42 protein-coding genes and 1 tRNA gene (1 of these 43 running past the window's edge) are annotated in these 57,671 nt (G+C 35.5%); 14 read left to right on the top strand and 29 right to left on the bottom strand.

What is annotated here, in order from left to right; translation table 11 throughout:
* The 8 genes from H510_RS0108025 to H510_RS19565 all read right to left on the bottom strand — a co-directional run.
* Positions 1 to 450, bottom strand: a 450-nt coding sequence (locus H510_RS0108025) for a transposase (RefSeq protein WP_026903851.1), incomplete at its 3' end; no start/stop codon positions are given.
* 227 nt (positions 451 to 677) lie between these two features.
* Entirely contained in the window at positions 678 to 3,494 is a 2,817-nt protein-coding gene (carB, locus tag H510_RS0108030) for a carbamoyl-phosphate synthase large subunit (protein WP_026903852.1), read from the bottom strand.
* A gap of 128 nt (positions 3,495 to 3,622) precedes the next feature.
* Positions 3,623 to 4,579, bottom strand: a complete 957-nt coding sequence (locus tag H510_RS0108035; RefSeq protein ID WP_026903853.1) for an energy transducer TonB — start codon at positions 4,577 to 4,579, stop codon at positions 3,623 to 3,625.
* 11 nt (positions 4,580 to 4,590) lie between these two features.
* Positions 4,591 to 5,547, bottom strand: coding sequence for an energy transducer TonB (locus H510_RS0108040; protein ID WP_081659231.1), 957 nt, complete (start codon positions 5,545 to 5,547; stop codon positions 4,591 to 4,593).
* A 118-nt stretch (positions 5,548 to 5,665) separates the two neighbouring features.
* Complete coding sequence (locus H510_RS0108045) at positions 5,666 to 6,622, bottom strand: energy transducer TonB (RefSeq protein WP_026903855.1); 957 nt, start codon at positions 6,620 to 6,622, stop codon at positions 5,666 to 5,668.
* Positions 6,623 to 6,908: 286 nt separating this feature from the next.
* A complete protein-coding gene (locus H510_RS0108050) occupies positions 6,909 to 7,325 on the bottom strand; it encodes a hypothetical protein (RefSeq protein ID WP_155977892.1) in 417 nt (138 codons plus the stop codon).
* 60 nt (positions 7,326 to 7,385) lie between these two features.
* On the bottom strand, positions 7,386 to 8,348 hold the full coding sequence (locus H510_RS19560) for an energy transducer TonB (RefSeq protein WP_155977894.1): 963 nt from the start codon (positions 8,346 to 8,348) through the stop codon (positions 7,386 to 7,388).
* Position 8,349: 1 nt separating this feature from the next.
* The gene (locus H510_RS19565) at positions 8,350 to 9,384 is read right to left on the bottom strand and encodes an energy transducer TonB (protein ID WP_026903857.1); all 1,035 of its coding nucleotides are present in this window, start codon (positions 9,382 to 9,384) and stop codon (positions 8,350 to 8,352) included.
* Between the two features lie 85 nt (positions 9,385 to 9,469).
* Here H510_RS19565 and H510_RS0108065 point away from each other — a divergent pair, with 85 nt between their 5' ends.
* On the top strand, positions 9,470 to 9,988 hold the full coding sequence (locus H510_RS0108065) for a hypothetical protein (RefSeq protein WP_155977896.1): 519 nt from the start codon (positions 9,470 to 9,472) through the stop codon (positions 9,986 to 9,988).
* A 2,590-nt stretch (positions 9,989 to 12,578) separates the two neighbouring features.
* On the opposite strand, the gene H510_RS0108070 is transcribed toward H510_RS0108065, so the two are convergent.
* Positions 12,579 to 12,770 carry a hypothetical protein gene (locus tag H510_RS0108070; RefSeq protein ID WP_026903859.1) on the bottom strand — a complete coding sequence of 64 codons (192 nt, stop codon included), beginning with the start codon at positions 12,768 to 12,770 and terminating at the stop codon, positions 12,579 to 12,581.
* 220 nt (positions 12,771 to 12,990) lie between these two features.
* Here H510_RS0108070 and H510_RS0108075 point away from each other — a divergent pair, with 220 nt between their 5' ends.
* Both H510_RS0108075 and H510_RS0108080 read left to right on the top strand, forming a co-directional pair.
* The gene (locus H510_RS0108075; RefSeq protein ID WP_026903860.1) at positions 12,991 to 14,016 is read left to right on the top strand and encodes a sensor histidine kinase; all 1,026 of its coding nucleotides are present in this window, start codon (positions 12,991 to 12,993) and stop codon (positions 14,014 to 14,016) included.
* A 2-nt stretch (positions 14,017 to 14,018) separates the two neighbouring features.
* A complete protein-coding gene (locus H510_RS0108080) occupies positions 14,019 to 14,741 on the top strand; it encodes a LytR/AlgR family response regulator transcription factor (protein WP_026903861.1) in 723 nt (240 codons plus the stop codon).
* Here H510_RS0108080 and H510_RS0108085 read toward each other — a convergent pair.
* The 6 genes from H510_RS0108085 to H510_RS0108115 form a co-directional block, all read right to left on the bottom strand.
* On the bottom strand, positions 14,738 to 15,745 hold the full coding sequence (locus H510_RS0108085; protein ID WP_245584806.1) for a zinc-binding dehydrogenase: 1,008 nt from the start codon (positions 15,743 to 15,745) through the stop codon (positions 14,738 to 14,740). The genes H510_RS0108080 and H510_RS0108085 overlap by 4 nt on opposite strands.
* A gap of 222 nt (positions 15,746 to 15,967) precedes the next feature.
* Entirely contained in the window at positions 15,968 to 16,570 is a 603-nt protein-coding gene (locus H510_RS0108095) for a superoxide dismutase (protein ID WP_026903864.1), read from the bottom strand.
* A gap of 81 nt (positions 16,571 to 16,651) precedes the next feature.
* Complete coding sequence (locus H510_RS0108100) at positions 16,652 to 17,128, bottom strand: nucleoside deaminase (RefSeq protein WP_026903865.1); 477 nt, start codon at positions 17,126 to 17,128, stop codon at positions 16,652 to 16,654.
* Between the two features lie 2 nt (positions 17,129 to 17,130).
* Positions 17,131 to 17,466, bottom strand: a complete 336-nt coding sequence (locus tag H510_RS0108105) for a tRNA-binding protein (protein ID WP_026903866.1) — start codon at positions 17,464 to 17,466, stop codon at positions 17,131 to 17,133.
* A 6-nt stretch (positions 17,467 to 17,472) separates the two neighbouring features.
* Positions 17,473 to 18,204, bottom strand: a complete 732-nt coding sequence (locus H510_RS0108110; RefSeq protein WP_026903867.1) for a DUF4197 domain-containing protein — start codon at positions 18,202 to 18,204, stop codon at positions 17,473 to 17,475.
* Positions 18,205 to 18,207: 3 nt separating this feature from the next.
* Positions 18,208 to 20,067 carry a vWA domain-containing protein gene (locus H510_RS0108115; RefSeq protein ID WP_026903868.1) on the bottom strand — a complete coding sequence of 620 codons (1,860 nt, stop codon included), beginning with the start codon at positions 20,065 to 20,067 and terminating at the stop codon, positions 18,208 to 18,210.
* Positions 20,068 to 20,168: 101 nt separating this feature from the next.
* Here H510_RS0108115 and H510_RS0108120 point away from each other — a divergent pair, with 101 nt between their 5' ends.
* On the top strand, positions 20,169 to 20,717 hold the full coding sequence (locus tag H510_RS0108120) for an RNA polymerase sigma factor (RefSeq protein WP_026903869.1): 549 nt from the start codon (positions 20,169 to 20,171) through the stop codon (positions 20,715 to 20,717).
* Positions 20,710 to 21,933, top strand: a complete 1,224-nt coding sequence (locus tag H510_RS0108125) for a TonB family protein (protein WP_026903870.1) — start codon at positions 20,710 to 20,712, stop codon at positions 21,931 to 21,933. The genes H510_RS0108120 and H510_RS0108125 overlap by 8 nt, the downstream gene beginning before the upstream one ends.
* Here H510_RS0108125 and aat read toward each other — a convergent pair whose 3' ends face one another.
* The 3 genes from aat to H510_RS0108150 all read right to left on the bottom strand — a co-directional run bounded on the left by aat (position 21,934) and on the right by H510_RS0108150 (position 28,572).
* Entirely contained in the window at positions 21,934 to 22,563 is a 630-nt protein-coding gene (aat, locus tag H510_RS0108130; RefSeq protein WP_026903871.1) for a leucyl/phenylalanyl-tRNA--protein transferase, read from the bottom strand.
* Positions 22,564 to 25,077: 2,514 nt separating this feature from the next.
* Positions 25,078 to 25,650, bottom strand: coding sequence for a pentapeptide repeat-containing protein (locus H510_RS0108145; protein ID WP_026903874.1), 573 nt, complete (start codon positions 25,648 to 25,650; stop codon positions 25,078 to 25,080).
* A gap of 78 nt (positions 25,651 to 25,728) precedes the next feature.
* Complete coding sequence (locus H510_RS0108150; protein WP_026903875.1) at positions 25,729 to 28,572, bottom strand: M16 family metallopeptidase; 2,844 nt, start codon at positions 28,570 to 28,572, stop codon at positions 25,729 to 25,731.
* A gap of 318 nt (positions 28,573 to 28,890) precedes the next feature.
* On the opposite strand from H510_RS0108150, the gene H510_RS0108155 reads away from it, so the two are divergent.
* Positions 28,891 to 31,365, top strand: coding sequence for a TonB-dependent receptor (locus H510_RS0108155; protein WP_026903876.1), 2,475 nt, complete (start codon positions 28,891 to 28,893; stop codon positions 31,363 to 31,365).
* Between the two features lie 79 nt (positions 31,366 to 31,444).
* Here H510_RS0108155 and H510_RS0108160 read toward each other — a convergent pair whose 3' ends face one another.
* Positions 31,445 to 32,722 carry an FAD-dependent oxidoreductase gene (locus H510_RS0108160; protein WP_026903877.1) on the bottom strand — a complete coding sequence of 426 codons (1,278 nt, stop codon included), beginning with the start codon at positions 32,720 to 32,722 and terminating at the stop codon, positions 31,445 to 31,447.
* Positions 32,723 to 32,850: 128 nt separating this feature from the next.
* Here H510_RS0108160 and H510_RS0108165 point away from each other — a divergent pair, with 128 nt between their 5' ends.
* The 5 genes from H510_RS0108165 to H510_RS18505 all read left to right on the top strand — a co-directional run bounded on the left by H510_RS0108165 (position 32,851) and on the right by H510_RS18505 (position 37,556).
* Entirely contained in the window at positions 32,851 to 33,624 is a 774-nt protein-coding gene (locus H510_RS0108165) for a UDP-2,3-diacylglucosamine diphosphatase (protein WP_026903878.1), read from the top strand.
* Positions 33,614 to 34,432, top strand: coding sequence for a hypothetical protein (locus H510_RS0108170; protein WP_245584807.1), 819 nt, complete (start codon positions 33,614 to 33,616; stop codon positions 34,430 to 34,432). Before H510_RS0108165 ends, H510_RS0108170 begins: the two co-directional genes overlap by 11 nt.
* 150 nt (positions 34,433 to 34,582) lie before the next feature.
* Entirely contained in the window at positions 34,583 to 35,656 is a 1,074-nt protein-coding gene (gene prfA, locus H510_RS0108180; protein ID WP_026903880.1) for a peptide chain release factor 1, read from the top strand.
* A 73-nt stretch (positions 35,657 to 35,729) separates the two neighbouring features.
* Positions 35,730 to 35,803 (top strand) — tRNA-Asp (locus tag H510_RS0108185).
* 757 nt (positions 35,804 to 36,560) lie between these two features.
* Complete coding sequence (locus tag H510_RS18505; protein WP_081659233.1) at positions 36,561 to 37,556, top strand: alkaline phosphatase D family protein; 996 nt, start codon at positions 36,561 to 36,563, stop codon at positions 37,554 to 37,556.
* A gap of 94 nt (positions 37,557 to 37,650) precedes the next feature.
* Here the strand turns inward: H510_RS18505 and H510_RS0108200 are convergent, their stop codons facing one another.
* From H510_RS0108200 to H510_RS0108215, 4 genes are read right to left on the bottom strand one after another with little or no spacing between them, the layout of a single operon-like run.
* A complete protein-coding gene (locus H510_RS0108200) occupies positions 37,651 to 39,387 on the bottom strand; it encodes a sensor histidine kinase (protein ID WP_026903881.1) in 1,737 nt (578 codons plus the stop codon).
* Positions 39,388 to 39,391: 4 nt separating this feature from the next.
* Positions 39,392 to 40,504, bottom strand: a complete 1,113-nt coding sequence (locus H510_RS0108205) for a histidine kinase (RefSeq protein WP_036692323.1) — start codon at positions 40,502 to 40,504, stop codon at positions 39,392 to 39,394.
* Positions 40,505 to 40,516: 12 nt separating this feature from the next.
* Positions 40,517 to 41,590 carry a porin gene (locus H510_RS0108210; protein WP_026903883.1) on the bottom strand — a complete coding sequence of 358 codons (1,074 nt, stop codon included), beginning with the start codon at positions 41,588 to 41,590 and terminating at the stop codon, positions 40,517 to 40,519.
* A 30-nt stretch (positions 41,591 to 41,620) separates the two neighbouring features.
* Positions 41,621 to 42,187 carry a K(+)-transporting ATPase subunit C gene (locus H510_RS0108215; protein WP_026903884.1) on the bottom strand — a complete coding sequence of 189 codons (567 nt, stop codon included), beginning with the start codon at positions 42,185 to 42,187 and terminating at the stop codon, positions 41,621 to 41,623.
* A 37-nt stretch (positions 42,188 to 42,224) separates the two neighbouring features.
* Here H510_RS0108215 and H510_RS0108220 point away from each other — a divergent pair, with 37 nt between their 5' ends.
* On the top strand, positions 42,225 to 42,482 hold the full coding sequence (locus H510_RS0108220) for a hypothetical protein (protein ID WP_026903885.1): 258 nt from the start codon (positions 42,225 to 42,227) through the stop codon (positions 42,480 to 42,482).
* Positions 42,479 to 42,745: a Txe/YoeB family addiction module toxin gene (locus tag H510_RS0108225; RefSeq protein WP_026903886.1), complete on the top strand. Its 267-nt coding sequence runs from the start codon at positions 42,479 to 42,481 to the stop codon at positions 42,743 to 42,745. Before H510_RS0108220 ends, H510_RS0108225 begins: the two co-directional genes overlap by 4 nt.
* On the opposite strand, the gene kdpB is transcribed toward H510_RS0108225, so the two are convergent.
* Entirely contained in the window at positions 42,734 to 44,773 is a 2,040-nt protein-coding gene (gene kdpB / locus H510_RS0108230) for a potassium-transporting ATPase subunit KdpB (RefSeq protein WP_026903887.1), read from the bottom strand. The two genes, H510_RS0108225 and kdpB, sit on opposite strands and share 12 nt — an antisense overlap.
* A gap of 155 nt (positions 44,774 to 44,928) precedes the next feature.
* Here kdpB and H510_RS0108235 point away from each other — a divergent pair, with 155 nt between their 5' ends.
* Positions 44,929 to 45,303, top strand: coding sequence for a four helix bundle protein (locus H510_RS0108235; RefSeq protein ID WP_026903888.1), 375 nt, complete (start codon positions 44,929 to 44,931; stop codon positions 45,301 to 45,303).
* A 215-nt stretch (positions 45,304 to 45,518) separates the two neighbouring features.
* Here H510_RS0108235 and kdpA read toward each other — a convergent pair whose 3' ends face one another.
* From kdpA to H510_RS18510, 5 genes are all read right to left on the bottom strand, one after another.
* Entirely contained in the window at positions 45,519 to 47,246 is a 1,728-nt protein-coding gene (kdpA, locus tag H510_RS0108240) for a potassium-transporting ATPase subunit KdpA (RefSeq protein WP_026903889.1), read from the bottom strand.
* 9 nt (positions 47,247 to 47,255) lie between these two features.
* Positions 47,256 to 47,333 carry a K(+)-transporting ATPase subunit F gene (kdpF, locus tag H510_RS20680; protein ID WP_081659238.1) on the bottom strand — a complete coding sequence of 26 codons (78 nt, stop codon included), beginning with the start codon at positions 47,331 to 47,333 and terminating at the stop codon, positions 47,256 to 47,258.
* A gap of 446 nt (positions 47,334 to 47,779) precedes the next feature.
* On the bottom strand, positions 47,780 to 49,108 hold the full coding sequence (locus H510_RS0108255; RefSeq protein WP_026903891.1) for a sigma-54-dependent transcriptional regulator: 1,329 nt from the start codon (positions 49,106 to 49,108) through the stop codon (positions 47,780 to 47,782).
* Between the two features lie 376 nt (positions 49,109 to 49,484).
* Positions 49,485 to 50,357 (bottom strand): PorP/SprF family type IX secretion system membrane protein, encoded by an 873-nt coding sequence (locus H510_RS0108260; protein WP_081659234.1) that lies wholly within the window; start codon positions 50,355 to 50,357, stop codon positions 49,485 to 49,487.
* Between the two features lie 13 nt (positions 50,358 to 50,370).
* Positions 50,371 to 57,671: the 3' portion of an FG-GAP-like repeat-containing protein gene (locus tag H510_RS18510; RefSeq protein WP_036692329.1), read on the bottom strand. It continues 769 nt past the right edge of the window; only the last 7,301 of its 8,070 coding nucleotides appear in the window; its start codon lies beyond the right edge, outside the window — the gene reads right to left on this strand; the stop codon is at positions 50,371 to 50,373.

A 57,671-nucleotide genomic window follows, 5' to 3' on the forward strand; every position in this document is an offset into this window, starting at 1 on the left:
GTTCTTTTCCTGTACCGTGGTGTCTATACTCACGGTATCATCATGACCGTCTTTGCCGTTAACCCTGATGCTTTCCTGCAAAATCAGTTCTACTCCTTTTTCCCCAATACGATGTCTAAAATGAACCAGCTCTGAGGCCTCACAGGGGGCACCACATACAAAAGTAGATTCTCCACAAAAGTATTGGTAATAATTGTTCTCGCTCCATTGCTCTACAACGCTTTCATCTGATACGTTACGGATATGTTTCAACATCAGTAAACCCACCATTAAACGTATGGGCTTGGCCGGACGGCCGTTATCCTTACAATAGAGTGGGGCAAAGGCCTTTTCAAAAACACTCCAATCTATCCTGTTGGCAAGTAAAAATAAGGGATGGTGGCGGTTTAGGGTGTGCTCAAAAGTGAAAAATAGGCTGGTTTGATTCTCTGGTTTTTTATTGGGAAGCATCTTAAATATTTGCAAGTTTTACGATATAAATATAACAAATCTTGCAATTATTTCACAATAAAATTATACGCAAAGTGTTGATAATCATAATTTTATATACTTCTTAAGACTCGACTAAATAATACTCCTAAAAGCAAGCAATTTTAAGACTTTGGCATCATACAAAAATTCAAAAGCCATCTGCTAAAATTAACAGATGGCTTTTGCTTTGATGATTTTATCTCTTGCTATTTAGATAAATACATTGATTTCTCTTTGTATAACTGAATAAAATATGGGTCTTCTAAAGATTTGATGAAACGGATAGCTTCTCCGGTTGATTTCATCTCAGGACCTAATTCTTTCTGAATTTCAGGGAATTTATGGTGAGAGAAAACGGGTTCTTTAATAGCATAACCTTCTAATTTTCTTTCTATTTTAAAGTCTTTTAACTTCTTAGTACCCAACATTACTTTAGTTGCGATATTGATATAAGGCACATCATAAGCTTTAGCAATAAAAGGAACCGTTCTTGATGCTCTTGGGTTTGCCTCTATCACATAAACATCCTCGTTTTTAATAGCAAACTGGATATTCATTAAACCTCTAATATCTAAAGCTCTAGCAAGTTTTTCTGTATACTCTTCCATTTTGCCAATAACTGCATCAGATAAATTAAACGGAGGTAAAACCGAGAATGAATCTCCGGAGTGAATACCCGCAGGCTCAATATGCTCCATTAAACCAATGATATGTACATCCTCGCCATCAAAAATAGAATCTGATTCTGCTTCTTCTGCTCTGTCTAAGAAATGATCAATTAAAACCCTGTTTCCTGGTAAATCTCCAAGTAATTTTACAACAGCTTTTTCTAAATCTTCATCGTTGATAACGATGCTCATACCTTGACCACCTAATACATAAGACGGACGAACCAATACCGGGTAACCTACTTCATTAGCTACTTTTATAGCTTCTTCAGCATCTTCTGCTACGCCGTATCGTGGATAAGGGATGTCTAATTCTCTCAATAAATCAGAGAAACGACCACGGTCTTCGGCAATGTCCATATTATTGTAAGAAGTACCTATAATTTTGATGCCTTTTTCGTGTAACTTCTCAGCCATTTTTAAGGCTGTTTGGCCACCAAGCTGTACAATTACACCTTCTGGTTGTTCTAAATCAATAATTTCTCTTACATGCTCCCAAAAAACAGGCTCGAAGTACAATTTATCTGCCATGTTAAAATCTGTAGATACTGTTTCTGGGTTACAGTTTACCATAATAGCTTCATATCCTTCTTGGCCAGCAGCAATTAAGCCGTGTACGCAAGAATAATCAAACTCTATACCTTGGCCTATACGGTTTGGACCAGAACCTAAAACAATGATTTTCTTTTTGTCTGATGGACGAGATTCATTTTCGCCCTCGTAAGTAGAGTAGTAGTATGGCGTTTGTGCCGGAAACTCTGCCGCACAAGTATCCACCATTTTATAAACTCGGTTTAAACCTAGTTCTTTTCTTCTATCGTAAACCTCATCTTCTGTTACGTTACCTAAAATCCAAGCAATTTGAACATCAGAGAAGCCTTTTTGCTTCACCGTAAGGAAAATATCTTTAGGGATGTTGTTTAAGTTGTATCGTTTAAGTTCTTGCTCTAAGGTTACCAATTCTTGTATTTGGTTTAAGAACCACTTATCTATTTTGGTAACTTTTCTTACTGATTCTATCGGCACACCCATTCTTAAAGCATCTTTGATAGCAAATAATCTATCCCAACTTGGATGCTCTAGCTTATGCATGATGTCTTCGATGTTGCGGTTTTGTCTGCCATCGGCACCTAAACCTGCTCTGCCTATCTCTAAAGACTGACAAGCTTTTTGTAATGCTTCAATAAAAGAACGACCGATAGCCATTACCTCACCTACAGATTTCATCTGTAAACCAAGCTCGGTATTAGCACCTTTAAATTTATCGAAATTCCAACGTGGAACCTTAACAATTACATAATCTATCGTAGGCTCAAAATAAGCCGAAGTTGTTTTAGTGATTTGATTTTCTAGCTCGTCTAGGTTATAACCGATAGCCAATTTAGCAGCAATTTTCGCAATTGGGTAACCAGTAGCTTTAGACGCTAAAGCTGATGAACGAGAAACACGTGGGTTAATTTCAATAGCGATAATTTCATCGTTTACTGGATTTACAGAGAACTGTACATTACAACCACCTGCAAAATTACCAATAGCCCTCATCATTTTGATGGCTTGGTTACGCATATCTTGGTAGCAACGGTCAGAAAGTGTCATCGCAGGAGCTACTGTAATAGAATCTCCGGTATGGATCCCCATAGGGTCGAAGTTTTCTATAGAACAGATGATGATAACGTTATCTTTATTATCTCTTAATAGCTCTAATTCATACTCTTTCCAGCCTAATACAGCTTGCTCTACCAAAACCTCATGCGTAGGCGAAGCTTGTAAACCGTGAGAAAGCGCTGCATCAAAATCTTCTTTTTTATGTACGAAACCCCCTCCGTAACCTCCTAAAGTATAAGAAGGACGAATTACCAACGGGAAGCCAATTTCTTGAGCTGCTTCTTTACCTTCTAAAAAAGAGTTTGCGATTTTAGATTTTGCAACCCCAATGCCAATATCAACCATCAATTGTCTAAAGGCTTCGCGGTTTTCTGTTTTCTCAATGGCAGCGGTATCAACACCAACAATTCTTACATTATATTTTTCCCAAATACCACGCTCTTCTGCCTCGATAGCCAAGTTAAGCGCAGTTTGACCACCCATAGTAGGTAAAACCGCATCAATTTTACGTTCTTGTAAAATCTCTTCTATAGAAGCTACAGTTAAAGGTTTTAAATAAACATGGTCTGCAATAACCTTATCCGTCATGATAGTTGCCGGATTTGAGTTGATGATGGAAACCTCAATACCTTCGTCTTTTAAAGATAAAGCGGCTTGTGAACCAGCATAATCAAATTCGCAAGCTTGACCGATAATAATAGGACCAGATCCGATGATCAGGATGGATTTAATGGAAGTATCTTTTGGCATGTGCGTAAATTATTTGTGGGTTTTCTTACGCGATAAAAAGAAAAACCCGACTTGTTTGTCGGGATGCAAAGATAGAAAAATTGTGCTTATTGAGATATCTTTTTTTTTAATTTATCACGAAGCTTAAATTATCTCAAATTAAATATTACAGGAAGAGTGTAAGATGATTTTACTGGAACTCCTCTTGTTGTGGCTGGTTCCCAATTAGCCGATTTTTGTAAAACTCGTATCGCTTCTCTGGTTAAAGTCTCCGATGGAGACTTTATCACCTTAAAACTATTAAGGCTACCATCTGCTTCAACTACAAAATTCACAATTACTCTGCCCGTTACTTTGGCAATCCTATCCTCTGGAGGGTAACTTATATTATTTCTTAAAAATTCAAATAAAGCTTTCTGACCACCTTTAAATGTAGCCAAAGTTTCCCTAACGGTATACTTACCAGTTTTTCCATTTATTAATTTATATGTACCAGATTGTAATACACCCTTTGAAAAAACTTCTTCATAATCAATCTGCGTTTTTAAATCTTGCAATACCCATAACCCATCTTTATAACCACCTTTATAAGGACCTTTACTTACCCAATTTTCACTTCTAGTTTCTACTACTCCGTTACCTTCACCATCTAAGAACTTTCTACCTGTAGAATCTCCCATTTGTAAAAGTTTATAATTGGTTTCTGCCATGTTGTACCTATCTAATGGTACTTCAAAATAACGATACGATTTTAGCTCTCCGTTTCTGAAATATTCATAAGCAGGGCCAACTAATTTGTTTTCTGCGTAGACTTTAACAGCCTCCTTTTTCCCATCATCGTAATAAGTAGTAACCTCTCCTTCTAACATAGCTGACTTCGTGGAAGAAGTTCTTCCCGTTCTTTTCAGTGTACCACTTTTATAGTACTCAACCAGTTTATGATAAGTTTCTCCAGAATCTGGAGAGCTTATAGTTCTGATATAATCTGCACTATCTTTTTCTTGAACTTGCTTACCGTTTTTCTTGAAATAGTAGGTGTTATGTTTTTCTTGGGCTTGTGTTAGTTCTACTATTGAAAGTAGAATAATGGTTAGTAATAGTTTCATAAAAGAATCACTTAAAGTTTAAATACGATTGGCAGACTATAATTTACGCGTACAGCCTTACCTCTATTTTCTCCTGGAGTCCAGTTTGGAGAGTCAGTCATAACACGTAGTGCTTCATTTGCCAGCTCATCATCTGGCGATCTCATGACCCTTAGGTTGGTTAAACTACCATCTTTTTCTACTGTAAAATTCAAAATTACCCTACCCTGTATTTTATTGGCTCTAGCAATTGAAGGGTAAACTAGCCTTCTAGAAAGATATTCACTAAATTTATTGCCTCCACCTCTAAATTGAGGTAATTTAAATTTCTCCTTGTAATTGATGATTTTTCCATCCTCATCTATTCTTTTCCCACTTATGAATTTACCATGATCATAAAATTCCTCAAAAGAAGTATTAGTTTTAAAATCTCGTTCTTTCCAAAGACCATTTTTATACCCATTTACATAAAATCCTTCTTCCTGATAATCTGCTGTTTTTAAATCTACTTTACCATTGCCTTCATTATCCAAAAATTTCTTGCCTAAAACATCATTAACTTCAAGCACTCTAAAATTAGTATCGATATAAGACTTCTCCATATCAGTAGGTTTATCAAAAACTTTAACTAGCTTAATTTGACCATTTTCATAAAACTCTTTTTGTTCGCCTAAAAGTTTTCCACTGCTGTAAGACTGTTCTTTCTCTTTGATACCATTTTCATTGTAAACAGTAATAATACCTTCTAATTTTATGCTTATAACAGATGAGGTTTTACCACTTCTTTTTGGTTTTCCATTTTTATAAAACTCTTCCAGCTTAAATAATTTTTCATTACCAGTAATTGCGCTTATAGTTCTGATATAATCTGCGCTATCTTTCTCTTGAACTTCTTTACCGTTTTTATTGAAATAGTAGGTGTTTTGTTTTTCTTGAGCATAGGTGCTACCTGCTATTAGCATAAGCAGTAGCATCATCAGATTCTTCATGGTGTTATAGGTTTTATTTTTTATGGTTTTAGGTAAACATTTGTTTAAATATAGTACAATTTAAAAATTCGCATCAAGTTGACTAAACAATTACCTAGAAAAAGCAATTTTATTAATATCATCTCAAATTAAATAGAATTGGAAGAGTGTAAGATGACTTTATTGGAATTCCTCTTTGCAGAGCTGGTTCCCAATTTGGCGACTGCTGTAAAACACGTATTGCTTCTTTTGTTAAAGTCTCAGAAGGAGACTTTAATACCTTAAAACTATTAAGGCTTCCATCTGCTTCTACTATAAAACTAATTTGAACACTGCCCGTTATTTTTGCTAATTTATCCTCAGTTGGATATCTTAAATTACCTTTTAAAAATTCAAATAAAGTTTGCTCTCCGTTTTTAAATTTAGCTAAAGTTTGTTTAACAGTATAAACTCCTGTTTTACCATCCGTCAACTTATAAGTACCAGATTGCAAAACACCTTTAGCATAAATCTCTTCATAAACAATCTGCGTTTTTAAATCTTGCATTTGCCACAAACCATCTTTATAGCCATCTTTATAAAGGCCTTTTTCTGCCCAGGTTTCACTTCTACTTTCTACCACCCCGTTACCTTCACCATCTAAGAACTTTCTACCTGTAGAATCTCCTATTTGTAAGGTTTTATAATTTATTTCTACTTTGTTATACTTGGCAGAGGGCACATCATAATAACGATATGATTTTAACTCTTCATTTTTAAAATACTCATAAGCAGGACCAACTAATCTATTTCCTACATAGTTTTTTAAACTTGCTCTTTTCCCATTATCATAAAAAGTAGTAACTTCTCCTTCTAATTTTACTTCCTCCTTGGAGGAAGTTGTTCCAATTCTTTTAATAGCACCATTTTTATAATATTCTATCAATTTAAAGTAAGTTTTTCTAGATTCAGGAGAGCTTATAGTTCTGATATAATCTGCACTATCTTTGTCTTGAACTTCTTTACCGTTTTTGTTGAAATAGTAGGTGTTTTGTTTTTCTTGAGCAGAGGTGCTACCTGCTATTAGCATAAGCAGTAGCATGATTACATTCTTCATGGTGTTATTGATTTTTATTATCTAAGGTTTTAGGTAAAATGTTTATTTAAATATAAATGCAATTTATCACTTAAAATTAAGCTGTATCAGCAGCCTTATAAGCTTTTTTGGCAAAAAACTTAAGCTCAAATAAACCATAATGATCTCTCGAATTGGCCAGAGAACAATATTTTTATATCGTTCTATTTACTTAACTAAAACAATTAATTATTTAAGCCAAATACAAAAGGGAGATTATCAGATGACTTTATTGGACTTCTTTTTAGCTGCTCAAACCGAACTCACGTTAGTTAAAAATAAATACTAAGTAAGAATAACCACTTATCTCAGGCAATACAGAATAATATTTTAATTGTATTTTAGATTCTTCTGCCACCTTAAATTTTATATTATCTATAGTTAATTCTTTCGTGTCCCTGTTATAAAAGTAATCTACAATTTTAATAGCTTCCTCTCCCTCACATTTTATGGCGCCATGGTTAATGGTTAATTTTCCATTTGTTCCAAATTGATAAGTGTCATCCTGCTCGCAGTTTAAAAAAGGATGGTATTGCACATTCGTAGAAGGATTAGATGCCGTATTTGCATCTGTTAAAGATGGTTTCCATACTTTAGATGTTATGGTAACAGTAGAATTTTCACTCTTTTTGCAGCTTAAAAAGCTCAGGAAGAATATCAATAAAAGAATGTTTTTGTTAAGCATAGTTATTATAGTTTGGTTAAAATTATCTTTTTTCACAAACGCTATCTGGAAGAAATAATATTACCCTAATTTAAATACAATAGGTATATTAAAACTAACTCTAACCGGTTTACCGCTTCTAATACCAGGCTTCCATTTTGGTGATACCATTAAAACCCTTAGTGCTTCTTTATCTATGGAGGGAAAAACAGATTGAATAATTTTAAATTCAGTTAAAGTACCATCTTTTTCTACAATAAAATTCATAATTACCCGTCCTTGTTTTCCAGTATCTCTGGCATCTGCAGGGTAAACAAGGTTTCTTGATAAAAAATCACTAAATGCCTTAAATCCACCTACAAAATCAGGTACTGTATCAACATCAAAAAATAACTCTAAAGATTTTCCATCATTCTCTTTTCTAACTCTTTGCACCAGTTGTCCTGATCTATACTCTTCTTCTAATGTAAAGCTGTCTTGTCTATTAGAAGATTTCCAAATTCCATTTTTTAAACCGTTTAAATAATCTCCTTGTAGAGCAAATCCATCTCTATAAATAATATTAAAATGCCCTGTGCCTGTGCTATCTAAAAAGGAATTGCCTAAAGAATCAGCAAAATAAATAATCTTGCAATGAGATTCCTCCATGTGAAGTTTAACAGGCATTTTATAAATTGCTTTTTCATTTAACACCCCGTTAGGATAATAAACCTTAAACTCTCCATATTTAAAATTTTTCTGATAAAAACCCATTTCTTTTTTATTTCCATTAGGATAATAGTCTCTGCAATAACCTTCTAAAATAAGCTTAGGTTCAAAAGAACTTACGTAACCTAATCTTTTAACTTTACCGTTTTTATAATTTTCAATCAGTTCAAAAAATACCTGACCAGAGTCTGGTTCAGAAATAACTCTTATAAAATCTGCACTGTCTCTTTCTTTAACTAATTCTCCGTTATATTTAAGAAAATAAATATTTTGCCTTTTTTGTGCTGTTACATTTATGGTAATAAATAATAAAAATATTGTTGTTAATGATTTCATTTTAAAAGTTATTTCTATTGGTATTATGGTAGCTATCAAATGAGGATCTTTCAAATGGATTTTGATATTCTGCTTTCTCTTGTAAGTTAAATACTATTGGAACCGTATAAGAAATCCTAACGAATTTTCCATTTTGTATACCCGGTTTCCATTTAGGGCTTTTCGATAATACCCTTAAAGCTTCTTCGCCACAGCCGCCACCAATACCTCTAAGTATTTTCAAATTCGCTAAGGATCCGTCTTTCTCAACAACAAAATTTATTATTATTCGTCCTTTTATATTTTGCTCTTTAGCCTCCTTTGGGTAATATAAATTACGACTTAAAAATTCTCCAAATGCTGCATTTCCTCCAGGAAATTCTGGTAAAGTTTCTCTAGCTTTATATTCAAAAACTTTTCCATCCCTCTCTATTCTTTTTCCATTTCTGAATTGCCCTAACTGATACATTTCTTCTATGATAGAACCATCAGTAATATCAAATGATTTCCAAAGTCCATATTTTAATCCTTCTCTATAAAACCCTTCCTTAAAAGAACCATTTGTAGAAACCATTTTAAACTGTCCTGTACCGGTACTATCAAGAAACGATTTTCCTAAAGAATCTGCCAAATAAGTCACAATACCACCATCAAAAGAGTCTTTAATACTTATTGGCGTTTTATAATTTTTTTTCTCTCTCAAGACTCCATTATGATAATAGTATCTAAATAAGCCCACTTTTAAATTTTTCTGATAAAACCCGATTTGTTCTTTAGCTCCATTTGGATAAAAATCTGTGCAATAACCATCTAAAACCAAATTAGGTAAAAATGAGCTTACATGTCCTAATCTTCGGATTTTTCCATCTTTATAATACTCTATCAATTCATAGTTTACCATTCCAGAATCTGGCTCTCTGATAATTCTTATGAAATCTGCGCTGTCTTTTTCTTTAACAGATTTTCCATTTTCTTTTAAAAAATAAATGTTTTGTCTTTTTTGAGCCGATACTGAAAAAGAAATCAAAAGCACTAATAATAGATACAAGTTTTTCATTTTTAAATTGGTAGAATGATTTTATACGTAGTAAATTTATTAATTTGGAATGAAGATTGCTAATATTGAGCTAAATTTTGAATATATGAAAAAGGTATTAATTTATACACTTTTAGTGTTTTTATTTTTTACTAGCTGTGCAACTGTTCAATCTGTAGTACGCTCGGTTTTTCCTTATACGGCTACTTTAATCATCCCCGCTGCGAATAGCAGCAATAACGCTTTTAGCATCAGTAGCGCTGCCCGCAGTTTCGATCAAATTTTTACCGGACAAACCAATAACAACCAAATTTCACAAGTTCGTATTGCATCAGCTAGGATAGATGCTATAAGTCCTACAACGCAAAACTTAGGCACTTTCAAGTCGATTAAATTGTATTTGGTAAACGGCAAAGAACAAACTTTAGTAGCTACTAGAACAGATATTGCAGCTACTGCCGGAAGATCTATTATGCTAGATACTGATAATAGTAAACTGTTGGATGATTATCTTAAAACAGGAACTTCGAGCATTAAAATGGAGTATGTGCTACAGAACAACTTACAGGTAGACCTTAGTGTTAAAGTAAGTTTAAGCTTTAATGTAGCTACGCCTACTAGATAAGGTTTTCAAAAAGTAGAAAGTCAAAAGTACATAGTATAAAGATGCCTAAATAGCGATATTTTAAAGTAGAAAGTACAGCGTATAAAGTATAAAGACCCTAAAGAGCAGATATTTAGGAACTTCCAATAATGTTTAAACAATCTTTCCGAAGAACGAGGACGGCCTATGAAGATTTGGACGTGAAGTCAAATAAATCTTTTGCAAAAACTTTCATTATGCACTGGCGGGAAACAATCCGACGGGTGTTGTAGTAGCTTTCAATATGCAAACCCCTTCACACCACTCAGGATTGTGGATAAAGATTTATTTAGACGTAACAACAAATATTCATCAGCCTTGAGTTTTTGGCAACTTTTTTATCAAGAAAAAAGTAGCTAGGGTTGGCCGCCTATGAGGCTGGAAAGCCTTGTGCGGAGATGCCATTTTAATCTTTAATGATATTAATTATCCGCCTCATGAGCCGGCGGGGCCCATTACTTTTTAGAGGAAAAAAGTAATCAAAATCCTTGATCAATCCCACAGGAGCCTTTGTCGCACACCCCTTAACACACTCAAAAACAGGGAGCGCTTATTTTTGCTCGTTTATGCTTATTGAAAGTTAGTAAAAACTCGAACACAAAACCGCATGCGCTATAGGCTTGGTTGTGCAAGATTTTTAATTTCTGCTCCTGTTTTTCGTCTTTCCGGCTCTTGGGGATTGCTCATGCGCTTCGGGATAGTCTGTTTTTTATGAATGTTTGTTCCTTTCTGGAAGTATCTGTAAGTATAAAGTACTGATTAGAAAGCAGAAAGGCTTTTTAAATCGGATATTTAGGAACTTCCAATAATATTAAACCAAACTTTCCGAAGAACGAAAGACGGCCTATGAAGATTTGGAAGTATAGGTAAATAAATCTTTTGCAAAAACTTTCATTATGCACTGGCGGGAGGGAAACAATCCGACGGGTGTTGTAGTAGCTTTCAATATGCAAAAACATTCACACCACTCAGGATTGTGCATAAAGATTTATTTAGACGTAACAACAAATATTCATCAGCCTTGAGTTTTTGGCAACTTTTTTATCAAGAAAAAAGTGGCTAGCGTTGGCCGCCTATGAAGCCGGAGAGCCTTGAGCGCTAAGCCTACTAATTCAAAGATCTTTAATGATATTAATTATCCGCCTCAAGAGCCGGCGGGGCCCATTACTTTTTAGAGGAAAAAAGTAATCAAAATCCTTGATCAATCCCACAGGAGCCTTTGTCGCACACCCCTTAACACACTCAAAAACAGGGAGCGCTCATTTTTGCTCGTTTATGCTTATTGAAAGTTAGTAAAAACTCGAACACAAAACCGCATGCGCTATAGGCTTGGTTGTGCAAGATTTTTAATTTCTGCTCCTGTTTTTCGTCTTTCCGGCTCTTGGGGATTGCTCATGCGCTTCGGGATAGTCTGTTTTTTTATGAATGGTTGCTCTTTTCTGGAAGTATCTGTAAGTATAAAGTACTGATTAGAAAGCAGAAAGGCTTTTTAAATCGGATATTTAGGAACTTCCAATAATATTAAACCAAACTTTCCGAAGAACGAAAGACGGCCTATGAAGATTTGGAAGTATAGGTAAATAAATCTTTTGCAAAAACTTTCATTATGCACTGGCGGGAGGGAAACAATCCGACGGGTGTTGTAGAAGCTTTCAATATGCAAAAACATTCACACCACTCAGGATTGTGCATAAAGATTTATTTAGACGTAACAACAAATATTCATCAGCCTTGAGTTTTTGGCAACTTTTTTATCAAGAAAAAAGTGGCTAGTGTTGGCCGCCTATGAGGCCGGAGAGCCTTGAGCGCTAAGCCTACTAATTCAAAGATCTTTAATGATAATAATTATCCGCCTCAAGAGCCGGCGGGGCCCATTACTTTTTAGAGGAAAAAAGTAATCAAAATCCTTGATCAATCCCACAGGAGCCTTTGTCGCACAAGGCTTACCCACACTCAAAAACAGGGAGCGCTTATTTTTGCTCGTTTATGCTTATTGAAAAAAGCTCGAACACAAAACCGCATGCGCTATAGGCTTGGAAGTGCAAGATTTTTTAATTTCTGCTATTGTTTTTTCGTTTTTCCGGCTCTGGGGGATTGCCCATGCTTTTCGGGATAGCCTGTTTTTTTATGAATGGTTGCTCTTTTCTGGAGTATAAAGTAAAAAGTACAGAGTAGAAAGTATAAAGAACCTAAAATTGAGATTTTTAGGAACTGCCTTTAAATATAAAACTCATCTTTCCTAAGAACGAGGGATGGCCTATGGAGATTTGGAAGTGTAGTCAAATAAATCTTTTGTATAAACTTTCATAAAACACTAGCAGGAAACAATCCGACGGGTGTTGTAAATACTTTCATCAAGCAAAACCCTTCACACCACTTAGGATTGTGGATAAAGATTTATTTAGACGTAACAACAAATATTCATCAGCCTTGAGTTTTTGGCAACTTTTTTATCAAGAAAAAAGTGGCTAGGGTTGGCCGCCTATGAGGCCGGAAAGCCTTGTGCGTAATTGCCCAATTTTAAGACATATAACAGCGTTAAAGATATTAAAATCCTTAAACCCAATTACCTTTATTTTTTTAACATCACATTTATCATAGAAGAAACACCAGCCTTTACAAATAAACCAGCTTTACTTTTATGATCTGCTGCAAAAGCTTCTTCTGTTTGCTGTTGTTTCAATCCTAATGAAAGTCCTAAAATTAAAATTACAGGAACTATTAACATGATAAATGGCGATATAGTGGTTGATATTTTTTTCATCTTATGTTGTTTTATCGTTTTGTTGAAACAAATATTCACCATCTTTTTAGCTTCCTAAAAAGTATTATACTAAGCCCCTATATTTAAAGACGAATAGCCATTTTAGCAGATAAACCCATTTTTAAAGACCATTACCTGTTGGTAGATAAAATACGGGCGTTGGTAGAAAAAAACTGTTTAAAACAGTATAAAAATCAATAATTTTAAGACATTAGACAACATGAACTGGAGAAAGAAAATAATGCTACACGCTATGGTATGGGCTTTTTTAATTGCCCTATTTACCTTGGTAGCTTCTGGCGGATTTAACTCTAGCAAGGGTTTTTACATCCATTTCATCAATATGTCTATCCTTAACGTGATTATCTTTTACGTTAACCTCTATATCATTATCCCGGCAACACTAAACAAAAGGAAGTTCTTTTTATGGTTTTTCTCTTGCTCAGCAGTAGTGATATTGTTTACATTAATAAAATATGCCGAAAGCTTCTATATGTTTAAGCTGAGCAATTTAGACATCACCATAGAGGGTAAAAAAATAGCCGATAACGAGTTTTGGGCTAATATCATTTCCTTCTTTCTTACCAATGGCTTCTTTATATTCTTAAGTACTGTTTATAAATTTACTGTCGACTGGTTTTTTAATGAGAAAGAAAAAAGCGATTTAGAAAAGCAAAGTTTATCGGCAGAGTTGGCCTTTCTAAAATCGCAGATTAACCCCCACTTTTTATTTAACTCGCTAAATAATATTTACTCTTTAGCCTATCAAAAATCTGATGCAACACCCAACGCTATTCTAAAACTATCAGAAATTATGCGCTATATGCTCTACGAGAGTAATGATAGCAGGGTAAATTTGGCTAAAGAGATTAATTATCTACAAAGTTATATAGAGCTTCAAAAGTTAAGGTTTAGAGAAGGCGCTCATGTTGTTTTAGAGGTAGAGGGCGAAGTTAAAGACCAAGTTATTGTACCCTTAATTTTAATATCTTTTGTAGAAAACGCTTTTAAACACGGTGTAGCTACTGATGAACGTAACCCTATTTATATCAATATTTCGCTGTTTGAAAACACCCTACTTTTTACGCTACGTAACCTTAAGAACAAGCAAAACAAAGATCAAACTGGTGGTATAGGTATGGTAAATGTAAAAAGAAGATTAGACCTCACCTATCCACAGCAATATAAACTTACCGTAGAAGATGGCGAAGAGCATTATTTCTGCGAATTATATTTAAATTTATAGCCATGATACGCTGCCTTGTTGTAGATGACGAGCCTTTGGCTATCGATATAATCTCTGATTATATCGAGAAAATACCTTTTCTTACCCTAGTTAAAAGCTATCAAAACCCTATTGAAGCTTTAATGGCCGTACAAAACGGCGAAGCTGATTTGGTTTTCCTTGATGTGCAAATGCCAGAACTAACAGGTATTCAGTTTTTAAAAATCGCTAACGGGAAGTGTAAGGTAATTTTAACTACTGCCTACCAAGAGTATGCTTTAGAAGGTTATGAGCTTAATGTGGTTGATTATCTATTAAAGCCAGTAGCTTTTGAGCGTTTTTACCAAGCAGCACAAAAAGCACAACAATTGTTATGTAATGTAGCGGCTCCGCTTCCTGTAGAAACTAATGCTGCTCCAGCCCCCATCAATAATTTTATTTTTGTTAAAACGGAGCATAAAATCCAAAAGATATACTTAAATGATATTTTGTTTATTGAGGGTTTGAAAGATTATATCTCCATCTATACCAAAACAGAACGTATCATTACCTTGCAAAGCATGAAAAAAATGGAGGATGTTTTACCAGAGCATCAATTCATCAGGGTACATAAATCTTATATTCTTGCTTTAGATAAAATTGAAAGTATAGAGCGTAGCCGCATCAGTATTGGAGATAAAATTATCCCGATAGGAGACACCTACCGGGATGGATTTTTTAAAGCTATCGAGAGCAGAAATGTTTAATCCTCGAAAGTAATCACAATCTTTCCAAACTGATCTGATTGATCCATTAAACGGATAGCTTTTTCTGCATCTTCGCAAGGAAAAACGCTTTCTACCACAGGTTTAATTTCATGTTTGGTCATAAATTGTAGCATATCCTCAAATTCTTGAGCCGTACCCATCGTTGTACCCATAATTTGTAGTTGTTTCCAGAAGATGATACGGGCATTAAGAGGTGGTAAATCTCCGGCAGTAGCGCCAAAGAAAACCAAACGAGCACCAGGTTTTACGTGGTTTAAGTGTTTAGCAAAACCTTCGCCAATAGCGCTATCTATAATCACATCAAAACCATCAGCAGCTAAGGCTTGCAAATCTGTATCATAACTTGGGCTTTTATAGTTTATACCACCCTTTGCTCCTAGCGTAATTGCTTTGGCTATTTTATCATCAGAACCAGAGGTTACATAAACCTCAGCACCTGCATAAACAGCCCAAAGTAAAGCAAAAGTAGCTGCGCCACCACCTATACCCACAATCAATACTTTTTCATTTTTTTTAAGCTGCGCTTTGGTAAATAAAGCCCGGTATGCGGTTAATCCTGCCAAGGGGAAAGCTGCAGCTTCTATATGGTTTAGATATTTAGGCTTTTCGTAAACTTGTGCTACAGGTACTTTAACATAGGCTGCAAAAGTACCATCATCTGGCAAACCTAATATTTTAAAGTCTTTTCCTTGATAATTTGGAGCATCGCCCCAGTTAAATGATGGGTTGATAACTACTTCTTTGCTTATCCAGTGTTGGTTGGCATCGTCATAAACTTCTGCCACAACACCACAGCCATCAGAACCTAAAGTAATAGGGAACTTTAAGCCTGCATATTTGCCTTGTTGTATCCAGTAATCTCTACGATTAAAAGCTGCTGCTTTAATCTTTACCAATACCTCGCCAGTATTGAGCGTAGGTTTGCTAACTTCTTCTAATTTAAGGGGTTCTTTTATGCCGTGAAGCACTAAAGCTTTCATCATCTTTTAAATTTGTTGTATATAAAAAATATGATTGCCAATACAATCACCACAACAAATATACCTACATAATAACCAGCTTTAAAAATAGTACCTATAGCCTCGCAACTACTTAAAAAAGTTACCAGTAAAAGCAAACCGGGAATGGATAATTTTTTCATAAACATAAAAAAAGCGGAGAGATGAATTTCCCTCCGCTTTTATAAGCATTAAAATAATGCCAAATTATTTTGCAGCTGCAAAACGCTCTGCAACAGCATCCCAATTAACTACATTCCAAAATGCAGCAATATAATCAGGACGTTTGTTTTGATATTTTAGGTAGTAAGCATGCTCCCAAACATCCATACCTAAGATTGGTGTACCTTTAACCTCAGCAATATCCATTAAAGGGTTGTCTTGGTTTGGAGTTGAAGTTACTGCTAATTTACCATCAGCCACAATTAACCACGCCCAACCAGAACCAAAACGGGTAGCACCTGCTTCAGCAAATTTAGTTTTGAAATCTTCAAAAGAACCAAAAGCAGCATTGATAGCATCAGCCAACTCGCCACTTGGTGCACCACCCGCATTTGGACCCATTACAGACCAAAATAAAGAGTGATTATAATGACCACCACCATTGTTTCTTACAGCAGCAGGGTAAGCAGAAATATTTTGGCAAATTTCTTCAATAGAAGAACCGTCTTCTTTACCTTCTAAAGCTTTGTTTAAATTGGTAACATAAGCAGCATGGTGTTTACCATGGTGGATTTCCATTGTTGTAGCATCAATATGTGGTTCTAATGCGTTTGTTGCGTATGGTAACGCTGGTAATTCAAAAGCCATAATTTATTTATTTTAAGATTTAACAATATGAGTTAATTTTACAAAGATAAAGTACTACAGGTATTTTTTGTTTTATTAATGTTAAGATTTCTTTCTCTTTTCCTGAAAGAATTTACGCACTACATCTCCACACTGTTCTTGTAAAACACCCCCTACAAAAACGGTTTTCGGATGTAAGATTGTAGGACTAACCCTACTAAAACCTCTTTGAGCATCGTAAGCACCAAAAACAATCCTACTTACTTGTGTCCAATAAGAAGCTCCTGCACACATCACACAAGGCTCTATCGTTACATATAAAGTGCAATCTTTTAGATATTTGCCACCCATAGCATTACTTGCGGCTGTAAAAGCTTGCATTTCTGCATGGGCAGTAACATCATTTAAGCGCTCGGTAAGGTTATGCCCTCTACCAATAATTCTACCGTTAGCAGCTACAACAATTGCACCAATGGGTACCTCATCCGCATCCAGAGCTAACAAAGCTTCTTTGTAAGCTTCTTTCATGTAAAATTCATCAGGAGAAATTTCAGGCTCTTCACCAAAAGTATAACGCATATTTAAATCAATTTTGCTCCATTAGGCACTCTACGCTCTGTTGTAGCCAGTATAATCGCACCATTTTCATCCGGGAAACCGGTAACTAAAAACTCAGACATAAACTTCCCTATCTGCTTTTTAGGGAAATTTATAACACCTATAATTTGTTTACCTATTAAGTCTTCTTCTTGATAATGTATAGTAATTTGTGCGCTAGACCATTTAATACCCAGCTCGCCAAAATCTACTTTCACCTTCCAAGCGGGTTTCTTAGCTTCCGGAAAAGGCATCACTTCTACGATGGTGCCGGCCCTTAACTCAACTTTTTCAAAATCTGCCCAGTTGATAACCTCCATAACCTGTTACTTTTTAGTAGCAGCGTAACCAAATACTTTTTGCAATAAAGGCGTAGACCTTGCCGATACCTGCTGTCTTATTTTTAACTCTTCTTGAGCTATTTCTACAAATAGGCCGGCTATAGCTTTATCGGTAACATAACCTGTTAAATCTGTTTGTATAGGTTTTACCAAAGGTATTTTATTGTATCGGGTAGTAACATCAGTCCAGTAACGGGTAGCACCTACTTTATTGATGCTACTTTCTATTACTGGTCTAAATTTTTGCGCTAATAAACTACTGGTTGTTCTTTTAAAATAATTGGTAGCAGCATCTTGCTGACCTAATAAAATATTGCTCACATCCTGAAAAGTCATTTGCTTGATAGCAGCCACAAAAATAGGTTTGGCTTCTTTTGCAGCATCCTCAGCAGCCCGGTTTAAGCTTAAAATAACATTATCGCAAAGCTGGTTTAAACCTAAAGAACGCAAAGTGTTTTCTACTTTTTTGGCTTCATCAGGAAATAAAATTTTAACAGCCATATTGCCTAAGAAACCATCTTTGGCAGATAATCTATCGGCACTGTAATTAGTACCAAATTCTAAGGCTTGTTTTAAACCCATGCTCATTTCGGTTTGTGTTGGCGTAACCACTTGGTTAAGCACACCACCATAAGCACCCGCATATTGGTTTAAAGTTTCGCAACTGCTTAGTAAAAAAGTAGTTGTAATAGCTGCTGCTAAAGCAATTTTTTTCATGTTTTATTCTTTTGATGATTTTATTAAACGAGCATTCTCTATCAGTTGTATAAACTCAGCTCGGTATCCTTCCTTATCTTCTCCTTTACCTGCTTTTGCTAAAGTAAGTAAGTCGGTATAATTAAAATCCTGTAAATATTCAGAATTTCTTAAATACATTCCAAATGTAGCTATAGCAGCCGCAAATTTTAAATCTGTTGATGCTTTTTCCAGAGAAGTATCATCAGCTATGAAAGGATGACTCAATAAAATACTTTCCTCGTTTCCCGGATTTTTATAACGCACATTAACCGTCAATAACTCAGCCGAATTTTTGATGCTACCTGCTTGCTGGTATTTTAAATCGTCATCCTTTTTCACAAATTTGCTTTGCACACCTACCGGGATAACTTCATACAAGGCTGTAACCGAATGGCCAGCACCCATATCACCAGCATCTTTAGTATCATCAGCAAAATCTTCTTTATTTAATAACCTGTTTTCGTAACCTATTAAACGGTAAGCCTTAACTTTTGATGGATTAAACTCTACCTGTAATTTAACATCCTTGGCTATGGTAAACAGGGTAGAACCAAACTCGTTAACCAATACTTTCTTGGCCTCATTCATGTTATCAATATAAGCGTAATTGCCGTTTCCTTTATCGGCCAAAGCCTCCATCTTGCTGTCTTTTAAATTACCCATCCCAAAACCTAAAACGGTTAAAAACACGCCATCATTTCTGTTTTCCTCAATCAAACGTTGCATCTCAGCATCGCTAGAAGCACCCACGTTAAAATCACCATCGGTAGCTAAAATAACTCGGTTATTGCCACCTTTAATAAATTGAGAGCGAGCAATTTCATAAGCCTTTTTAATACCTGCACCTCCGGCAGTAGAGCCACCGGCTTCTAATCGCTCTAAAGCAGCTTTAATTTTAGTTTTATCATCGCCAGAAGTAGCGGGCAATACTACCCCTGCCGCACCAGCATAAACCACTATAGAAACTTTATCTTGCTCGCGAAGTTGATTTGTTAATAGTTTAAAAGCCGTTTTTAGCAAACCCAATCTGCTAGAACCTTGCATAGAGCCAGAAACATCTATCAAGAAAACCAAATTGGCAGCAGGTAAATTATCCGTTGCTATTGGTTTGGCTTTTAAGCCGATTTTAACCAATTGGTGTTTCTTGTTCCAAGGCGCTGTAGTTATCTCTGTTTGGATATGGATAGGATGTTTTCCTTTAGGTGCCTCGTAAGGATATTGGAAATAATTTATCAACTCTTCTATACGTACGGCATCTTTGGGTGGTAACTGTCCGTTTTGGATAAAACGCCTCATATTACTGTAAGAAGCAGCATCTACATCAATAGAGAAGGTTGATAGCGGATTGGAGAGCGAAGTTTTAAAGCCATTTTCTGAAATGGCCGAGTAAGATTCTGTATTAAAATCTTGTGGAGCATGATGATTGATCATATAGTGCTGTGAAGTCATACCCTCAGCTTTCCCTGAAATATCCACTGCGCCTGTCATACTCATTTTCTTTTGTGTACCATAGCCTACAACCACAACCTCATCTAAGGTATGGGTATCTTTATCCAAATAAACCTTTAAAGAAGTTTGCTTTCTGATGGTAACCTCACGTTTTTTAAATCCTAAAAAACTAAACTCTAATATTTTATCGTTAGAGGATAGCGTTATTTTAAAATATCCGCTTGCATTGGTTAGGGTTTTCTGGTTCGGATGATCTTTAACCTGAACCTGAACTCCCGGTAATGGCGTTTTATCAGAACTTTGGTAAACATAACCGCTTATGGTTTTAGTGTTAATTTGGCCGCAAACCCATACCGGGAAAAAGACCATCAGAAATAAAGTAAGTGTTTTCATGTTTTTTAGTTTTTTTTAGATGAGATGTTATAAAACCTAAAATTCCATAATAGAAAATAATTTTTATTAATATTGATTAAAATCTAATACTCCTATTAAACTTGGATACAGCTACAGACCATAAACTGATTGTACAGTATAAAAAATCTGGCGACTTAAATGTCTTAGGAGAGCTGTATAAACCTTATATGCCGCTGGTTTATGGTGTAGCTCTAAAATATCTCAAAGATGAGGAGCTTAGTAAAGATGCTGTTATCCAGATTTTTGAAGAGCTTATACAAAAAGTAAAAACACACGAGATAAGCTATTTTAAAAGTTGGCTTTATGTGGTTTGCAGAAACCATTGTTTAATGATTTTACGTAAAGCACAGAAAAACATAACCATTTCTTTTGATGATGTGCTTATGGAAAATGAACCTTTTTTGCATCATGAAGATAGTCAAGAGAAAGAGCAAAAGTTAAAAGCAATGGAACGCTGTTTAGAAAGTCTTAACCATGAGCAAAAATTAAGTGTAGATTTATTCTATCTACAACAAAAGTGTTATGCAGAGGTTGCTGCTTTAACAGGTTATGAGTTACAGAAAGTAAAAAGCTATATCCAAAACGGTAAAAGAAATTTAAAAATTTGTATAGAAAAGAACGGTGAATAAGCAGCTAACAGATATAGAACTTATACAAAAATACCATCGTAACGAGTTGGATAGCCGCTCTATGCAACAATTAGAGCAAAGAGCACTGGATGACCCTTTTCTAGCCGATGCTTTAGATGGTTTTCAGGACCATCAACTTCAAGCAACAGAAATAGCAGATTTAAATAAACGTTTAGAACAAAGCATTCAGAAACATCAGCGTAAGCAAAAAATATTGGGTGGCTATGCTAGTTGGGCTATTGCGGCTTCTGTGGTGGTACTGATTGGCTTTATAAGCATTTACCTGAACCAACCCGCAGAAAATACTTCTATCCGGATGAAAGATGTGCCCGAGATAACCAAAGTACCACAGGGCGAGAAAGAAGAAGAAAATATCCTTAACGGCGATGCTCAAACGCTAAAAGAGGATGAGAATTTTAAAATCATAGAAGAAAGTCCTACGGTGGTTACCACCATAAAAAAACCAAGAAGTAAATTTTCTGAGCAGGGTTTAGCAGATCCTATTCCGCTAGAAGCAACACAAAAGAAAGATACTTTAGATTTAGATGAAGTAATAGTTATAGGCTATGGCACACAAAAGAAGGCCGAAATTTCTGGTGCAGTAGCTACTTTATCTGGAAGGGTTGCCGGCGTAGCTGTACAAGAATCAGAAAACACTGCTTTAAGTAAAACAGCCTCTTTAGCTAAAATTTCGGGTAAGGTAGTTGATGAAAATGGCTTGCCTTTACCAGGCGTACAAATTACCAACCAGCAAACCAAAGAAGTAGCATTAAGCAATGCTGAGGGCGAGTTTTCTATTGCTGCCACACAAGGGCAAACGCTTAACAGTTCTTATTTAGGTTTTTTAAATGAAGAGGTGAAAATTGCCAACCAAAATAAGTTAAATGTTACGCTAAAAGAGGATGAAAAATCATTATCAGAAGTAGTTGTAGTGGGGTACGGAACTAAAATTAATAAAATTGCTGGTCCGGTTAAAGGCTGGGTTGATTTTAGAAAATACATCAAGGCCAATAATAAATTAGCAGGTTCCAGAGGTGCTGTTGCAGTACAGTTTACTATTATGCCTAATGGCGAACTTAAAGATTTTAACATCCTTAAAAGTTTAAATAAGCAAGCTGATGCCAAGGCTATTGAATTGATTAAAAATTATTCATCGTGGCAAGGCTCATCCAACGGAAAGCCAGAAACTTTTAAAGTAAGTATCAGGTTTAACTAATTAAGACTGTAAGATTTTAAGATAGCTTTCTCTGTCAATCATTCTGGCTCCCATACTTTCTAGGTGTGCAGTATGAACCTGACAATCAATAAGTTTAAGTTCTAGATTTTGGCAAAGCCATATCAAGGCCATTTTAGAAGCATTACTTACACGAGCAAACATAGACTCGCCGCAGAAAACACCGTTGATGAGGACCCCATATAAGCCGCCTACTAGTTTCTCGTCTTTCCAAACTTCAACAGCATGTGCATAACCTTTTTCATGAAGTTTGATATAAGCTGCTTGCATGTCTGTGGTAATCCAAGTGCCGTCTTGTCCATCACGGTTTATGGTTGCACAGGCGGTAATAACATCAGCGAAAGCTTTATTTAGAGATATTTGAAACTCTTGGCGTTTTAAAACTTGTTTCATGCTTTTGCTGATTTTAATTTCATCAGGAAATAATACAAAACGTTCATGAGGGGCATACCAAAGAATAGGCGTATCATCATTAAACCATGGGAATATGCCGTGGCTATAAGCCAGCAATAAACGCTCAACAGATAAATCTCCGCCTACGGCAAGTAAACCATCTTCCTCAGCATGAGCCGGATTAGGAAATACTAAATCTTCACTGAGCTCAAATATCATCTTTGTTACAAAAATATTTTTATGGGTGTTAAACTTAAGCCTTGTTTAGGCTGTCCAAAAATTGGTTTTAATTATCATAAGCATCTTTTCATTAGATAATTTTTTGATTTATTTGGTTAATCTGTTCCTGTGGTTGGGGACAGATTTTTTTATTTATGATAATTTCTGTGTATCTGTACAGCATAATAAAGCCTCAACAACTCGCCAAAAACAATCAAAGGCATCAACATATTGGTAATGATTGGCCAGTTGACGATATAGGTGAGTAAAGAGATAAACCCGAAAGAGAAAATAAAAAAAAGATAAGCCTTAGCGGGAGCTGTGCGTAATACAACCAAAGTCCTGCTTTTTTAGGAATGGCCAATAAAATTGCCGAGAAAATTAAGGAACCCCAACCCAATAAAAAAAGTGTTCTCGAGAAGAATTCTAAACTTGTTAAAACCTCATTGGATAATAATGATTGGTATTGGGTATAAGCCTGCTCTGCTAATAAAACTAAACAAATAACATCTAGCAAAGCAAAAAAACGTTGTGTCCAAAGCATAACACGAATATACACTTAAAGGTGGGGGATAAAAAAGGGAGTTATTAAACAATAGTAAATAAGCCCCACAATCCAAGTACGCTTAAAACCAAGCCGCTTAGAAACAATTTTAATTCTGTTGGAAGTAACATCGTATTACTACGTAAATAAAAACATCTATTATTCTACATTATTATTATTCCAATAATCAAGAAAACAACACAAATAATAAAACTTGATTTCACAAAAAAATTTCTTACTCAATAAAAAGCTTAAACAATCCATAAACCCCAATTAGACTTGCTAATAATCCAGATAAAAAAATTTTAAATTTGGTAGCAAATAACATATCATTAGTGGAATAATGATAGAATTTATGTTTAAACATAATAATTAACCCCACAATAAAAAACAACAAAAAAACTAGCATTAGCTTAATATTCATAATTACTTATATAATTACAATCTAGTGTAAGCCTTAAACTTTCTCTTATCTGGCACAAGAAGCCTTTGCCCGCTTGCCTTGGTCATCATTATTGCGCCATTGAGGATACTCACAAGTATTTTATCTTTTGCCATATTTTAATTCCCACTTTGAGGTGGTCGCATTTCGCGACTACCTACTGAATAATATTATTTCTGTTTATCCTATATGATGATATTTTCTTACAAATGTTTTAGGTCATTTACTTGGTAGATTTAAGTAATGTCCACAAAAAGGTGTATAACTATGTTTTACCAGTACAATAGTTTGCAGCCTGAGCCCAGTGTGTTGAATACTTGTGTTTGGTTACTAAATCATTATCCCTGTTTTTAACTTAATTGAGAAGTTATACTTCCTACCGCATATTAAAGTCTTTGCTTCTATCTGGCACAAGAAGCCTTTGCCCGCTTGGCTTGGTCATCATTCTTGCGCCATTTTAGGATTTTGTTTTTAGCGACTTGTCAATGTGTGAGACTGCTTCGTTGGCATTAGAATTTCCTTTCTGTTTTTAAAAGCTGTCCTGTTGATGTAAAAACAATCTCTTCCCAAAAGTCAGCGTTCTTGGTCTTGTCTGACTTGTTATAGTTTTTGTCATAGAAAGTTTTAACATTCTTAAATCCGTGTTGAGTTGGACCTTTGGGGTCTGTGTTTTTAGTTATCCAATAATTAACCATGCCTTTTGAAATCACAGTGTCCTTGCCAAGTTCTTTTAGAGGTCTAAAGTCGTCTTCTAGCTTGATTTCACTTGTGCCTTTATTATTGTAAATACATCTTTCTATTAAACTTAGACAGCATTGAATAAGGACTGTTAAACTTATATTTTGAACTCATTTTTAGTGGTAGTGCTTTTATTAAATAAGCACAAGTCAGGCTCTCCCTCTTAACCAATACTCACTAAGACTTGCACTAGTGAGGGAAAAAAGTCGGAATGCTTTTCCTTTGTACTGTATGTTTAAGCGACCCACTTTGAAAATGTATTTTCAGCGAATCTTTTCGCAAAGCTTGAAGCAGCACTTTTTCGTGTTGCTATTCCTCATAATTAAGATACTTTAATAGTTATAAACAACAACAGCACAAGTGTAAAAAATTGATTAGACAAGGGACTCCTCCCAGACAGGTTCGAGTCTTCTTCGGGAAAACACCCCTATTTCCCGAACAAGTCTCGAAGAGGTCTCGAACAAGTGTGCAAAAAGACTGGCAAAAGCCAGCAAATGGCGGCAACTGACGGCAAAAGCCGGCAAAATAGGCTCTGGCTATTGACATGAATTTCGCAAAACACCACCTTTAGCGCAAATAAAAAATAGATAGCATTACAAAAGAAAATTTGGCACCATGGTTAAACCCTTAAAACGAAAGGATATATGATAAGAGCATATTTACAGCCCGTATTTGATGAATTTATGAGGAAATACAAAGCGTATGCGCTTTTTTTATTTGGCACTTTTAAATATGAAACAAGGTCTTTCAGGATTATCCAATGTACACATAAAATTTACAAACTGAAACGTTAAACAATTTCAATTTGATAATGATGGAGCAAGCCGCTAAGATGGTGCATAGAAAATTTAGCCTTTTTTAGCAAATTAGCCTCCGGGTGGATGCTAAAGTTATACGCTGTACTAAAATCAGCTTTCTGTAAATTGGTATTACTAAACGTGGCTTTTAATAAATTACAATCGGTAAAATCTGCATTACTTAAATCGGTATCAGTAAAATCTACCTCTTGCAGGCTACAATTGATAAATTTTGTGCCTTTAATTTTTAAACTATAAAAGGACGAATGGTTGAGGTTACAAGCTGTAAAAGAGAAGGCTAAACCAAAAGTATGACAATCTTCAAACTTTAAGCCCAAGAGTTTGCAGGCATCAAAATGGATATTTCTAAAAGCTGTTTTAGAAAGCTTTGCCATGCTAAGATTACAGTCTTTAAAAGTGCAATCTAAAAAACTATAATTAAACAGATGAAGGCTTTCAAAATTACAATTGATAAATTTACAATTCTCATAAGATGCTTTTTCCAGCATGGATGTTGTAAAGTCAATCTGTTCAAAGGTTTTTTCTTCAATAAAAAATGTTGCCATCACTTCCTATATTATTCTTAAAAAAAGATGGACGATGTGCTATGCCATCGTCCATCTTTAATCATGAGGTTAACATAACTATTTCTTTTCAGGTAGTAAAATCATCCTTACAAAATTATTTTGGTTAAAGTACTTTGCTGCACTAGCTTTACTACTGCTTGTGGTTACCTGTTTTAAGGTATCTAAGTAACTAAGCACCTTTTTAGGGTCTTCGCCACTTGCGTAAGCATTTTGTAGGTATCCCAACCAAAAACCATTATCTCTTAACTGAATTTCTAACTGTCTTCTTTCTTCTGCATTAAACTTTTGGATATCTTCTGCTGTTGCTCCGTTTTGTTTGAGTTTATTAACCTCATCAATGGCAGCAGCAATAAGTTTATCTACGTTAGCAGTAGCGCAGCTAAAATTAATACTGATGGTATATTTTTCTTTAGGCTCATCGTTATAGCTAATTCCAACCCTTGGGCTATACACGCCACTTTCTTTTTCTCTTAAACGCTCTGTTATTTTAATATCTAAAATAGCTTTTAATGCGTCTAATTGAAGGTTTTCTTCGTCAGAATAGTTATAATCTCCATGGTAAATTAAAGCTACAGTTGCTTTATCCTCTAAGCCTTTATAAACTTTTTTAGTGATATCACCTTTAAGGGGTTCTAAACCTAAATCTTTAAAATTCTCTTTGTTATTGTTAGCAGGTAAACTACCTAAGTATTGCGCTAACAGGGGCTTAACCTCCTCAACGTTAAAGTTCCCTACAAAAGTAAAGGTAAAATCGCCGGCATTTGCAAAGCGCTCTTTGTAGAAATTTAAAGCTTTATCAGCAGTAATCTGGTCTAGCTCGTTAATTTTGATAGCTTGTGCTCTTTTCTTGTAAGAATTCATTACCGCACTTAAAGTATCCTGATAAACAGCACTAGGTTGCGATTCGCGGTTTGCTAAAACCGCTTTCATTTCTTCTAACTGTGTTTTTAAAACTTTTTCGTCTTTTCTTGGAGCCGTAAAGTATAAATGAGTTAACTGTAAAGCTGTTTCAAAATCTTTTGGTGATGATGAGCCGCTTAAGCCTTCTCTGAAAGTACTAATAGACGGACTAACGCCAACTACTTTTCCAGTTAATAATTTACCTAATTGACTTTCATCAAACTCGGCAATACCAGATGCGTTTACCAATTGGTCTGCCATTTCTGCCGAGCGGAAAATATCATCGCCGGCTAAAGATGTACCTCCTTTACTGGTTGCAGCAAAAATGATTTGGTCGTTCTTAAAATCTGTAGGTTTTAAAACAACTTTAACCCCGTTAGATAAGGTTAGCTCAGTTACATTTAGCTCAGCTATTTTCTTTTCAGAAGTAATGGTACCAGCCTTAGGTTTTTGAGCCATCAACGGTTTTGTAACCACTTGGTCTACATAAGGCTGTACATCTGCTCCGGCAGTTTTAATCCAATTAATATATTCGGTTTCAGATGGTAAATTGGCTTTTTCTTTTTCAGGAGCTTGTAAAATGGCAATTAAATTTTCTTCGGTAAAGAAAGTAGCCGCCAGTTTATTTACATCCTCTAGGGTAATTTTATCCAGATTTTTCTTGTAGAAATTATAAGTATAATCTACAGATGGTATAGCCTGCCCTTTTAAAAAGTTTTGAACGTAAAGCTGCACAAAGTTGGTAGATTTGGTTTTGTCTTTCTCTTTAAACTGTTTTTCTACCCCTGTCATGATATTGGTTTTCACTCTATCTAACTCTGTTTGGGTAAAACCAAATTTTTTCATTCTTACGTTTTCTGCTATTACGGCTTGTACCGCTGCTTTTAAGCCTGCTGCATCTTTAGAAACAGCAACGCTATTAAATGCGTCCAGATTTACCAAACCACCTTGGAAAGCACTATAACTACTTTGTGCAAAAATAAAAGGTGCATTTCCTTTCTGTACTATCTCTGTTAAACGATTACCAAGCATGCTATTAATCATACTGGTTTTAATTTTGGTGATGAGTTGATCTTCTGTTGTTTCTACCACCTCGGGGTGTTTTACAGTAATAGCTGCAACGTTATAAGGAAACTCAGGATCGGTAATGATTTTTACTAAAGGTTCTTTGTTGCCAGGAATGCTAAACGCTTCTCTCTTTCTTTCATTCTCTGGATTTTTTAGCTCAGAGAAATTATCGATAATCAATTTTTCAACCTCGGCAACATCAAAATCTCCTACAGCGATGATAGCCTGTAAGTTTGGACGATACCAATCTTTATAAAAAGCTTTAAGGGTTTCATACTTGAAAGATTGTAATACATCAATTTTACCTATGGGCAGGCGCTCAGCATATTTAGAATTTGCTAAAAGAACGGGTAATAATTGCTTGCTCATTCTTTCCTGAGCATTTTTACCACGCTGGCGATCTTCCTCAATAATTACCCCACGTTCCTGATCTATTTCTTTATCCTCAAAAGTTACATGCCCTGCCCAGTTGGCTAAAATATCAAAGCCTTTTTTAAATACTTCTACGCTATCTGTTGGCAGCGGCAATTGATACACCGTTTGGTTAAAGCCTGTATAAGCATTTAAATCTGCTCCAAACCTAACACCAGCTTTCTGCAAATAACTGATTAACTCGTTTTTAGGAAAGTCTCTGGTGCCATTAAAGGCCATGTGTTCTGTAAAATGCGCTAAGCCCTGTTGATCGTCGCTTTCTAAGATAGAACCTACTTTATTAACCAAATAAAGCTCTGCCCTATTTTTAGGTTCCACATTTTTTCTGATGTAATAAGTTAAGCCATTTGGTAATGTTTTAATGATGACATTACTGTCTGCCGGAATTGTTGCAGCAGCTGCAGCAGTCTCCTGCTTATGGTTGTCTCCTGTAACTTTAGGGCTACAGGCATAAACGGCCATACCCAAAGTTAGCGCAATAGCATAGTGGTTAAATTTCATACTTGTTAGTGTTGTTTTAAAGCTTTTGACTGCTAAATATAAGTTTTGTTACGCTTAATTGATGTAAACTTTTTGATGATTATAAATAAGGTGTATATTTGCACCATCATTAGGGGTGCCTTGTATTGCTAAGATGATAAGCAAACACAAATACAGGCTGAGATTATACCCATTAGATTGGCAAAAAGGCATGCACCTTTAACCTTTCTAAGCACCTGATCCGGATAATGCCGGCGTAGGGAATAGGTAAAAGCAAATATATTTTGTAGAGTAGTGTAGCCCCTAGCTGCTTTTGTTTAATTTTTTAATTCTATAACATTGAGAAAATTTACATTAACAGTTCTTATGGCAATTGCTGCTCCGTTATGGTTGCTGGCACAAAACACCATTTTAAAAGGTAAAATAACCGATGCCGCAACTAAGGAAGCCATGGCAGGTGCTACCGTTACTTTGTTAGATTACAATCTACAAACCCAAACCGATGCAAATGGAAGTTTCAGCTTCAATAAACTAAGAAACGGCAATTACCAAATTCAAATCACTTTTTTAGGGTTCAAACCTTTGGTTAAAAACATCAGTATCAATGGAGAAACACAAGTTGATTTAGCTTTAGAAAAAGCTTTATTTCTGGCTGATGAGGTTATCGTAAGTGCTACCAGAGCATCGGCAAACTCGGCAACTACATATAAAAACCTAAGCAAAGCTGATATTGAAAAGAATAATTTCGGGCAAGATTTACCTTTCTTGCTAAACCAAACACCATCTGTTGTGGTAACATCAGATGCAGGTGCTGGTATTGGTTACACGGGTATCCGTATTCGTGGTTCTGATGCTACACGTATCAATGTAACCATCAACGGTATCCCTTATAATGATACCGAAAGCCAAGGTACTTTTTGGGTTAACCTACCTGATTTTGCTTCATCGGTTGATAATATCCAAATACAAAGAGGTGTGGGAACCTCTACCAACGGAGCAGGTGCTTTTGGAGCAAGCTTAAACATCCAAACTTCTACCCGTAATGATTCGGCTTTTGCTGAGGTTAACAACTCAATAGGTTCTTTTGGGACCATTAAAAATACATTAAAAATAGGAACAGGCCTTATCAATGGTAAGTTTAGTATTGATGGCAGATTATCCAGAATCAAGTCTGATGGGTTTATAGACAGGGCATTTTCTGATTTAAAATCTTTCTATGTATCTGGCGCTTATTATGGTAAATCAAGCATTTTAAGAGCCAATGTGTTTTCTGGTGCTGAGCAAACTTATCAATCCTGGACGGGAGTGCCCGAGGCTAAATTGAGAGGAAGCCAAGCAGATTTATTAACCCATTATTTTAATAATTTAGGTTCTGCCTATTTTACCCAGCAGGATTCTTTAAACCTTTTCAATTCAAATCCACGCAAGTATAATAGCTATTTGTATGATAATCAGACAGATAATTATCAGCAAGACCATTACCAATTGCTATATGCAAAAGAAATAAATAGCCAGTTATCTTTTAACGGAGCTTTACATTATACCCGTGGCAGAGGTTATTATGAAGAGTTTAAACATCAAGAAGATTTTGAAGATTATGGCTTCGCCCCTTTTGTGATTGGCGCAGAAACTATTGATAAAACAGATTTAGTACGCCGCCGTTGGTTAGATAATGATTTTTACGGATTAACCTATTCTTTAAATTATAAGCCAAGTAAAGCCTTAGATTTTACTTTGGGCGGTGCTTATAACGAATACAAAGGAGCGCATTTTGGTGAAGTTATCTGGGCCAGATTTGCCCAGTTAGACAATAACAAACAACGTTATTATGATAACGATGCTACAAAAACAGATTTTAACGTTTTTGGTAAAGCAACTTATACCTTAAACAACCTTAGTATTTATACCGATTTACAGTACAGAAGCGTAGATTACTCTTTCTTAGGTTTTAACAATGCTGGTGATAATGTTCAACAAAGGGATATCCTAAACTTTTTCAATCCAAAGTTTGGTTTAACCTACCAAATTGATAAAATAAGTAATGTTTATGCCTCTTTTGCCAGGGCTAACAAAGAGCCTAATAGAGATGATTATACAGAATCTTCACCAGGTAGTAGACCACTAGCAGAAAGATTAGACAACATAGAAGTAGGCTATCGTTACCTTAGAAAAAATGTAACAGCAGGTTTTAACCTTTACGGGATGTTTTACAAAGACCAATTGATTTTAACGGGCGAGGTTAATGATGTTGGTGCTTATGTAAGAGATAATGTGGATAGAAGCTACCGTATAGGTGCCGAGTTTGATGCTAAGTGGCAAATTTTTAATCAGCTAAGTTGGGCGGCTACCGCCACTTTAAGCCAAAACAGAATAAAAAGGTTTAGCGAGTTTTTTGATATTTATGATGCTGATTTTGATTTTATAGGACAAGCAGAAAACCAATATACCAATACAGATATAGCTTTCTCGCCTTCTTTTATTGCCTCTAATGAGTTTGCTTATAAGCCTATTAAAGCTTTGGAAATAGCTTTATTAACCAAATATGTTAGCGACCAGTATTTAGATAATACCAGCAATAACGCTCGTAAATTAGATGCGTTTTTTGTCAACGATTTAAGACTGAGTCATAACCTTAAATTTAGAGGCGTTAAAAATGTGAACTTAAGCTTACTGGTGAATAATATCTTTAATGAAAAGTATGAAAGTAATGGATATACTTTTGGCTATATTTATGATAATAACCTCATCACAGAAAATTATTATTACCCACAAGCAGGAACTAATTTTCTGCTAAGCTTAAGTGCCAAGTTTTAAAATATTTTCTTGCTTACGAAAAAGCTGCTTCAAGTATTCTTTTGAAAGCAGCTTTTTTATTTATTCACCTCTTTAAAACTTATTTGATAAAAATACCTTGCATATTTACTCCAATGCTGTAAGGATTTAGATAGGTATCAAAAATAATGGTCATTTCTTTTTTAGTAACGTAATTGTCAGGTTTAAAATCGCTCTCTAGCTCATATTTCATTTTCCAGTTACTATTTAACTCCCTATTCATATCATAAATTTCTCTTCCAGTGATAAAACTGATTAAAGAAACAGCATCTTTTAAGGTAAGTTCCTGAATAGGATTTTCTATAAACCAAATTCTAGAGCGGGGATGTAGCTCAGATAAAATGGTTTTAATATCCTCTGGTTTTACATGTTCATCCGGATTAAATTTCCCTTTAACAAAATCATGCTTCATCATATCTGTAGCGATAATTTTTTGTACTGCCGCCCAAGCATACTCGGTAGTATTAACATCTAAAACCGGATAAAGTAAGCCTTTATAAACAAAAACCTCATTTTGTGTGGTTCTTACATTTGCCTTTGCCGTTGGCACATCAAAAAATGGCCCATAGGCTGCTAAAGCCCCTGCTAGTTGACCAATGTTTACCCAAGTAGCAATATTTTTAAAATCATCTGCCTGCCAACCTATCAAACCAGCTTGTGGCGAAACAAAAAGCAGGTTATCAAGCTCGGCACTGATAAATACACCCATAGGGAAATAATGTAGCATAGTGCTATCTTTCCCATAGCCTGTTGCTCCGCTACTTCTATAAAGTTTTAAAACTTGTTCATAAGGTTTTTCACGTTCTATTGGGGTATATTTACTTATGGTTTTAATATGACCATCATTTAACTTTACAATACCGGCTTTTAACACTGGCGATTGTTGTGCATCAAAAAAAGCATCTACCAATACATCAGCTTTTATTTTTTCTATTTTACTTCCATTTTTCTGGATGCTCACCTCCCAGGATTTCCCTTTTTTAACAATATTTACAACTTGGGTTTCTTTAAAATAGCGCAAATTGTTGACTTTACTAACGATGCCTTCCAGCGCTACACGAGGGTCGGTTTGTAGAGAATCTAGTTTTTTGGTGTAAGCATCTTTCCACTCTTTCCAGATACCAAAATTAAAAGCCGGCACATCCATACTAGGCGCAATAGCACCAATACTAAAGTTATTAGGCTCTACCAGTATAACTTTTACACCACTTCTGGCTGCTTGTATAGCGGTAGCTGTACCAGAAGCACTGGCCCCTAGTACTAAAACATCGGTTTTATACTGTGCTAAAACTTGGCTAGTTAAAAACGTTAATATAAAGAAGGTAAGTTTTTTTAGCATAAAATGATAAACGAAGATTTAACTGTTAAAGTTTGTTTGTTAAAGCTATAAAAATTATTGTAAGCCTAGAGCTTTTAAGTTGCATGGCTAAAGGTTTAATATAATTTGATATTTTTAACCTTTGATATATGGAAACCCAAAAATCTAAACTTTATTTTGCTTCTGATTTCCATTTAGGAGCGCCTAACTATGCCTCTAGCCGAGAACGTGAAGCATGGATAGTAAGCTGGCTAGACCACATCAAACACGATGCAGCGGAATTATTTTTAATGGGCGATGTTTTTGATTTTTGGTTTGAATATGCTACTGCAGTTCCTAAAGGCTTTATCAGGTTACAAGGTAAGCTTGCCGAGTTGAGCGATGCCGGCACTAAAATATACTTTTTTAAAGGCAACCACGATATGTGGGTATTTGATTATTTTAAGAAAGAATTTGGCATGGAAATCATTAACGATGAGCTTTTGATAGAACGCCATGGTAAAAAGTTTTTATTACACCACGGAGATGGCCTAGGCCCTGGTGACGCATCCTACAAGTTTTTAAAGAAAATTTTTAGAAGTGAATTGTGTCAATGGCTTTTTGCCCGTTTGCATCCTAACTTAGGCATTGGTATTGCCAATTACTGGAGTAGCAAAAGCAGGTTAGCCTCCTACAAAAAAGAAGGCGATATTACCCAGCAGTATGAAGAAACTTTTATTAAGAGTTTTTATAAACAACTTAAGCATGATTATGGCAATTTTGACCATTTAGTTATGGGGCACAGGCATTTTCCTACTCAGTTTAAATTGGATGAGGAAACCCTGTATACCAATTTGGGCGAATGGGTAAATTATTCTTATTACGCTGTTTTTGACGGTGTGGAACTTAAATTGCTTGATTGGAATAAGCATCATGAAAAATAAAAGTCTTTTAAAACTACTGTTACTTTGTTGCTGTATTTTGATACTGACATGGAAAAGTAATGCCCAAAGTTTTAAACTGATTAAGCAGATAGATACCCTTGCTAAAATAGCTCGGGTTGATAATTTGGGGAATTTATTCTTGGTTACGCCTGCTAACGAGCTCATGAAGTTTAACCCTGATGGTAAGTTTTTATGGAATTATACCAACAATAGCTTTGGTGATATAGACCAAATTGATATTACAGACCCTTTAAGGGTAATTTTATATTATCAGGCTTACCAACAAGTTGTGGTACTGAATAATAATTTAAGCGAGATTAGCAGTTATTCTTTTAACAATAACCCCAACCAGCAGATTGCGCTGGTAGCATCAGCTAATAATAATGGTTTTTGGATTTATGACCAACTGAACCGAGAGCTTAAAAAACTGAGTAATAATTTTATAGATGAGCTTAAAAGTGGCAATATTTACCAGAGAAATGGTTTTGATATGAATGCTGTTTTTATGCTGAGTACAGACTTATATGTGTTTATTAACGATGCTGGCGAAGGTGTCAGGATATTTGACAGGTTTGGTAATTACTACAAAACCGCTGTTATTAATCCTGTTAGAGCTTTTGAGGTAGAGGGCGATGAACTGATTTACCAGCAAGACCATAAGCTATGGCGTTATAACTTCATGACTTTTAAAAAGGAAGAAATAAAACTACCGCTTACAAAACCTGGTGGCACTTTTAGCTACCGCTTAAAGCGACTCTTCATATTAAATGAAAAAGGCTTAACTTTGTGGGCTTTAAATGCTAACTGAGTTTAATGCATTGTTTTGCGTTAACTAAACCGGATAGCAGCGGAAACCCCACAGTGTGTGTAGGGTTTAGCGCCTTGGAAAAACGAGGAGTTGCAGCGTATAGCCGGACTACCCAGACCCAAGTATTACAGGATTTGATTTTCAAAAAAAATGTTAGATAAATTAGAAGCTATAAAACTCCGCCGAGATGATGTGGAGCGGGAATTAACCAACCCAGAGGTTACGCAAGACATGAAACGTTTTGCACAGCTGAACCGTGAGTATAAGGAGTTGGGTTTGATTGTGGATGAGTATTATAAGTACAAAAATGTAATCAGTAATATTGATGCTAACCGCGATATTTTAGCGAACGAGAAAGATCAGGAGTTGCGTGAGATGGCCAAAGAAGAGTTGGATACTTTGGTGCCTTTAAAGGATGAAATGGAGGCTAAAATTAGGTTGATGCTAGTGCCTAAAGACCCAGGAGATGAAAAAGATGCCATTGTAGAGATTAGAGGTGGTACTGGTGGTGATGAGGCTGCAATTTTTGCTGGCGATTTATACCGTATGTATACCCGTTATTGCGAAGGCAGGGGCTGGCGTACCGAAACTTTAGAGGTTACAGAGGGCACCAATGGTGGTTACAAAGAGGTCATTTTTAAAGTTATTGGTGAGGATGTTTACGGAATTTTAAAATACGAATCTGGTGTGCACCGGGTGCAACGCGTTCCGGATACAGAAACCCAGGGAAGGGTACATACTTCTGCCGCATCAGTAGCGGTGTTGCCAGAAGCTGAAGAGGTTGATGTGGAAATTAACCCTGCGGATGTGGAATTACAAACATCAAGATCTGGTGGTGCTGGTGGACAAAATGTAAACAAGGTGGAAACAAAAGTACAGCTAACACACAAGCCATCGGGTATTGTGGTGGTTTGCCAGATAGAGCGTTCGCAATTGGGTAACCGTATTAGAGCTATGGAAATGCTGAGGAGTAAATTGTACGAGCGTGAGTTGGCTAAACATAATGAAGCTATTGCCAGCACACGTAAAACTATGGTATCAACCGGAGACCGATCTGCCAAAATACGTACTTATAACTACCCGCAAGGGCGTGTTACGGAGCATAGAATAGGTTTAACTTTATATAATTTACCAGCTATTATGGATGGTGATATACAGGAAATACTTGATGCTCTGCAATTTGCAGAAAATGCTGAAAAACTGAAAGAGGGCTCTATTGCATAAATTTAAAAAAAGATTTTGCACTTCAATAGAAATATCTATATTTGCACTCCCGAACGATAAGAACGGAAAAAACGGAGTGGTAGTTCAGCTGGTTAGAATGCCTGCCTGTCACGCAGGAGGTCGCGGGTTCGAGTCCCGTCCATTCCGCGAAACCTCTTAGAGAAATCTAAGAGGTTTTTTGTTTTTATAGCATTTCCTGAAATAAGCTGGATCAAGGATCAAGCGTAAAAGTTGGGGAGAGACATTAAGCATATATTTTAGCTAGTCTAAAGAGGAAGAACTTGACATTTCTTACGCCTCTGAACTGCGATCGGAAAGCATCTATTTGATTGGGTACTCACCAAAAACTTCATAAAAAACAAATACAAACAATAATGAAATAACTTGCTTGCTAAATTTTTGTTCATTAAATTTGTTTGTTCATGATTCATGAACACATTAAAAAAATGAACAAAGAGAATCGCCAAACTTTGCAATTTGCAACAGAAAGACTAACTGGAATAGCCGGAGCTGAAATTGAAATGATTACTCTGGATTGAGCAAATATTAGCTAATCGACCCACCACTTGGTGGCAAAATATGTTAGAAGGTATGAGAGATAAAGTTTAATTTATCGAGTGCTAAATTTATTTCAATAGCAGACAAATAGTTGCAGAAAAAAGGTGAGCATCTTCTCTAAAAAATCGCAAAAAATTGGTTTAAAGGCAAATATGGGATAAGTCTAAGTTCATCCATTCCGCAAAAATAACATCAAAAAACCCATCCAGAAAACGGGCATTACCAAGACCAATCTCTCCTGAATATTCCCGAAGATGAACGTTCTCTTCGATAAGATAAATGTACATTTAACTTTACAGTAATTTCAAAACTTTATTTTTGTTTAAACAAGCTTTAAAATACCGTAATGAAATATTTCTTAGCAGCAATTTTTGTTGTATCAATAGCAATCAGCGTTAAAGCTCAAACTCATAAAAGTCAAACATTTGCTTTTGGCTCTTGTAATCGTCAGAACTTGCCACAACCCTTATGGGATGTTATCTTAAAGGACCAACCCAATGTATGGATATGGCTAGGAGACAATATTTATGGCGATAGCCATGACATATCGGTTTTAAAAGAGAAATATCAAATACAAAATGATAATCCTAATTATAAAAAGTTTACTGCTAAAGTACCTATCATTGGTACTTGGGATGACCATGATTATGGAATCAACGATGCTGGAATAAACTACCCTCGTAAGCAAGAAAGTCAGCAATTAGCCCTTGATTTTTTAAACGTACCTAAAGAAAGTCCAGTTCGTAAACAAGCTGGTATTTATTCGTCTCATAATTATCAAGTAGGAAACAAACAAGTAAAAGTAATACTATTAGACTGCCGATATCATCGTGATACTTTAATGCAAGACAATGATAAAAGATACATCCCCAACTTTAAAGGAGATATTTTAGGAGAAGAGCAGTGGACTTGGTTAGAAAAACAGTTAAGCAGCAATGCTGATGCTTATGTGATTGGCTCTAGTATACAGGTATTATCTGCGGAGCATCCACATGAAAAATGGGCCAATTTCCCTACTGCTAAAAAAAGATTGATGGATTTGTTGGTAAAAACCAAACCTAAAGGCGTGATTTTACTAAGTGGAGATAGGCATATTGGAGAGTTTTCCAAAACACAAATTATAGGTTTAAACTTCCCACTTTACGATATTACTTCCAGTGGACTTACAAATCCTGCATCACATATTAAAGCAGAGCATAACCCATACCGTGTAGGACCATTGGTTAACCAAAAGAATTATGGACTGTTAGAATTTAAAGACAAGGGCAAAAAGCTTGAGGTAACGATGTCTTTAAAAGGCCTTGAAACACCTGTTTATCATAAAGAGGTAGTGGAATTCTGATTCGCACTTTAAATCTTTATGATAAGCGCATTGCTTGGATTTAAGTTACAAAGGTTTAATAATAGTGATTATCTCAACAAGCTTTTCCTCAATACTATGAAAACGATTTTATAAGTGTTAATGTAAAAACACTACCTACCCCAAATTCACTATCAACGCTGATATTACCTCCTTGGGCTTCAATAAAATCTTTACTGATGGCAAGTCCTAATCCGGTACCTTCTTTTTGGGTGCCTGGAACTCTAAAATAGCGTTCAAAAATTTTATCTAGGTATTGGGGGGCTATGCCTTGCCCTTGGTCCTTAATAATTATTTTTACTTCTTTTGTGGTTTCTAACATTTTAACATTAATAACAGATTGCTCATGAGAGTACCTGATGGCATTGGCTATCAAATTGGTGATTACCCATGCTGTTTTTTCTTTATCCGCTAAAACTTTAGACACCGTATCAGAATAATTGATTTCAAATTTTATTTGTTTTTGCTCTGCTTGTGTTTTAGTTGCTTGGATAGCATAATCTAAAATTTCTATAGGGCTAGCAGGTAATATATTTAACTGTATATGACCACTTTCTAATTGTGCCATGTTTAATAACTCGCTCGTAATTTTCAATAAACGATGTGTGTCATCTTGTATACTTTCAATCAAATCATTTTGCTCTGGATTTAGATCCCCCATTTGTTTATTTTTCAAAAGTTGCGTACTCATTTTGATAGAAGAAATGGGTGTTTTTAACTCATGAGAGATGGTTGCTATGAAATTGGTTTTAGCTTCATCCAGCTCGTGGAAAGCGGTAATATTCTTCAAAATATAAACAGAACCAATATTTGTAAAAGCGTAGTTGATATTTTTTTCGGGATATAAATTACTTTGTGGAACCAAAATATTTAAAGCTTCCTTTTTAAAATAACTTTCTTTTGCATCGGCATAAATTTTCAGTTCATGGTTTACATGATTGTTAAGCAAGTTTTTTAATAAATCGTTCTTTAATGCAACATCGGGCGCAAATTTACCTACGAGGTCATTTTCGTTTAAACCAAAGAGTTTAAGAGCTACAGGGTTAACAAATAAAATATGCTGATGCTCGTCTAACCCGATTACACCATCATTCATGCTGTTAATGATGGCCTCTATCCTTTTTTTCTCAAAAAGAATTTTTGCCAAATTAGAGTTTTCAAAATCATGAAGCTTTTGAGCCATACTATTAAAAGCCTGAGCTAACTCGCCAAACTCGTCTTTAGAAGTAAAGCTTAAACGCTTGTTATAATTTTTTGCTTCAATTTCTTTTATTCCTTCTGTTAATAATTTAATGGGATTTGCAATATAACCTGGGAAATTAACGATAAAACTAAAAGTGATTAATAAACAGATACCTCCCCAAAAAATTAGAAATAAATTGGCACTATGCGCTGTTTTGTTTGCTAGTTCATTTTTAAAGATGATGGCCTTTAAATTTAAGTCCATGATTTTGTTCAAGCTAGCTCTAATTTGTTGTTGATGTTTAGCTATGTTTAGGGTGTCCTTAGTAGCCTTTAACTGTTCTAAGTGATGTCTTACCTTTGCGGTTAAAACCTGTTCTCCCGGCTCTGTTAGGTTGCTTTCCTGTTTAATAAGTTGCCTTTCAAAGTTATTTAATGAGCTACCAAAATCAGACTTATCTAATTCGTACAACATCAATCGGGTATATTCTAGGGTCTCGTAATTATCTTTAAGAACCAGTTTTGCTTCAGCAGATAGCTTGTTTAAATAATAAGCTGATAGTGCTCCAAGTATCAGAATAATGATAAAAAGTAAGCTAAAGCCTAAACGAAGTTTGGTTTTTATTTTCATTTCATCAAGATAAAATAATCAGGTCAATATCTGTATTTGTTAAGCGTTTAGAAAGTTTTTCGAAAAGATTTGGTTTGAAAAGATTAAGCAGACTAGTACTTTTAGGTTTACCGATGCAAATGGTTGTAATTTGTTTTTCAAGAACCAACTCCATGATGGCTTCAACAATATCAACATTTTTTTTTCTGACAACTTCTGCACCCATTTCTGTAGCTAGCTTTAAATGATTTATTAAGTGTCTTTGACTGGCTAATTTTATTTTATCAGCCGCTTCTGATGGGATTTGAACATATAAAACCATCCATTTAGCATGATAATAAGAGGCTAACCTTGCTGTTTTTCTAATGATGTTTTTTGCACTATTTGGATGTGAACTGATGCAAGCTAAAAAGTATTCTTGCCTTAATTGTACTTGCTTAGGAACTTCTGTTTGAATTTTTCTTTCTAGCTGATTAGAAACTTCCCTTAGAGCCAATTCTCTTAATTGTAATATTTTCTCGATTTGGAAAAAATTCCTCAGGGCTAAAGGTACTTTGTCCAAAGTATAAATCTTACCTGTTTTTAGTCTGTCAATCAATTCATCAGCTGTTAAATCAATATTAACTACCTCATCTGCCATTTGCAACACCTTATCTGGCACTCTTTCTTGCACCTCAATACCGGTGATAGCTTTGACATCTTCATTTAAACTTTCTAAATGCTGGATATTTACAGCTGATATCACATTGATACCAGCATTTAAAATATCCAGCACATCTTGCCAGCGTTTTTCGTTTTTGCTACCTTCTATATTCGTGTGTGCCAGTTCATCAATAATAACTACCTCTGGATGCAAATTAATAACTGCTTGTACATCTAGTTCTTCTAATTCTTTACCTTTATAAAATAATTTTCTGCGGGTTATAATGGGCAAACCTTCTAAAAGCGCATGCGTCTCTTTTCTTAAATGCGTTTCAATAAAAGCTATTTTTACATCAATACCATTTGCTAAAAGCGCATGTGCTTCTTGCAACATTTTATAAGTTTTGCCTACACCGGCACTCATGCCTATATAAACTTTAAACTTACCTCTTCTATTTGATTTTACTAATTCGAGAAAATCAGAAACTTGTTGCATCTCAATTTTAAATTAAAAAGACAAGGCCAAACTTGCAGTTAAACTGGTATTGTAATTTACAGCATTGTTATTTCTAATAAAGATTTGGTCTTTGCTATCATAAGTTTTGCCTTCTATTCTAAACGTTGCATTACTTACCGGAGCATAATCAATATTTATTGAATAACCGGTTGTGCTAAAACCATTTGGCGTACCTGTATTGATGATGATGCCATCGCTATCTTTATAAAACTCTACTCTTCCTGCTACAGCCCATTTGGGTTGAAACTTGTATTGAGCAATCAAAACTGGAGCAAAAATCTCACTCTTATCAGATTGACCGCTTAGCTTTTGCTGCGTTCCGTAATCAAACCCTGCTGTTAGCCCTAATACATCCGTTAGTTGTGCAATTGCATAAAAGTTATGATAAAATCGATGCACACTAACTTCATCCACACCTTCGGTACCATAATAATTACTGTAGTTAAAAGTTAAACTTGAATTTGGTTTATAGGTAAGCTGTAATCCACCGGCTGGCTTACTGTTACCATCTTGTCGCATGATTTTTTGCCATCCATTTAAATAAAGTAAGGTTGCAGCAAACTTATTATTGGCCGTAGCATAAGATAATTTTGCCCCAGCTTCATAATAAGGTGTGTTTTCAGAAACTATATTTCTGGTTAACACCCAGCAGTCTTTACTGATAGCGCTCTCAAAACCTATATGAGAGGGAAAAATTCCTGCATCAAACCAAATATTTTGAGTTTTACTTATTTTGACACCTACATTAGCCTCAAAAATGTTTTTTAAAACTCCTGATTCTGCTGCTAAATTGGCATTGGTATAAGTTCCTGCCATTAAAGCCAGATTTCCTCTTAGCATTTCACTGCTGTAATTGGCTTTTAGAAATCCTAAATTTAGGTTTACTTCATTGTGTCTGTTGTGCGAATAGATAAAATTTGGTCTGTTATTACTAGTTGGCTTGTTAAAATCATAAACGTAATAGGTCTCTAAATATCCACTAATATTTATTTTGATAGGTTCTTGCGCTTTTAGTAGAGTTACAACTATTAAGATCAAAGCCAATGATAAAATTTTTGTTTTCATGCTTGTATAATTATTAAAAAGGAAAAACATCTATCTTTTTAATTCGTCTAAAGCCAAATTCAACTTTAAAACATTAAGTGCCGAAGGTCCAAATAAGCCTAATAAAGGTTTTTCAGTATTTTCTTCAACCAGTTTTTCCACTTGTTTCTTGTCGAGTTTGCGATATTCTGCTACTCTTTTAATTTGAATTTTAGCTCCTTCTAGAGAGATATTTGGGTCTAAACCACTTCCTGAAGCAGTTACCATATCTGATGGGATTTGGGATTTTTTTAGATAAGGATGATATTTCAAAAGTGTATCTACCCTATCAGATACTTGTTGCAAATAATCAGGGTTTGATGGGCCTTTGTTAGAACCTCCAGAACCTGCTGCGTTATAACCTACTGCTGATGGACGCCCCCAAAAATATTCTGGATTGGTAAAAGACTGACCGATTAAAGCATAACCAACGGTCTTTCCGTTTTTAGTTACTTTTTCTCCGCTGCCTTCTCCTTTACTAAATTTACCAGCAAACGCTAATGTTAAAGGATAGAGGATGCATAGCAGCACCATTAAAACTAATGTTAGGCGTATAGATTGTAAAATGTACTTTTTCATGATTTTTAATAATTATATTTGATATAAACTTTTAAATATGGAAACGACGTTTAGACTTAAACTTTCAGAATTGGATGAAAACCTTTTAAATTCAATTAAAAGCTTGTTTAAAGATGATAGAGAGATTAATCTAACAATATCAAGCGCAACAGATTTTGATTTAAACCAACAAGAAACTAAAGAAGAATATTTTACTCGTTTAGCTAAAGCCATTTCTAACCTTGATAAAGGCCAAGGAGTAACATATACTGAGGAGGAATTAAACGAATTGGTTATCTCAAATTTAAAACATTGATAAAGTTTAAATTTGAACCTGATGCCCTTGAACAATTTACCGATTGGGGCGTTTACGACCGCCAAAAATTTCTTAAAATCTACGACTTGCTTAAAGACATTAGTAGAACGCCATTTACTGGTATAGGAAAACCAGAAGCCATGAAACATAACCTTAAAGGATGCTGGTCTAGAAGGATTGACGATAAACATCGTTTGGTTTACAGAATTTCCTCTGATGGAACTATTGAAATTATAAGCTGTAAAGGTCATTCAGATAAATAAACCAACTACTAAATCAATTAATTTGATACCTATAAATGGCGCAACAACTCCTCCAATACCATATATCAAAAGGTTTTGACGTAATAAAGCAGTTGCCCCTATGGGTTTATAAGCAACTCCTTTTAATGCTAAAGGAATTAGAATTGGAATAATGATGGCATTAAAAATTACTGCCGATAGGATTGCGCTCTCTGGACTGTTTAACCCCATGATGTTTAAGCTTTGTAAAGCCGGAATAGAGGCTATGAAAAGTGCAGGAACGATAGCAAAGTATTTAGCAACATCGTTAGCAATAGAAAATGTAGTTAATGTACCTCTGGTAATTAATAGCTGCTTTCCAATTTCAACAATTTCAATCAGTTTAGTAGGGTCGTTATCTAAATCAACCATATTACCGGCTTCTTTAGCGGCTTGTGTTCCACTATTCATGGCAACACCAACATCGGCCTGAGCCAAAGCAGGCGCATCATTTGTTCCATCTCCCATCATAGCCACTAATTTTCCTTGTTGTTGCTCTGCTTTAATATAGTTCATTTTATCTTCTGGCTTTGCTTCCGCGATAAAATCATCAACACCTGCTTTTTCTGCTATAAACTTAGCTGTAAGTGGATTATCCCCAGTAACCATTACGGTTTTAACGCCCATTTTTCGTAAGCGCTCAAAGCGCTCGCTGATACCTGGTTTGATGATGTCTTGCAATTCTATTACACCCATTACCACTGCGTTTTCAGTCACTACTAAAGGTGTTCCTCCGTTTGAAGATATTTTCTTTACTTCTTCAGCGGTATCTTCGGGGAAATTAAAGCCAGCTTTTTGTGTGATATTTCTCATAGCATCAGAAGCACCTTTAAGAATTTGATTTCCGTTGCTTAGTTTAACACCGCTAGACCTTGTTTCTGCAGTAAATTTGATAAAATCCATCCCTTCCTTTTCTGATGATGAAACAGCGCCAATGGGTAAAAGCTGATTGGCCAACTCTACGATTGATTTCCCTTCTGGTGTATCATCGGGGATTGAACTTAATAAACAAAGCTTTATAAAAACTTCTCTTGGTATTCCTTTAGAAGGATAAAATTGTGTTGCCTTTCTGTTACCTATGGTGATGGTGCCCGTTTTATCTAACAATAAAACATCAATATCACCAGCAGTCTCAACCGCCTTTCCAGATTTAGTAATCACATTAGCTCTTAAAGCCCTGTCCATACCTGCTATACCAATTGCAGAAAGTAAACCACCAATGGTTGTAGGGATTAAACAAACAAAAAGAGAGATTAAAGCCGCGATGGTAATTGGCGTATTTGCATAATCAGCAAATGGTTTTAAAGTGATACAAACAATGATGAAAACCAATGTAAAACTTGCTAATAAAATGGTTAAAGCAATTTCATTAGGTGTTTTTTGACGAGAAGCACCTTCTACCAAAGCAATCATTTTATCTAAAAAGCTTTCGCCTAGCGAAGTACTTACCATGACTTTAATTTCATCAGAAAGTACTTTTGTACCTCCAGTTACTGATGATTTATCACCACCAGCTTCTCTGATAACTGGTGCCGATTCTCCAGTAATTGCTGATTCATCTATGGTCGCAATACCTTCAACAATTTCTCCGTCTGTTGGGATGGTATCTCCTGTTTCACAAATAAAAATATCACCCTTTTTTATTTGACTTGAAGAAACTTGTTTGATGGTTCCATCTGCTAAAATTAATTTAGCAGGAGTTTCTTCTCTGGTTTTTCGTAAACTATCTGCTTGTGCTTTTCCTCTTGCTTCGGCAATAGCCTCTGCAAAATTTGCAAACAAAAGCGTAAGGAATAGCACTAAAAAGATGAAAAAGTTATATAATGCTGAACCTTGACCAGTATTACTGATAGAATAAAAAGTAACATAAGCCATTACCAAAGTACCAATCTCTACAGTAAACATCACCGGGTTTTTAATCATTACCCTTGGATCTAATTTTACAAAAGATTGTTTTAGTGCAGTTTGAACCAATGCTGGCTCGAATAATTTATTGGATTGAGATTTCATTTTTTATAGTATTAGTGAGAATAGGAAATAGATACTTTTATATGGAGAGATAGAGAATAGAGACCATTTTCGCATTTACCCCCCTTCTATTTAAATTCCTTAAAGTCTATTCCTATTTTTATGTATATTAAGATTTTAAATTAATAAGCTAGTTTGTGAAACCACACCAAAATTTAGAAGTATGGAAGCAAAGTTTTTCTCTTGTTAAAAAATTATATGCCCTTACTTCTGCTTTTCCAACTGAAGAAAAATTTGGACTTACCTCACAAATTAGAAGGGCCTGCACTTCTGTTCCAGTTAATATAGCGGAAGGTTCTGCCAGAAGATCTGATAAAGAGCTGCTACAATTTTTATACATATCTCTTGGTTCTGCTAGCGAGTTAGATACATTGTTATTGTTATCCAAAGAGCTTGGATTTATAAGTAATGATGATTGCGAAATCGTATTAAAAGATTTAGACTCCATATATAAGTTACTTTTAGGTTTTATCAATACTGTTAAAAAAAGAATCATGGCTGTAAGCAAATAGGAGATTGAAAATAGAGAGCATGAAATAGTCTCTTCTTTTAATTTTATCATACTATAATCAATAATTCTCATTTTCTTCAATCTATTATCTATTCCCTCTATTCTATTCCCTACTCCCTATTCCCCATGTTCTATTCCCCTTATTCTATTCCCTCCATTCTATTCCCTATTCCTCATGTTCTATTCCCTATTCCCCATGTTCTATTCCCCCTTATTCTATTCCCTTAATCCAATCATAGTAAAGTACTCTGCCAAAGGACCCAATGCCAAAGCAGGAAAATAGGAAAGTGCGTTTAAAACTAGAATGACTGCAAATGTCATTAAAGCGAAAGTTTTGGTATCTGTTTTTAGCGTACCTGCCGATGCTGGAATATATTTCTTGGCACCTAATAAACCTGCAATGGCTATTGGACCAATGATAGGTAAGAAACGGCCAAGGAATAAAACTATGCCTGTTGAGATATTCCAGAAAATATTATTATCGCCCAAACCTTCAAAACCAGAACCGTTATTGGCATTTGAAGAAGTCATTTCATATAACATTTCTGAAAAGCCGTGGAAACTTGGATTATTCAACCAATTTGCTGGTTTAACGGCCCAATCGGCATCGCCATAGCTTCCAAAAACAAAACTGGCTATTGCTGTACCTGCTAAAATCAATAACGGACTTAATAATGTGATGATGGCTGCAATTTTCACTTCTCGGGCTTCTACTTTATGTCCAAGAAACTCTGGTGTTCTACCCACCATTAATCCAGAAATGAATACAGCTATAATGAGATAAATAAAGTAGTTTAAAATACCTACTCCGCAACCTCCATAAAATGAATTAATCATCATTCCAAGTAATTGCCATAATCCTGATAAAGGCATTCCACTATCATGCATAGAATTAACTGATCCGGTAGATATAATCGTGGTAACAGTACTCCAATAGGCTGATGCTGCTGGCCCAAACCTTACTTCTTTGCCTTCCATGGCTCCTATGGTTTGGCTAATTCCTAATTTTTCTATGGCAGGATTACCCCCCAATTCACTCATAATGGTTGGTATCAGGAGCATAAACATCCCAATGGTCATCACCCCAAAAATGGTCCAGGCAAATTTTCTCTTTCTGATAAAATATCCAAAAGCTAAAACCATAGCTATAGGAATAATCATTTGAGAAATCACCTCAACCATATTGGTTAAATAACTTGGGTTTTCTAGCGGATGCGCAGAATTTACACCAAACCACCCTCCTCCGTTTGTTCCTAAATGTTTTACAGCAATCATTCCAGCAGCAGGCCCTCTTGATACATTTACCGTATCTCCTTGCAAAGAAATGAATTGATCTTTTCCTTCATAACTGGTTGGTGTACCATTAAAAGCTAATATTAAACCTACAATTAAAGAAAGTGGAAGTAATAATCTGGTTATTGATTTCACAAAAAACTCCCAAAAATTACCTAGGGTAGTAGTGGTTTTATCTCTAAATGCTTTAAAGAACACTACTGCTGCTGCAATACCTGTAGCTGCACTTGTAAAATGCAAAAACATGATTACAAATTGTTGGGTAAAATATGTTAAGCCAGATTCGCCCGAGTAGTGCTGTAAATTACAGTTTACGACGAAACTGATGATGGTATTGAATGATAAATCAGGACTCATCCCTGCGTTTCCATCAGGGTTTAGTGGTAATTTATCTTGATACATCAAAACAAAAAAACCATAAACTAACCAAACAGAATTAATGGTTAACATGGCTTTTAAATGTTGCTTCCAGGTCATTTGCTCTTTAGGATTGATGCCAGATAGCTTATAAATGATGCTTTCAAAGGGTTTTAAAAAGTCTGTCCAAGTTTTTTCTCCAGCAAATACATTTGCCAGGTATTTTCCAAGTGGTACAGCAATTACCAAGGTGATGGCAAATGAAGCTATAATTCCAAGTAATTCAGTATTCATGATGAAGGGTTAAAATTTTTCGGGCTTTAGCAGTACATAAACCATGTAAATGAAAACTGCTATGGATATAATTAATAAATAAATCATTGTTTTGGGGGGTTAAATTTTCTCGAACCAGCTTATACATTTAAATGCAAGCCAGCAGAGTAATAAAAGAGTTAGCAATAAGATGAGTATAAGCATGATTAAGATTTTAAAAAGATGTTTGAAAGGATAGAGATAACAGCTAAGCTCAGCATTAAACCCATAAATACTTGGTATGGTGTGGGTTTGTAATGATTTGATTTTTCCATATTTGTGATATTAATTTTGATAACCCATACCAAAACAAATACCCTGATAAAAATTAGGAAAAGAATAAAATCAATAGGCTGATTATCAGTGCTTTTAACAAAAAGCACTCATCATACGAATTATAAAAGCCTATCAAAATGGAAGGGTACATTTTCAAATTGGTAGGCTTTGGGGAAAGGATGATAACCATACAGCTTATTGATAAATCAAAAGCTGATTAAAAATAATATCGTGTAAGCTTATTTTAAACCGTATTCTTCCAGCTTGCGATAAAGGGTAGTTAAACCAATATTGAGTAGCCTAGCGGCCTCGGTTTTATTTTGACTGGTATGATGTAAAACTTTAAGGATGTGCTGTTTTTCGATGGTTTGCAAATCAAAAGCATTAAGATTTAAATCTGATTTATTAAACTCCCAGGGAAGCAAAGAGCTGTCTAACTCATCAGCGGAAGCTAAAATAACCGCTCTTTCTATCATATTTTTTAATTCTCTGACATTCCCTTTCCATTGGTGAGCTTTCAACTCTTTTAAAAAATCTGGAGATATTTTTTTCACTCCTTGATTGATTTTAGCAGCAAATTCTTTGAGGTAAAAATCAGCCAATAATTCAATATCTTCTTTTCTTTGGTTTAAGGATGGAATGGCTATAGAAAAAACCGATAGTCGATAAAAAAGATCTAATCTAAACCTGTTTTCTTCCGCTTCTTTTTGTAAATTTCTATTGGTGGCAGCAATAATTCTTACATCTACTTTTATGGTTTCAGTAGCACCTACTTTTATAAAAGTACCGGTTTCTAAAACACGTAATAATTTGGCTTGTAAATCAATATCAAGTTCGCCAATCTCATCTAAAAATAAAGTACCTAAATGAGCTTCTTCAAACAAGCCTTTTTTATCTTTTAATGCCCCGGTAAATGCGCCTGCTTTATGCCCAAATAATTCGCTTTCTAATAATTCTTTTGATAATGCACTACAATTGATAGCTACAAATTTTTTATTTGCTCTTTTGCTTTCGTAATGAATGGCATTGGCAAAAACCTCTTTCCCAGAACCAGTTTCTCCTAAAAGTAAAACAGTTGTATCAGTTTTAGCTACTTTTTCGGCCAAGTTTATCACTTCTTTTATGGCATCAGATTTACCAATGATAGATTTAAAACTAAACTTACCAGCTATTTTAGCTTCCAATTCCAGAACTCTCCTCTGTAATAAAGATTTTTCCATTGCTTTGGCTATCAAAGGGATAATTTTATCATTATCATCTCCTTTAATGATATAGTCAAAAGCTCCATTCTTTATAGCTTGTACACCATCAGAAATATTTCCATAGGCAGTTAAAAGGATAACTTCAGGTATGGGATATTGCTCTTTTATTTTTTTTACAAATGTAACCCCATTACCATCTGGTAGTTTTACATCGCATAATATGATATCTACATCGTACTGTTCAAGCTTCTTTAATGCAGTTTTACAATCTGCGGCTTGTATAACTTCAAAACCCTCCAGTGTAATAATTCTGGCCATCAGAGTTCTTAGTTTATCTTCATCATCTATCAGTAATACTTTTCTCAAAATATGACGCTTATATTATGATGTAAAGGTATTGTTTATTTCTTTTTTACAAGATAGTATGAATAAGTGACTATACGTATTGCTTTGGGTTAAAGCATAGTCCTATGTAAGAAAGAAGTTATCATTTTTTTAGGCTAATGTAATAGTTTAAAATTTACCTGCTTATCATCAGGTTATTATATAATAAGGCTGTATCAAAATTTTTCATGTTAATTGCCAATATATTGGCTGTGGTAAAGTTAATATACTTAAAAAGTACCTTTGATTTATGCATTACTAATAAGAACATGAGTTTGATACAGCCTTATACTTCGTTTAAAATGGATTTAAGTAGGATAACTTTTTTCTGCTTGTAAATTTATGCGTTAGCTCATTCTTAAAACTGATATCCCAGAACCAAATCAAACTGCCCACCGGTTAGGCCTTGTAAGCCTTGCGGCTCTGTACTATACATGATAGACAAGAGTAACTTCTTCTGATGTAAGAAACCAAAACCGCCTGTAAATGTCTTATTGCTATGATACATGGTATATACTTTCAACTGCTCTATACTTAGTTCTGTGGCTACATCCCATTGGTTTTCAAATCCTTTTACGCCTCGGTATGCAATCAATGGTTTTAGCATTAAACTACCATCATTTACTAAGTCTATTTTATAACTTAAAGCACTATAAAATGTAGCATAATTTACTGATGAAAACTGATTCTGACGTTTGTTATTTAAATTAAGATAGCTAAACTGAGCCTCTATTTTTTTGCCTATATAAGCCACACCAAAATTTCCATCTAAATAACTCCTTTGGTTATTGTAAGCAGCAAACGCAGGGTCTAGGTTCCCATTAGAAGTTGCGTCACCTTGGTCAAATCGGTTTTGTGCCCAACTTAATGATACGCCAAATCTTAAGCTCTCTTCACCGCTTAAGTTAACTTTATAAGCATAACTACCCATTGCTTGGCTTCTTCTTAGTAACCCTGCCTTATCACTCATATAATTAAAGCCTATTGCAGCTTTTTCCGTTATTCTTCCTGAGCCTGAAAAGGACATCAACACTGGTGCGCCATCTATTTTATTCCATTGGTCGCTATAATTAGCAAATACATTTAACTTTCCGTTATAGCCTGCCATAGCCGCATTTACTAAATACGGATTTTGGTAATACTGACTTTTCATAGGGCTTATTTGTGCCGATACTTTTTCGCCCATTAGTACGGCTATCATTAACAAGATGGTTTTTATATATTTTCTCATGTTATTGTCCTCCTTATTTTATTATCGTGATGTATCCTTTTACTGGTCTGATGCTTGTATCATCAAACTTAAAGAAGTAATAGTAGGTGCCATCATCTACAGGTTGGCCATCTATTTTTCCGTCCCAATCATTTTGATAACCTCGTTTTCTATACAATACTCTTCCTCCTCTATCAACAATCATTAATTCGTGGTTCGGGTAAGTCTCAATATTCTGAACTTTCCAGACATCATTTATACCATCTCCGTTTGGCGAGAAATTATTGTCTGCAACAATCACATAATCATCTTTTACCCTTACGGTGATGGATGACGTGGTGGCAAAACCTGAACTATTGGTGATGGTTACGGTATAGGTTGTTGTAGTACTAGGACTAGCAACTGGATTGCTAATATTATAATTGCTCAATCCTGCTCCACTCCAGCTGTAACTTTGAGCGTCTACGGCTTCTAACTTAAATTTAGAACTCAAACCCTTTCCTATTTCTGGATTAGCGGTATAAGGAGTTTCTAGATTACTACCTATATCGGTTCCGGTTCCCGTAAGAATTGGTGCGGCATCTACCGTTAACGTAAAGCTTCTGCTTATCTGGTCCACGCCGCCATTAGCTGTACCGCCATTATCTCTTACGGTTACTGTGATGGTTGCTGTTCCTATTTGCCCATTATTGATGACATAGCTGATTTGATTATTGTTAGCACTTAAGCTTTGGAATAAACTTGGATTATTGCTTGTTACCAGTGTTTGAACGCTCTGACTTGTCTCTGGTCCGGCAGTAACATTTTGTAAAACTATTCTTTCTGTTACGCCTTCACGGAAGTAAATTCTTTGGTTTGCGATGGCATTAAGCGTTGGAGTTTCGTTTACATCACTTAAGTTTACTGTAAAAGTTTGATCTAAACTGAAACCAAATTGAGTCGTACTTCTTACTCTTATTTGGTAGCTTTGCTTATTTTCATAATTTAAGCTTGATGCAGTTTGTAATTGATTACCATTGATAACAAAACTTGCATTATCTGTTGAACCAGTACCCGTAACTAAACTGTAAGTAAACGTTGCATTAGGGTCATCAGAAGTGCTGCTTAAAGTTCCTGCTAAGGCCCCTGATGGCCTGTTTTCAAACAAGGTTATTGCTGCCAAACTCACACTAGTTGGTGCGCCTGGTATAACTTGTAGTATTCCATTTACATAACTGATGTTATAGTTTTGAGCCGAAGCACCTGATACCGTTATTGGGTAATTGCCTAATGGACTATTTAATACTGCCGTAGTGCTAAAGCTAGGCTGAATTATCAATACTATTGCATCTTCTCCAGCTATAAAACCATTATAATTTGCGGTAAACACAGGGTTTGCTGTACCCACAAACTTTTGTTTATCTGCTGCTGTAATGATTAATGCTTTAGCTGTGATGTTAGCTGTGGTACTTGCAGTCGTGTTTACTGTATAATTTCCTGCATCTGTACCGCTGATGCTAATACCTGATACTGATACTGCTTTACCTGTGCCTACATTTCTATCGATAAACGTGGCTGTAGTATAAGCTGCTGTTAATACATCACCCGATATTCTATCATCAGATAATGTTACGGTTGCTGATGTATTACCATTATACTCTTTGTTAACACCCGTTGCTGTTACCAATAAAGATTTTGCGGTGATATTAGCTGTAAAACCTGTGGTAGGTTGTGATAAGGTATAATTAGCCGCTGCTGTTCCGCCTAAAGTATAATTACCGATAATGGTGATGGCTTTTCCTATCCCTACATTTTTATCATTGAAACTTGCTGTCGCTGTTCCGCCGATGGTGACATTATCACTACCTACTATTCCAGTAAGGCTAGCCGTTCCGGTAATGGTTGCAGCAGTATTTCTATCGTATACTTTATTTGCAATGCTTATACCTGTTACAGTTAAAGCTTTCGGATTTACCGTACTGCTTATGGTAGCTATCTTAACACTATCTGCATTTAGACTGCTTAGTGCGATGTTACCGCTGTAATTTCCTGCTGGCGTGTTAGCTGCTAGTCTGATATAAACAGGGGTACTATTTATGGTGCCTGTAGTTCCTACTGTTAGGGTAGAAGTAAAGGTTGTATTATCTGCGGAAACCTCAAAACCTGTAGGAGGAGTTACTTTAATCCCTGCTTGCATACTTGCACCTGAAACATTGAAACTAATAGCACTTGAAGGAGTGCCATAAGTGCTACTCATGGCCGTTAGCGTTCCGCTATTTGAAATAACTGGTGGGTCTATATTTTTGAAAATGGACACGAAATTTGCCCCACTGTTGGCAACAGCAAAATCTAGTCTGCCGTCTCCATCTAAATCACCAATAGCAACATTTTGAGGGCGTCTGCCTGTTGTAAAGTTTAATGCTGGTGCAAGAGAAGATAAATTTATATCTCCTGGCGTTGAAGTATTTCTGTAAACTAATAGTGCATTGTTGTTATAACTTACAGAAGCAATATCAGGTTTACCGTTACCATCTAAATCACCAATTGCAATTCCATACTGTGTATTTATATTATTGAAGTTTATCTTGGTTGCAAAATTACTGCTTGTAATTGCACCATTGATATCGTTCTTTAAAACAGTCATGTATGAGTCTGCATAGAATCCTACCACGATATCAGCTTTACCATCGCTATCTATATCGCCCATGCTCACTGCAAATGGATTTCCGCTTAAAGAAATATTTACTGCTGAGGCAAAGCTTCCGCTATTAATACTTCCTACGATGCTGGTATTCTTAAGAATGGATAAGGTTTTAGAACTATAAATAACAACAGCTAAGTCTGATTTACCATCATTATCTAAATCTCCTATAGCTAAACCTTGTGGTTGGAAACCTACGCCAAAATCTACCCTTGGGGCAAAAGAAATTACAGAACCAGCGCTTGTATTTGCGAAAACCGAAACTGAATTACTAGAAAGGTTAAGCACAGTAATGTCTAACTTTCCATCTAAATCTATATCACTAATTTTTACATTTATTGGATTTAAGCCAGTAGCTATAGTACCAACAGATGTAAAACTTGTAGTACTAAAATTACCGCTTGTTGTAGTATTTCTAAATATTTGCATATTGTTACTACCTACAACAACTAAATCCAATTTACCATCACCATCTAAATCTCCTTTAGCAATACCGGTTGAAAACCCACCATAACTAACTGGTATATCAACCTTGGTATCAAAACCACCATTTCCATTATTTCTAAATAATGAAACAAAACTAGCTCCGTTATTAGAAGCTGCCATATCTAATTTGCCGTCTCCGTCAAAGTCGCCTAAGGTTACATCAAATGTTCCATTACCAGCCGTATAATCTACTTTAGCTGCAAAATCTCCAGTGCCTAGCTTAGCTTTTGAAGGGCTGAAAATTGGATTGAAATTAAGAGGACTTTCTGCGGCTAATTTAGTTTGGGTATTTAATAAAGTAATGGCGCCATAAGTAGCACCAGACGGAACTGTTACTGTTAGACTTGTTGTTGTTGCCCCATTTACTATTCCTTTGGTAGCACCAAAGAAAACTATATTATTTGCAGATGTAGTACTAAAGTTCGTCCCTGTAATCGTTATCACATCTCCCGGCTTTGCACTTTCTGGGCTAAAACTGGTGATTGTAGGTGGAGCTGTAAAAATCACTAACTCTTTATTAGCGCCCAATGAACTTGATGCTCCTGGTGCTGCTAAAGTTAAATTAGCATCTACATTGGTAATTCCTTTTATAGTACCGTTATTTAAACTTAAAGCTGAGGTAGAAGTATAATCCAAATCTGTACTTACATCCCCAGCTTGTACAGTGTAGTTAAAATTTAGAGTATCCGTACCACTTCCAGAGATATAATTGGCCCATTGGTCTATTGTACCTGTTTCTAAGCGAAGCCTAGGGTTACCTGTAACGTTAACTATTTTATCAAAAGCAACTTTAATCGTAATGATATCACCTAACTGATAAGTACCATTAGCTGATGATGAGCTGACTAGGTTTACAATAGGAGCGATATCAGCATTACGTAAAACAGAGATAGAATTTGATGCGGTATTGCTATTGGATACCACTAAATCAAGGCGACCATCGCCATCAAAATCTGTTAAAGCTACCGAAATAGGATTAGTGCCAGTTGTGTGAATCGTCTTGTCAAAAATCAAGAATGCACTAGTGCTATTATTCTTAAAAATGTTAATCGAGCTAGCATTGATGTTAGCTACTGCTAAATCTACTTTGCCATCTCCATCTACATCACCCATGGTAAGTTCTCTCGGACTATCCATAGCAAAATAAGCTTGACCATCAGCAAAACTTGTGATATTACTAGTTCCAGTGTTTTTATAGAAAGAAACGGTATTTGAGTTGGTATTAGAAACTGCTATATCGGCTTTACCATCTTGGTCTAAATCGCCAATTACTACAGATAGCGGGAAAGACTGTGTATCATAGCTATTATCTAAAACAAAACTTAGTGCATTAACTGAGCTTGTATTGCGATACAAGGCTAACTTACTGGTTCCGAAATTGGTTATAGCTATATCTAATTTGCCATCTCCGTTTACATCTCCTAAAGCCAATGCAGAAGGATTGCTACCTGCACCCGTACTCAATGTATTTGCTGAAGCAAAAGTAATTGCTCCAACATTACTAGTATTTCTAAATATAGAAAAGCTATTATTCCCAAACTCATTGATAACTAAATCAAGTTTACCATCACCATCCAAATCTCCAATCTTTATTTGGCCTGGATTACTTTGTGTTATATAATCTTGTTTAGCTTCAAAGCTGATAGTCCCGCTTGACCCATTATTTCTTAAGATAGAAATACTATTTGCTGATGAGTTGACAATAGCTAAATCTAGCTTACCATCACCATCAAAATCTCCAGACTGAATAGAAACTGGCGTATTATCGGTTGCAAAATCTATCTTATTAGCAAAGCCAATAGCTGTACCGTTCCCTGTATTCCTAAAAATAGAGACGTTATTGTCTGAACTGTTAACCACAGCTATATCAGGGTATCCATCACCATCAAAATCTCCTGTAGTTAAAGCGGATGGTCTATTACCAGTTGCAAAATCTACCTTTGGTTCAAAATCAGAATTAGTGAAAGTAAGTTTAGATGGACTGTAAATTGGGTTGAAACTTGATGGGCTTTGTGCTAACAAATTAGAACCTGTATTTAACACGCTTATTGGTGCGTAAGTAGCACCTGTTGGTACGGTTACCGTTAAACTGGTTGCTGTTGCCGCTGTAACGGTTGCTTTTGTTGCGCCAAAGTATACTATATTATTCGCTGCTGTAGTGTTAAAGCCTGTTCCGGTTATGGTTACTACATCGCCCGGTTTGGCACTTAATGGTGTAAATGAAGTAATGGTTGGAGACGGAATCAATATCACTAAATTTTTATTTGCACCTAATGAACCAGCCGCCCCCGTTGTTGGTAGCATAAGTATAGCATCTACAGTGGTTGTTACACTTTTTATGGTGCCATCATTTAAAGCTAAAGCTGAGCTAGAGATATAATCTAAATCAGCACTTATATCTCCATTTTGTACAGTATAGTTGAAAGTTAAAGTATTGGTTCCGGTACCGGATGCATAGTTGATAATACGGTCTGTAGCACCTGTTTCTAGCGTTAATTGCGGTGTTCCTGTAACATCTACAACTTCATTAAAAGTGATGGTAATAGGAATATTTTCTCCTGGGTAATAACTACCATCTGCTTTTGTAGAGGTAACATTGGTAATGCTTGGAGGTATTTCAGTATTTCGTAAAACAGATACTCCATTTGACTGCGAATTAGCAGTTGCAATATCTGGTTTCCCATCGCCATCCAAGTCTGCAATACTTACAGATAGTGGAGTTGAACCTACATTAACATTAACCCCTGTAGCTAAACTTGAAGTGCTTATACTACCCACCGAGCTAGTATTTCTGAAAATTGATACTGTACTAGAATTCGCATTCATAGCAGCAATATCGGGCTTACCATCTCCATCTATATCACCAATAGCTAGGGCGTATGGGCCATTACCCGCACCAGTTGCAAAATCAACTTTTGTAGCAAAAGAACTAGATGATATATTTCCTGTTGAATGAGTATTTTGAAATACTGATAAACTATTGTTATTTCTATTTGCAACTATTAATTCGGGTTTCCCATCTAAATCAACATCTGTAATTGAAACAGCCCATGGTCCAAGTTCTGTATTAAAATCAACTTTAGTTGCAAATGAACTACTCGATATATTGCCACTTACATGTATATTTTGGAAAACAGAAACTGTGTTAATTGAAGCATTGGCTGTGGCAATATCTAGCTTCCCATCGCCATCTATATCTCCAACTGTAATTAACTGAGGGGAAGCACCTAAACCAATAGCAAAATCAACTTTGGCAGCAAATGAACTAGTTGTTATAGAGCCACTAGCTGCTGTATTTTGTAATACAGAAAAAGTATTATGGCCAGGGTTAGCTGTTGCTATGTCTGGCTTTCCGTCTCTATTAAAATCTCCAACAGCTACTGATGTTGGCTGCAGACCTGTAGCAAAGTCAACTTTGGCAGCAAATGAAGATGTTGTGATGCTTCCAGTAGTACTGGTATTACGAAATACCGAAACACTATGGCCTCCATAATTTGCTACAACAATATCTAACTTACCATCCCCATCAACGTCTGTAATTGAAACTGCAATTGGAAAATTCCCTGTTGTAAAATCAACTTTTGTGGCAAATGAACCAGAAGTGATACTTCCACTAGAACTTGTATTATGGAATACAGATAGGCTATTAGCTCCGTAGTTAACAACTGCCATATCTAGCTTACCATCCCCATCTAAATCTCCAGTAGCAATAGAATAAGTTGCACTTCCAGCTGAAAAATCTTGCCTTGGTGAAAAATCTAATAGTGAAATCCCTGTTTTAGATGGACTAAAAGTTGGTATAAAACTTTCTCTGCTAGATGCAGCTAAACTCGTTACAGAATTTAAAACTTTAATAGGTCCAAACATAGCACCACTAGGTACTGTTACTGTTAAACTTGAGGCTGTTGCTGCGGTTACTAGTGCTTTTGTTGCACCAAAGAATACTACATTATTGGTTGCTGTGGTGTTAAAGTTAGTACCTGTTATGGTAATTACATCGCCTGGTTTTGCACTTAAAGGACTAAAGCTAGTAATTACAGGTATAGACCTTACCAAATGCGTTGCACCTGCATTATAGTCCGCAGTAAATCCGTTGGTGCCATTTCCATTGCCTAAATCATCAGTAAGATTAGTACTATTCTTTAAATCTAATCTTAATGATCCTAAAC

The organism is Pedobacter glucosidilyticus DSM 23534 (assembly GCF_000425145.1).
Lineage (GTDB): Bacteria > Bacteroidota > Bacteroidia > Sphingobacteriales > Sphingobacteriaceae > Pseudopedobacter > Pseudopedobacter glucosidilyticus.

Coding starts and splice junctions, on each gene's coding strand:
- carB (WP_026903852.1), bottom strand. CDS start 3,494: ATGCCAAAAGATACTTCCATTAAATCCATCCTGATCATCGGATCTGGT.
- H510_RS0108035 (WP_026903853.1), bottom strand. CDS start 4,579: ATGAAACTATTACTAACCATTATTCTACTTTCAATAGTAGAACTAACA.
- H510_RS0108040 (WP_081659231.1), bottom strand. CDS start 5,547: ATGAAGAATCTGATGATGCTACTGCTTATGCTAATAGCAGGTAGCACC.
- H510_RS0108045 (WP_026903855.1), bottom strand. CDS start 6,622: ATGAAGAATGTAATCATGCTACTGCTTATGCTAATAGCAGGTAGCACC.
- H510_RS0108050 (WP_155977892.1), bottom strand. CDS start 7,325: ATGCTTAACAAAAACATTCTTTTATTGATATTCTTCCTGAGCTTTTTA.
- H510_RS19560 (WP_155977894.1), bottom strand. CDS start 8,348: ATGAAATCATTAACAACAATATTTTTATTATTTATTACCATAAATGTA.
- H510_RS19565 (WP_026903857.1), bottom strand. CDS start 9,384: ATGAAAAACTTGTATCTATTATTAGTGCTTTTGATTTCTTTTTCAGTA.
- H510_RS0108065 (WP_155977896.1), top strand. CDS start 9,470: ATGAAAAAGGTATTAATTTATACACTTTTAGTGTTTTTATTTTTTACT.
- H510_RS0108070 (WP_026903859.1), bottom strand. CDS start 12,770: ATGAAAAAAATATCAACCACTATATCGCCATTTATCATGTTAATAGTT.
- H510_RS0108075 (WP_026903860.1), top strand. CDS start 12,991: ATGAACTGGAGAAAGAAAATAATGCTACACGCTATGGTATGGGCTTTT.
- H510_RS0108080 (WP_026903861.1), top strand. CDS start 14,019: ATGATACGCTGCCTTGTTGTAGATGACGAGCCTTTGGCTATCGATATA.
- H510_RS0108085 (WP_245584806.1), bottom strand. CDS start 15,745: ATGATGAAAGCTTTAGTGCTTCACGGCATAAAAGAACCCCTTAAATTA.
- H510_RS0108095 (WP_026903864.1), bottom strand. CDS start 16,570: ATGGCTTTTGAATTACCAGCGTTACCATACGCAACAAACGCATTAGAA.
- H510_RS0108100 (WP_026903865.1), bottom strand. CDS start 17,128: ATGCGTTATACTTTTGGTGAAGAGCCTGAAATTTCTCCTGATGAATTT.
- H510_RS0108105 (WP_026903866.1), bottom strand. CDS start 17,466: ATGGAGGTTATCAACTGGGCAGATTTTGAAAAAGTTGAGTTAAGGGCC.
- H510_RS0108110 (WP_026903867.1), bottom strand. CDS start 18,204: ATGAAAAAAATTGCTTTAGCAGCAGCTATTACAACTACTTTTTTACTA.
- H510_RS0108115 (WP_026903868.1), bottom strand. CDS start 20,067: ATGAAAACACTTACTTTATTTCTGATGGTCTTTTTCCCGGTATGGGTT.
- aat (WP_026903871.1), bottom strand. CDS start 22,563: ATGATATTTGAGCTCAGTGAAGATTTAGTATTTCCTAATCCGGCTCAT.
- H510_RS0108145 (WP_026903874.1), bottom strand. CDS start 25,650: ATGGCAACATTTTTTATTGAAGAAAAAACCTTTGAACAGATTGACTTT.
- H510_RS0108150 (WP_026903875.1), bottom strand. CDS start 28,572: ATGAAATTTAACCACTATGCTATTGCGCTAACTTTGGGTATGGCCGTT.
- H510_RS0108160 (WP_026903877.1), bottom strand. CDS start 32,722: ATGCTAAAAAAACTTACCTTCTTTATATTAACGTTTTTAACTAGCCAA.
- H510_RS0108165 (WP_026903878.1), top strand. CDS start 32,851: ATGGAAACCCAAAAATCTAAACTTTATTTTGCTTCTGATTTCCATTTA.
- H510_RS0108170 (WP_245584807.1), top strand. CDS start 33,614: ATGAAAAATAAAAGTCTTTTAAAACTACTGTTACTTTGTTGCTGTATT.
- prfA (WP_026903880.1), top strand. CDS start 34,583: ATGTTAGATAAATTAGAAGCTATAAAACTCCGCCGAGATGATGTGGAG.
- H510_RS18505 (WP_081659233.1), top strand. CDS start 36,561: ATGAAATATTTCTTAGCAGCAATTTTTGTTGTATCAATAGCAATCAGC.
- H510_RS0108200 (WP_026903881.1), bottom strand. CDS start 39,387: ATGAAAATAAAAACCAAACTTCGTTTAGGCTTTAGCTTACTTTTTATC.
- H510_RS0108205 (WP_036692323.1), bottom strand. CDS start 40,504: ATGCAACAAGTTTCTGATTTTCTCGAATTAGTAAAATCAAATAGAAGA.
- H510_RS0108210 (WP_026903883.1), bottom strand. CDS start 41,590: ATGAAAACAAAAATTTTATCATTGGCTTTGATCTTAATAGTTGTAACT.
- H510_RS0108215 (WP_026903884.1), bottom strand. CDS start 42,187: ATGAAAAAGTACATTTTACAATCTATACGCCTAACATTAGTTTTAATG.
- H510_RS0108220 (WP_026903885.1), top strand. CDS start 42,225: ATGGAAACGACGTTTAGACTTAAACTTTCAGAATTGGATGAAAACCTT.
- kdpB (WP_026903887.1), bottom strand. CDS start 44,773: ATGAAATCTCAATCCAATAAATTATTCGAGCCAGCATTGGTTCAAACT.
- kdpA (WP_026903889.1), bottom strand. CDS start 47,246: ATGAATACTGAATTACTTGGAATTATAGCTTCATTTGCCATCACCTTG.
- kdpF (WP_081659238.1), bottom strand. CDS start 47,333: ATGATTTATTTATTAATTATATCCATAGCAGTTTTCATTTACATGGTT.
- H510_RS0108260 (WP_081659234.1), bottom strand. CDS start 50,357: ATGAGAAAATATATAAAAACCATCTTGTTAATGATAGCCGTACTAATG.